Source organism: Asaia lannensis NBRC 102526, assembly GCF_024054035.1.
Classification (GTDB): Bacteria; Pseudomonadota; Alphaproteobacteria; order Acetobacterales; family Acetobacteraceae; genus Asaia; species Asaia lannensis.
The window spans coordinates 1-55322 of sequence record NZ_JAMXQU010000009.1 but is presented as its reverse complement, the minus strand read 5'-3'; the positions used below and the strand labels follow the sequence as shown (position 1 = coordinate 55322).

Sequence of the window (55322 nt, the reverse complement as noted above, 5' to 3'; positions counted from 1 at the left end):
AGCATCTCAAGCCAGCGGTCCCACGGAAGCACCACCATGGGTGATTGCCGGTCGCGCACGAGAAAGAGCGCGTCTGCTTGCCCAAGCCAGCGTTCGAGCGTGGCAAATCCTTCGCCATTGGCGCGAGCCTTCACTTCGCACACGAACGGCGCTCCATCGGGGCCGCGTGCGTACACGTCCACATCTGTACTTGCCGTGTTGCGGAATTTCATTGCGCCAGAGAGGGGGACGCGCTCAGCACGAACCCCCGCTTCTGTGTGCAGGGTGACGATCTTTCGCTCTACCCTGGCGCCCTTGTCGCGTGAGGCTTTACCCATGGCTCACATCCCCAGCGCACGTCTGTAAATATCAAGAAGCGTTTCCTGCTCCTCGATCTCGTTCGGCTCTTTCTTGCGGAGCTTGATGATATTTTTCAGGGTGGGAACGTCGAAGCCTGCCGAACGGGCTTCGCTGAAGATATCCTTGATATCGCCTGCAAGCGCCTTGCGCTCTTCTTCGAGCCTCTCGACTCTTTCGATCACGGAACGGAGGCGATCCACGGCAATCCCGCCCACGTTAGAATCAGGATCGGCAGCCTGTCGCGCACGGCTGGCAGCGGCTTCGTTAGGGTCGAAAAACATGCCGCTGTTGTGGCCTGTCATATCTGAATCGCTCATGCGCGGGCTTCCTCGATAAATTCATAATGCACGGTCACGACGCGGCGCAGGCCAGCGGCGGCAAGGACTTCTTCTGTGAAGTTGCGGTCATCGCGCGAGTGGATCTGATTATTGAGCGCCTGCTTGCTCACTCCGGCTTGCCGGGCAAAAGCAGTCTGGCTGCCAGCGCGGTACACAGCGTTGTTTACAATCCCGAACACGTCGATTTCGTCGATATGATTTCGCCTTACCGGCTGGCGTTCCGATCTGCCCAAGCCATCAGCCCGAGGGCGAGACGGTTCAGGCGATCCGAGGCCCATTTCAGACAGAGCGCGGCGCGTAGAAGGATGCAGGCAAGCCATTGGATTTCTGCGGCTTGCCGGTGGATGAACCAACGCATTCATTGTCCCATCTTTCGGATAGATCGCGGTACAGCGCGGCCTGGTGTTCGGCCTGTCGTCTGGCGCGGTCGAGGTGGTGCCGATAGGCAGATTGGACGGCTAGAAAGACGTGGGCCGGGATTGCCGACCACTCGCCGTAAAACAGCCGTTTGACTTGTCCGTCCGTGAGCCCGGTATCTCTGGCTGCACGGTGGAATTTTTGTTTGCGGGGCGTTGCGTCGTGATCGCTTTCGACCATTTCGCGCATCAGACCCGAGCAATAATTGGCCACGGATTCGGGCGTAAAGCGAAACGAACTTTCTGCCGTGGCGGAAAAGATTTCCGTCATTTTGAACATGTCTTGCTCCAATCACTGTGAAGCAGATCCACAGTTCTTGAGGCTTTCATGGACGACGACACCACCACCCACGCATACGACCGACCGCTGATCGACGCGGACGAACGAGGGCGAACACAGGGCATGACAACGCCCGTGATCGCGCTCGATATCCTGCGACAGGCTCGGCTCTGGTCGGTGCTGCACCCGCACGCTGCCAGCCAGACGCGGCAACGTCTGGTCGAGCAGTTTGCGGCTGCGGTGGGGGTCGTGGTCGTCATTTGATGGTCAGGGGGCTTCGTTCATGTCAGCGCGTCCCCATCTGCGCGATATTTCGCCGCGCGTCGGCCCACGAGATGCCCGGCATCATTTCGCCCCAGGTTTCGGGCGATCCGGCAGGAAGGGGATCAATGCGCGTAATCTTCGGCTTGTTTTCGGGCGGAACTGTGCTGGCGCTGGACCTCGTAACGCGATCGATAACTGCCAGCGGTGCCCCGGACAGGTCGCGGATCGCATATCGACGCTTGTCCGGCACCCGATGCCAATATCTGATCGCGTGTCTGGGCATTCCACAGTGCGCAGCAATCGCGTCAATCCCGCCGCAATCGCGAATGACGTCCTCAAGGGAATAGTTGGCATACTTCGGGTCGATTTTTGCCAGATCAGCCGCTCTCTTTTGGGAGGTTCGCTTGCTGATGACAGAACCGCCAGAGTGTACGCCGCAAGCTACGCTACAAAAGCGGCGGGGGATCCACTTAGAGAGACGAACTCCCGGAGGGCGAAAAAAAGTGGCTTTGCAATACGCGCATTTCTTCGTGTCGCTCATTTCCCGCCCTTTCTTGCGATGCGCTTGGCGATGCTTTGCAGGTCGAGCGCGGAGACCGTGCCGAAGAGGGAGTATGGGGCCGCAACCGGCTTCGCATTCCCGAGGGCAATTCGTCGGGTTTCGTTCATTGGGTGGCTCCTGCATGGGTGCGGTCGAACAGGTCAGGCCGCAGTTTTTCGCGTGGGATGCCGAAATTCGCTTCAATGCTCGGGCAATGATGCGGGGGGATCTCTTTCCAGAGGATCGGGGTCGAGTGTTTGACGCCCAAAACTTTGGCAAGAGCGCTCGGGCCGCCCACAAGGGCGATGAGTTCTTTAGGTGTCATGCAAAAGGTTTGCCACACGAACACAACCAGACGCAAGCGTTTTGTTTGCCACGCAAACCCATGTGCGGACAGAATGCGCTAAGATCAGTTCATGTTTGACCGCAAAATCATGGCCGAGCGCTTACAAGCTATTCGCCTGCGCAAGTCAGCCGAGCTGGGTAGAAAACTTACCCAGGCCGATGTTGCGGCAGCCGCAGACGTGTCACGGTCGCATGTCGCCAACGCCGAAGGCGGGAAGACTGGGATCAGCGTTGAGGCGGCTTTCAATCTGGCCCAGTTTTACGGTGTTTCCCTCGACTACCTTACCGGCCTTTCTGTTTCGGAACTCGAAAGCGCACGCGACACGGTCAAAGATGCCGATGAGCGGTCGCTCTTGCGAATGTGGAGAGCGATGAATGATGGAGAACGAGCGGCCATGGCTTCTGTCGCGGAACGCTTGGCCGAAAAAGCCAGTGACGCGAGTGCTGCCTGAGGGAAACGGATCATGTCGTTCTGCTTTTGCCATGCTATGCATTATGAGAACAGAACGAGAACATTTCAAGCGCGGGGACATTGCGGTTTGGTGAGTTTGAGCGCAAAAAATGCCGAGCTATAGCAAGACAGTCAAAACTGAGGAGATGAATATGTCTGAAGAAAATAACTCGAATTCGCCTGTATACCGCCTATCTTATGGTATTCTAGGCGTAACTGCTCATGATTTCGTTCTCACTGTCGTAAATACGATGCCAAAAATAGACGCAAGTTATACGCGATACGAAGAAGATGCAAACCCAGAGGTTCTTGCAACAGTAACCATGAACCCCATGGCGGCGAAGCTTCTACTTAGAAATCTTAAGATTACAGTCGAAGGATACGAAAACGCTTTTGGCGAAATAAAGCTACTGCCCACCGGGTCGTCCGAGGATAGATAAAATGGACGATCCTCGTTCCATTGCCCTCAAAGTTATGTGTCCTGCACCGGGGGTGAGGGGGGAGATTCTCATGGTCGAGGACACTTGGAGGCACATTCAAGAGAGACATCCAGAAGCTATCATGGATGATATATCTCATACTCTCCAGTTTCCCGTTGCAGTGCATCAGGATGCAAAAAAGCAGAATAGCGTTCTCGTGACGGGCTCCTGTATGCTAGCAGGAACAGACAATTCGATGAGAGTATCGGTGAAGACTGGATGTCCTGATGGGAACTTTGTCCAGACGGCTCATTATTCCCGTGATAAGGTGAGGACAACACGGATATGGCCGGAATCGGAGGAGGGCAATGATGAGTAATCTGCAAGCTTCCTACGACAACTTGGCGGACGTCCTTTACCTATCGTTAGGTGAGCCGGTGAAGGCCATCACCCACCCCGACAAAGACAATCTTCTTTGGAGAGAGTCTATCGCAGATCATGTTACAGTGGGCGTGACGATTCTCGATTATGCAGAAGATTGGGCTTCAAGGCGCCAAGGCCTTGCGCATCTGATATCAGGAAGACTCAGGTTGCCTGAAGACGCCGTAATGGAAAGCCTGCCATCCATCTCGCATCACGTGTGACGGAACGCACCATGAGAAGCCCGGCCCAGCCGGGTTTCTTTTTATGCGAAAGAGTTTGCAGCACGAACATTTCCCTTGCGGGCTTAAAGTTTGTGTGGCAAACGTACCCCATCAAACCGATGGGGAGCCAGATGGCAAACGATCCGACAATCTTCGTATTCGCTGAGAGAGAAGTTCGCACCGTCATGGTTGCGGGCGAGAATGTTTGGCTTGCAAAGGATGTGGCCGAAAGCCTCGGCTATTCATGGAATGGCACATCCCGCGTAAAGCATGTGCCTGAAGAATGGAGGGGGGTCACTTCCGTTGTGACCCCCTCCGGTGAGCAGGAAATGACCTTCCTTACCGAGGCTGGTCTGTTCTTCTTCCTCAACCGCTCAGACAAACCCGCAGCGCTCCCGTTTCAGAAGTGGGTTGCCGGTGAAGTTCTGCCCGCGATCCGCAAGAGCGGCGGCTACATGGTCGCAGCGCCGGACGAGACGCCGGAAGAACTGGCAGCCCGCGCCCTGATCGTCATGCAGGCGACAATCGAGCGCCAGAAAGCGCAGCTTGCAGCAGCGCAGCCCACCCTTGAATCACACGAGCGCCTTGTTAACGCCAAGGGCCGCACGAACCTGCGCGAAGTCGGCAAGGAACTGAAGATCGGCTCGCAGAAGGGTATCGAACTGATGCGTCAGGTCGGCTGGATATTCAAAGACGCTCGCGGGAAGTGGAAGGCATACGCCTCTGCCGTCGATGCCGGTTACGTCGAAATGAAATACGCGACCTTCACGAACACGGCAGGCGAGGAAGTGGCGACACAGACCGTCTATGTCACGCCGCGCGGTGTCACGCGCCTCGACGCGCGGCTGGCCCAGCACTGACCCCGCTTGACGCGACCCCGGTACGCCGGGGCCGAACAAGCCGGATCACCGGCCAGTGTTTCCAGTAATGGAGAAGTAAAGATGGCAGCCAATTTACCAGATGGCGTGACTATTCTCGATATCGAACGCTCGTTCGGGTTCGTGTCCGCCGATATGTCCGAGGATATCGACAACCTTGAGACAGCAAAGACGCATTTACAGGCCGCGCTCGAGGCTATGGAGAAAGTTGCGAATAACAGCCGCTCGAGCAAGCATGATGACGTGCTCCTTATGCTCGAGGACGCGCTTATCCCGCATTGCCGGTTCTATCTGCGTGAGCTTGGTGTCACCGAGCAGAGGGCCGCGTGATGGAACAGCGCCAAGTCGATGCGTCCTTGCTCGCGGACGTGTGCCAGGAATTGCAGGCAACGAACGAGATGCTTGGGCACCATGAGCGCCGCTTGCGTCGTGACGGCATGAGGGAAGAAGCCGACCGCGTATTCTGGAAAATGCGGAGCAACGTGGAGTTGCGCGAAGCCGTGCAGGAGGCCGCACGATGACGCCCGGCAACCAAAGCGCAGCCAGACTGGAACACCTGCGAGCCGCGCAACGCATGGAACGCGCAGAACAGGCTATCCGCTGGCTGAATAACCCGGCGTTCAGAAATAACATGACGCCACTCAAAGCAAGAACAATCGGAGACTGGGAGCGCGTGAAGGCAGACGCCGCGCCGCTCTGCTTTCCGAAAATGGAGACACGCTCATGAGCGGGAAATGGACGCCGGGGCCTTGGTGGACATCGGGCGAGTATGAGGATGATGATTTTGGGTGCGCAGTTATCGCAGCCAGAACAGATTGCGGGCCGCTTCCCGGCAATCCTACGCGAGGCGTGGTGGCGTGGGCGACTGGCTTTGGGGCGAGGAGTTCCGAGCAGTCCGAGTACAACGCCCGCCTGATCGCCCAATCCCCGGAACTGGCCGAGGCTCTGGAAGCGATGATCGAACGCTTCGGGCATGACATTTTCACGATGACCCCGGAGGACCGCGATCTTCTGACCCGCGCCGCCGCCGCGCTTGCCAAGGCGAAGGGAGAGGGGGCGTGAAAATATATCGCGACCTTGAGCAAGGTTCGGACGAGTGGTTGCAGGCGCGTTGCGGCATCATCACCGCTAGCACGATCGGCAAGCTACTCACGGGCACCGGCAAAGCGGCGAAGAACGATAGCTCCCGCCGCCTTGTCTCTGACCTTCTGGCCCAGCGCATAACCGGGCTGGTCGATCCGTCGATATCGAGCCGCACGCTTGAACGCGGGCACGAAGATGAGATGGAAGCCAAGCTGAAATACTCGCAGGAGATCGCGCCGGTCGAGGAGGTCGGATTCATCACCGAGGATTTCGGCGGGATCATCATCGGATATTCGCCGGATGGCCTTGTGGGCGATAACGGCCTGATCGAATGCAAGTCGCGTCTGTCCGGCCTGCAACTCAAGACGATTATCAGCCTGGAAGTGCCGAGCGAATACATGGCCCAGATCCAGACGGGCTTAATGGTCACGGGGCGCGAATGGCTCGACTTCATCAGCTATCCGGCTATGGGCGGCGGGAAGATGATGGTCTTGCGCGTCTATCCAGACCCGAAGTTTCAGGCGGTTCTACTCGATGCAGCACGCGAGGCAGAGGCGGAGATCCGCAGCCAGCACGCCGAATACGAGAGCGCCATCAAGTCAAACAAGGCGCGGTTTTTCGACACCGAACGCCGCGAAGAAATGGAGATCATGCTCTAATGGTCGATCTATCGAAAACCATAATTGCCAAGTCGGATCAGTTGAATGCCGACGATCTGCTTGGCGGCCCGATCACTGTCACGATTCAGGCTGTTAAAGAGGGCAACACAGACCAGCCGGTCGCCATCTTCTATGAAGGATGCAATGGCAAGCCGTTCTATCCGTGCAAGTCTATGCGGCGCGTTCTTGTGAACGTATGGGGCAAGAACGGGGCCGATTATGTAGGCAAGTCGATGACGCTCTTTCGCGACGCTGCCGTCAAGTTTGGCGGCATCATGGTCGGTGGCATCCGCATAAGCCATATGAGCGGCCTCGAAAAAGATATGCCTATGGCTCTGCAAGTCACGAAGGGCAGCAAGAAGCTCTACACCGTCAAGCCGCTCAAGGTTGCGACACAGGTGCGGCAAGAAGAACAGCCTGCACCGCGCCGGATGACGCCGGGCGAATTCGTGGACCAGAAGATCCAAGCACTCAACGCCTGTGAGACGATAGAGGCACTTGAGGCCGAGACCGGGGCACATGCCTACAAATCAGCATTGGCCAAACTTGAGAATACTTCTCCAGACAATCACGCGCGGCTTGTGCAGGCAGCCGCCCAGAAAGCAGAGGCCCTAAGCTTCATGGAAGAGGCCGCATGAGCGCCCTCCTGCGCCGTCTTGCCCTTTGGTGGCGGGACGGGAGAAGCGGCCACGGGTGGAGGTGGAGACGATGAGCGAGATCGATACGAGCGGCACAGATGAAATCGTTTGCCCATACTGCGGGCATGAGCATGAGGCCAGTTGGGAATTCAATCTTGAAGGCGTCGACGGTCTAGTCGACTGCGATGCATGTGAGCGCAAATTCAGAGCCATGCAAGAAGTGACGGTTCGTTACTCATCAAGAAAGATCGAGAAATCCGCCGATGACTGACCCCGGCGACGAGGAAATAGCGGACCGCCTGAGACGAGAGCAGGCGGCACAGGATGCAATACGCGACCGGATAGCGGCTCAGGGACAGAAGCAGGGGAGAGACGGGGATGAGTGAGAAAATCGAGGGATTTCGCCTCCGCAAGGCTTGGGAGGTAACGTATGGCGGATACCCCAGCCAGACTTACTTTGCTCCCACGGCGGCCAAGGCGCGCGTCCAAGCGCTGAATGATCTGTCGGACAGCGGCGGGACATATCGCCTGATCGATATCCGCGCCGTTCGTGCTCGCCATTTTGATGTGAAGCTCCCGGAGCGCCACCCGCTGGCCGATGACCTATCGGACGAGGAAACGCACTGTCTCCTCCACGCATATGGAGCGAACGACGATCCGGTAAAAGCTGGCTATCGGTCCTACTTTTTCACGTCTCGCAATGATCCGACGCTCTGCGCCCTGACCGAGCGCGGCCTGATGCTGCCAAACAAGATCGCCCCGACCGAAGCCGACACCTATTTCCACATGACCGATCTCGGCAAGCTTGTCGCCCGCTCTCTGGTCCCGGAGTATCGCCTATGACCCACGAACAGAAGCCGGAGAGCGCGGAATTCCTTCGTAATGCGCGCGCCATGCAAGCGAAGGTGAAGCAGCGATTGGCGGGCAGGGCGGAGTTTCGGACGCGGGAGGCGCAGATTGACTCTCTCACATTTCATCTCCACGAGGCCACCTGCGACGTTTGTTGGTCCGTAGCTAGGACAATGGCTGAAGGGTTTATCCTCGAAGCCGAGGCCCAAGGCGCGGCAGAGCGGCGCCGGGAGGATGCGGAGGGGACGGAGCCTTTTGCCTGGGGTGTGACCCTGGACATTGAAATGGGATATCCCTTTCTGGCGCATAAGACGCCAATCAGCCCAATTCCTGCTCGCAACGTTCCGCTTTACGTCCGCCCCGCCAACGTCACCGCGCTTGAGGCGAGGGTGAAGGAGTTGGAGGGGGCGCTATCGTACCTCAAAGACGAGGCGCTGCGCTTTGCAGATATGTACCCGCAGAGCAGCGATATGCGGAACACATTTGGGGTGTTCGCAAGCAAGATCGCGGCTCGTGCCGCAGCCCTCCGCGTGGGAGGCGAGCATGACTGACGTCAGGATACGCACCTGCACGATGTTTGCCTATCGCGACATCGTCGTGCGCTGCTATGCGGCGGGGGCCGAACTGGTCCGAGATCACGCGGTCATAGGGGTGTCCAAGGGCACCACGCAGGCCGAGATCGAGCGGGATATTGATCGGATGCTTGATGGAGGGCGGGGGTGATGGATAACCAAGACGCCTTCGAAAAATGGTTGAACAGTCAGCAATATTTGCCGCGAGAGATAAGGGATTTCCATGACCAGAAATCTCTCTTTAAATTCGTGGACAAAACCCGTCTGGCCAATGTTGATCGAAATAACGGCTCTTATATGAGCGGCATGAATTGGGTTGATTCAATGGTCTACACGGGAGACGTTTTCCTATGGGTCATGGCCCAACATGGATACACGCTGCAAAAAAGCCGCAAGAAATTCGATTTTCCAGACTTGAAAGAGGCACTGGCCCGAGAGGACGAAGTGAGGCGGCAAGAATCGGCTGGTGTGATTTCTAAGATTTGGAAGAGGGCGAAGCATGGGTGAGGGAATGCCGCGCTTGCGTCCCATGCTCGACGTGCTTGCAAACGATCTGCGCGGGATAGTGGGCAGGACAAAGCTCCTGCACCACCTGCGCGACGTGCCGCAGCACAATGGCGCGCCAACGCACCGCCGCATCGGGTCGCGGATCATGTTCCGGCCCGAGGATATCAAGACACTGATCGAAAGCCTCGAATGCCCCTTAAGATCGTCTCACGAAAAGGACGGAAAGACCTCTACATACGCGGAACCGTCCGAGGACAAAGCCTATACGAGAGCACTGGAACGGCTGACCCGAAGCAGGCAGAGGCTTACCGGGCCAAGCGGGAGGCGGAACTCTGGGCCGAAAGCGTCTATGGCAAGCGCGCGGTCGTAACCTTCGCAGCGGCTGTAACGGCCTATCTTGAGGCCGAGCAGCGCAGCGAGACCACGCTGAATCATGTCGAACGGCTCTTGAAGCATTTCGGAAAGAGGAAACTGACCTCGATCGGGCAGGGAGATGCGGACGAGGCGTGCAAGGTGCTGTTGAGGGACGGGGCGAATGCCTCGCCCGCTACGAAAATCAGAGGCGTGCTGACACCATTGCGCGCCATTCTGGAATTCGCCGCCGTGCGTGGATGGTGCGATAAGCCTGCATTTCAGCCGCCGCGCGTTCCGCAGACGAAAATGCTGTTCATTCGACCAGACGAGGCGGTCGATCTGGTTAATGAAGCCGCGCCGCACGTCAGGCCGTTGCTGGTATTTCTGATCGGCACCGGAGCGCGCATGTCCGAGGCGCTGGACCTCGATTGGTCGGACGTGGATCTACCTGCGGCGCGTGCGGTTGTCTGGCAGAAGCAAGGAACAGAACGACACATAGACTTGCCGCCCGTGGTCGTTCTGGCGCTTGCCGGTCTGCCTTATCGGTCGGGGCGCGTGTTCCGACCTGTACGTTCGGCGCGCGGGTCGCAAGGGCTTGTGATGGGAGACGCCTATTATGACACCGGGCGGAACGGCGGGGGCCAGATCAAGAACGCTTGGGCCTATGCCTGCAAGCGTGCGGGACTACCGGGCCGCGAACGGGTCTGGACACCCAAGGGAGAGACGAGGGAACGGCGCGTGTTCGTTCCGAGCCTCACCCCGCACTGCCTGCGCCACACATGGGCGACGTGGCATTATTGCGTTAACAAGGATCTGCTGAAGCTGAAAGAGGATGGCGGATGGCAGACGATTACAATGGTCACGCGCTACGCGAAGAAAATGCCGGACCATCACAGGGAGGCGGTAATTCGCTGGCTTGAGAACACGGACTGGCCCGATATCGTCTATGCGGGCCAGATCGGGGCCACTTAGCGACAGACCCGCGAAAGTGGCAACGATAACAACCACTTACCACGTTGTCACTTTGCCTTCACACGGCAGGGGTCACAGGTTCAATCCCTGTCGCACCCACCATCCTCACCCGCAGAAATCCGCCGTTTTTTGAAGATTGTAGGGCGTTACCCTCGCACTATGCCGGTCTAAACCGAGCTACTACGGTGTAGGTTCGTCCAGCCCGACCCGTGCAAAATCCGTGCAGTTTGTTCGTGGTTTGTTCTCGCTCATGACGATTCGCGCACGGACCTGCTTGTAATTGACTCCCTACATATGTTCGCGTTCTGTTCTAACTTATGACAGACCTGATCCGAGCCGCCGAGGAAGACGTGACATTTGCCATCCGCATGTCGATTTCGCTCGACTATCGGGGCAAGCCGAGGCGCGTCAACGCGAAGATGAGTGGGGCTGAGATCGATGCGCTGGCCCAGAAAAACACCGAGCAGCTGAAGCGTTCGAACCTGTGGCCACATAGGGGGCCGGGAGCGCCCGTGCGCCAGGCGCCAGACTACTCATTGGCGTGGCGGGAAGGGGATGTGGACCCACCTCATAAGCCACATAACGAGCGGGAATCACGAAACGTTATTTTTACGTTACTCGACTCCGCATCGTGCGTTATGAAGACGGGGCGCGATGCATAAGCGTACGAGCGGCCCAGTTTAGGACGGGGTACTTCCTGGCCGGGCCGCTCTCGATCTCACAAAGCCTGAATGGCTGCATCCGTAGCCTGCGCCTGCTTGAGCGCAGCGGCGATCTGCTCAGTCGTCGGGCCATCACCGGACTTGCTGGCAGCGATAGCGTCCTCGATCACCTGAATGATGTTCGGCACTTCCTCAACAGCGGCAACGACGCCCTGCACGATTGCGGCGATGAGTGCTGCGTTCATTTCAAGGTCTCCGTCGCGATCTTGGTCTGAAGCGTGGCAACGGCGGCTGTCGCGGCTGATACTTCAAGCGCGGTAAGGGGATTGGATGACTGAAGATCGGTCCCGAGTGGCGTGATGACCTTCATCGCATCGGCACTGGCTGTTTTTTGATCTCAGTTTTGATTGGCGGGTCTGCGCTCGGCTGCTGGGCGAGGGCGAGCGGCGCCGTGGCGTTGTACGCCTGAATGGTGGCGTAACCGGCCTTGCGCAGATTGGTCTGGCTCACGCCGGAGCACGCCGTCAGGCCGACAAAGCCGATCAGCGCGAACAAGGCAAAAAGTCGTTTCATTTGGTAGCGCCTTTCGTGTCATCCGCATTCGCAGCATGTTTGCCGTTCATGCCGATGCTGTTGACGAGGGTGTAAAGAAATAACCATTTCGACCCGTCGGGCGGGCGTGGCCAGTACCGCGCGATCACTGCCGCAAGGGCAATGAGGAATGTCCCTATCGTGGTGATATCGCCGACATAGGCCGCCGGGATGAATGGAAGAATCTGGGCGAAGAGAGCTTGCCAGTCGAAATTCATAAAGTCAGGCTTTCTGGAACAGGCTTCGGCTCGAAGCGAAAAGGTTGAAGCTACTTTTCGATGAGCGACAGCGTTAATATGAGGGGAGTCTTCAACTTGGGAATTTATTGCTTTGGAAATAAATTTTTTTGATCTGGTTGATTTATATGTCTCTGTTATAGAAAAATATCTGTTCTGAAAATCGCAATGTATTGTTGTTTTTATACCATGCTGCGGCGAATCGGTTTTGCGTAAAGTATACCAACGATTTATCCAAATCAGACGGCTGTTCCGATCCTGTCGCAAGAAGGGGTGGCAGACGTCAGTCGAGCCGATTGATTGCAGGTAAACAGGTCTGGTTGATCGGGCGGGGATTGGCCATTGAATACGGCGTATTCAATCTGTCTGCGTTTTTTCAGGCCGGGCAGTGTAATCAGCTTGCCTCTCACAGTAGCTTTATCCCAGCGCAACAATTCGCGCCCGGCAGCTTCGAGCTGGCCCAGGTTGAGCACGCGAATGAGCGTCGAATTGCGCATTGCCGTGTTGCCGATATTGAATTGCCAGGAGAGCAGGGCGCCTTCCTGCTGGGGCGCAAGCGGCACATGAACGCAGGATACAAGATCGGCCCGTAGCTGAACCAACGTCCGTCTAAGCAGGTCCAGAGCCGCAGCTCTGGTCAGGGGCCTTGTTTGTGGGGTTACCGGTCGGTTCGGGGCTATAAAGCGGTTGCCGTAACCGATCGTCCAGTAACCTGCAGGACAGAGGTAAGGTGCAGCTTTGAACCCCTCGAAATCATCACGGCAGATAAGCGATGCCGCAATACCGATCGAGTCACGCATCGAAAGCTCCTTTCCATTGGTGATTGGGATTTCTGTCTTTGTTTACCGATCGCTGGAGAACGAGCCGGTCACAGCTCGTAAAGGTTGCTCGTCCGGTCAGGCTGGAGCGTGCTTTTCAACGGGGTGTGCTGAGGGGATAGCTATGCCGGAATGGCAGAGTGCCTCACGCAGAAGCGTGTTCTGTTGTCTCAATTCTTCGATGAGACGCAAATTCTCTTCTTCGCGTTGTTCCAGTTTGTCGACACGGGCATTGAGCCGCGCAAGGGCTTCTTTCTGAGTGTTTATCGTATGGCGTGCGCCCGCTGCACCGAAGCCGATCAGCCAGCGAACCGTGAAAAGCGCTCCGCCGAAAACCGCCACCCACCATGGCTGCGGTTGAAACTCGTCTGACATGCCAGATCATCCCACGCCGGGCTGATATTCGAGCAGCCCAGAGAAGCAGTGAAGCGAGATCCGCCGGTGTCGTGCGCCACAATGTTTATGAAACACGGGAGCACATCCCGGCACAGTCGGGCCTATTTCTCCCTCTGTCATGATTGTCCTTGCTCTCGCTGTCCGAGTTCGAGCTGCCCGTGCTGGGCGGGTGCAGAAAGACCACCACACCGATGTATCCGAGCCGCTCACATTGCCGGACCCAGGGCCACCCAGTGCCACGCCCCGAGAGCGAAGACAGCCAGATTGGGTTTCGAGGCATTGTTGACGTCGTAGTAGCAGGCCAGCGCTACGCCATTCGAAGGGACGAGAGCCCTGAGGCTTTCGATGCTGTAGCAGGCCGGGCTGTAATAGGCCCCCTTGAGTGGGCCGGTCACAGTGCCACCCTGTACAGGGAGGTAGTTTCGCGCCGCCTCATCGCGGTCAAGCTTGTTCGCAAGGCTGGCGTCGACCGCTGCGCGGGAAGCATATGTCTGTGTGGCAACGTCCTTGGTAAGAAGGGGCGCAGTTGCGGTATTCAGTTCCGATCTGGTTGCCATGGTCCCGTGCAGATCATCGATCCGCGCTTCCTGACCGGCTTCAGCAGCCATTGCACGCGACGTTTCTTTAGTGACCATTTCGGTAACCGTTGCAGGCGTTGCATAACGCGCATCGGCATCTCGCGCCGTGAGATAGGCGGCGAGGCGGGTAGCAAGTCCATCTGTCGTAACTGACGAGGCTTTCAGCTCGGCCGCTGTGGCGTCGAGCGTTGCTTCGGCCGCTTTTGCGCGGTCGGCTTCCGCTTCAACGGCCATGCCCAGCTGTGCGGGCGTGGCGAAGAGTGCCGCCGCCGTCGAGCCCATGAGATAAGGCTTGAGAGCCATGTCCAGATCGGTTTTTGCAACGCTCGATGTGGAAAGTATCTCGATATCGGCACTGTTTTGCGCAACACGGTTTTGGAGAGTCTGCAAACTAACCCGTGCAGTCCCGTCAGGGTTCTTTTCCGTGCCGATCGCAGTCTCAGGGGCCAGGCCATTTGGCGGGCGGAAGCTGGGCGCACTTCTTGCGGTTTGCAGCGTGATGAGTGATGTCACAAGCAGCCCAGTCAGGGCGAGGGAACGCAGGCGGTCTGATCTTTTCATGATAGCGCTCCGAGGCGTGTAGGAATGCCTGCATTGTTGTACCAGCCCGTCCCCGCCGTATCGGGATCGGTGGGCAGTGACATGAGCCAGCGATCCATCATTTCATCCGTGACCCGATCCATCACGCTGCCCGGCGCAGGGGGGGGCTCGGCGGGGAAAAGTGAGGGGCGGGCCATCACCATGATGCGTGCAACGACTTGATGGTTGGCATTATGGCTTGTGACGGCGCAGATGGTCACGGTTTGCAGACCGGGTTCACTCCAGCGGAACCAGGCCGTGACGATTGTCCCGAAGAGGTTCGTCCATGCGGGTTTGAGTGCTCCTGCATCGAACCGGAATGCGCTGATATATTCGCCGGGTGCCAGGAGGGCATCGAAATCGATACTGTAATCCCCACCGCCGTTGAGCGAACTGGGGGGCCAGACAAGGTCGGAGTGCAAGCTGGTGCAGGAATTTACGCCGGGATAGCAACCCGGGCTCGAATGCTCGCGTGCGGGACGCAGGATATTGGCGCTGGGACGCCATGTCATGAGGCGTACTCCTGATTATGAATGGATTGCGCGCAGCCTGTACCGAAAACCGATTGGTCAAACCGGTCCTTTTCAGGCTGCTTTATCGATCCGTAGGGAATGAAAGGGGCGGTAAACGCCAGATCTCGCTTATCGAGGCTTCTGACGGCCGATGGTGTTGTCGCGATGACCGGGAAAAAAGCCTCTCGGCCCGCAGGGAAGATGCGCAAAACCGGGGACGCGTATCGTCTTTGCGGGCTCGTTGACAATTTATCGCCGATGCGAAGATCGGGAGAGAATCGCTTGATCGCTTACTGGAGAGATGGCGCGCTGTTCTGCGCAGCAGCATCACTATACAGGGTTGATAGCATAATCTGACGATAATTTCGAGAACTAAACGTGAATAGCCCAGTCTGAAACATGGACGCTGATCGACATTCCTTGTGTTTGCTTATCGATCGACCCGGCCTCAGGCCGCACTATGAGAAACCGGATTGAGCGTTCTCGATTGAGTTGGGCGGGTCACCGTTCAAAACGAGCGGTGACCCGTCCCGTGTCAGAATTCACTCGACAATGTTGCCAGCGCAGCAAAGGGAGAGGCAATCTTGTAGGTCGGAACCGAGCCGGAAATCGTCTTGCCGAATACGCCCGTTGTCGGGTTGGCGTTTGCCTGTGGCGACTGGATCCAGTTCAGATAGCGGTTATCGCTGATATTCTGCAGGTTCAGGCGCAATACCGGGCTTTTGAAAATACTGACTTTCGGCAGACGGTAGCCCAAGCCGATATTCATGCGCACATAGCCAGGAATGCTCTGATCATTCATGAAAGTCGCATACTGGCGCGCTACATATTTCAGATTGAAGTTGGCGAAGCGCGTTCCATCGTCGTAATCGAGACCGAAACCCACCTGCCAGTCCGGGGCCTGCGGTGCTTTTTTGCCCGCGCTACGTACGTAGTCTGCCCCCGTGCCCGAACCTGCGGGAATATTGCTATCGGTCACCGCATGGAGATACTCAACAGAGACATAGGGACGAATATTATAAATGGGACGTGTGCCGATTTCAGCATCGAACCCATCGGAATGCATGCCACCTGCGTTGATGTTGGTCGAATAGAACGCGCCGGAAACCGGGTCCTGTATGGATTGCGTATAGAGCCTGTTGGTGAAATTATAGTGGAAGTAGGTGATGGACGAGGAAATGATATCGTCCTGATAACGCCACCCTGCCTCTTCCGAGATCGATATTTCAGCCTTCTGCTCCGGATTGGCGAGTGTTGAGTACAGTCCTGTCTTCTGGTTGAAGCTGCCCGAGTCATACAGGGCGTAGTTCTGCGGCATGCGGAAATTGGTCGAAACCGAAACGAAAACCTGATTATGGCGGTCGATCTTGTAGCGTATCGCAGCGGTGGGGAGTGCCTGATTGTAATCGGTCGTTACATATTTGCTGCGCACGTCAGGCAGGTAATTTGTCCCGGAACGTTTTACAATCGAGTATTTCAGGCCAGCGTCGATTGTCAGCTTGTCATGAAGCAGAGACAGGCTGTCGCCAATAAAAGGCGTATGCACCTGCGTCTGTGTAAGTGTGTTGCGATACTGTGCCTTTGCCCCGTTGCTCAGCACGACGTTGTTCTCATCTCCCCACTGGCTCAGCGGCGTGCCATCGGCTCCGACGAAGCTGTACGGCGCAGTCTGACGCTGCTTGGCGTATTCGAACCAGTAGCCGATCATCAGACGGTTGATGCCTGTTGTCAGGGTCAGTTTGGTTGTGGCGCCCGGACGATAGGTCTCGGTAAGGGAAGGATTATAGAGCACCTGCATGCCTTTACCTGCGCCGTTTACGGTGCCCGACAAGGTTTGCGTACCGTAGACGAATTTCGACATATCCTGATACTGGGCGCCGCCGCCATTACCGTAGCCGTACCAGAAATAGGGTGTTTCCGTCAGGACCAGGTGGTCGTTCAGTCTGAAGGTGGACGGCATGGAGGCGTAGATGTTGGTAAAAGGATTGGGCCGCGTCTTGTAGTAATTCACCGATCCGGCTTTTGTCGGTGTGTAGTAATTGGCCTCGTAGACAGTGTTCACCGGATCCGAACCGGTCAGACCGCTGCCGCCTATGGGGTTGGTAAAGCCTGTCCCCCATTTATTCCAGCTTGCCTTGCTTACATTGGGATAGGCGTTGTTCTGGATGTTGTTGCCAACCACGGCAAGCGAGACGCGATTGCCGTCACCCCAGTCATTGACGATTTTCATTTCGCCATGTTTCTTGTTGTCCCAGCCGGGACCGCGCCAATGGTCGGCGCGCCCCTGCGAGTAGGAAAAATAGGAACGCAGATTGGTCGCTCCGATCCTGCCCGTATCGAAGCGCAGAAAGCCACGTGTCGAATTGAACGACCCGTAGGTCACATCGACCATACCGCCCATCTTGTTCTTGGGGTCGATCATATACATGTCGACCACGCCGCCGGAGGCACTGATATGAGGGCTGTCCAGATCGGCTGACCCTTGCGCGAGACGCACGGTTTTCAGGTTCTCTGCATCGACAATCTCCTGCGGATAGACTGCGAAATTGCCGATATCGTTGATGGGAAAGCCTTCGAGCGTAAAGCCCATCTGGGACTCTGTCAGGCCGCGCACCGACATGTTGCCACCGGTCATGCCCAACGGATCGGTATCGGCAACATTGGCACCGGGCAGAAGTGCGATCAGCTGCATGGGGTTAAGTGCGGGATTCTGCTTGGCGATGAAATCACGCGTAACGGCGGATACCGATTTAGGGCTGTCCGAAGGGGTCATGAGGCCACCGCCAAAAGCCCTTCTGGTCACTCCATCACCGTAATTATGGCCGGTCACTTCAATACGCTCATCCGTTGGAGATGTCGCACCGAGCATGGAGGGCGCTGTTTCCTGCGTGCGGGAAGGGCGGGAAGGTGCGTTTGTATGATTGGATCGGCCTGCATGTTTTGCTGCAGATCCTGCATTGGCCGTGGCGGCGCAGGCTCCTCCGGGCTGAACAAGCAGCGTGACGAGTGCCGTCGTGCCAAACAGGAGCGCAGTGCGTGGAAACATCGCGTTGATCTTTCGAGCCATAATCCGGTTTCGTATCATTACGTTACATAAATGAGGGCACGAAACGCACGAAAACGGTTGTTTCGATACCGTGGGGACGATTGTCACCACCGGATTTTCTATTAATCGTAAGTATATGACAGCGATGTGAAATAGAGGTGGCGTAATACTCGAAGCTGTCTACTATGTCAGAAAAGCCACAATCGAAACATTTAGACACATTTCAGGCGGATCAAAGCTATCCGTGCGCAGCGCGGGCAGAAGATTGCGTTGTGGTTGCGTTGTTGCTGCGCTGTCTGCCAGATCGCCCGGTTCGGGAGAATGGCAGGCAAACGGAACATGTTGCCGTTCTGGCAATGCCGCCAGACGGATTCAGGCGGGAACAGGATCCAGCCCATTCTCGGCCGCAGGGTCGGTCAGGGGCGGGCGTGAGTCGAAGGGAAGGTCGGTCACGGCCATGGCGAGCATGGCCAGGGCCATTTCACGCTCGCCCATGATAACGTGATTGGCCCCAAGTTCTCTCAGATGCTCGACCGCGCTATCGAAATGCGCGCGTGCAACGATCATGATATCCGGATTGACGGCCCTTGCCTGCGCAATGATCTGTCCGGCCTCGAATGGCTCGGGGATGGCCACCATCAGAAGACGCGCCTTTTCGAGATTCATGGCCTTGATCGTGCGGGCTTCAGCCGCATTGCCAAGCATGAGTTCTACCGTGTCGCGTGCCGCAAAAGGGTCGGCCATTTTCCCGGTTTCGACCACAAGGACCGGCCACCCGTTCTGGACCAGCCCTTCGACCACCAGTCGCCCGACCCGTCCGCAGCCCACGACCACGGCATGACCCTCGAAATGTGTCGGCGTGGGAGGTGGCAGAAGAATTCCGGCCTCATCGCCTGCGATTGCGGTGGGTGTGGGGGCGTGTCTGGTAATCCATGCCTCGATACGTTGTGTCGCGATCAGGATGAACGGATTGATCAGGATCGAGAGGATGGAAGCACCGAGGATGAGATCCTGTGCCCGACCATCGAGGACCTTCATCTTGATACCCAGCGCGGCGAGAATGAACGAGAACTCGCCGATCTGTGCGAGACCGCTGGCAATGAACAGGGTGGTGTTCCATGGCTGCCGTAGAAGTCTCAGAATGGCGATAACCGCAAGCGGCGTGCCAACGAGAATAACGAGAAAGGTCATCAGCAGGGGAAGCGGCTGACGTATCAGAACCAGCGGATTGAACAGCATGCCGACGGAGATGAAGAACAGCACCGCAAAGGCATCACGCAGGGGGAGTGTTTCTGCGGCTGCACGGTGGCTGAGTTCAGACTCGCTCAGCACCATTCCGGCAACGAAAGCGCCCAGCGCGAAGGAGACGTCGAACCACTCCGTCGCCATGAAGGCGACACCGAGTGCCAGAGCGAGAAGTGCCAGGCGGAACAACTCGCGCGAGCCCGTATGGGCGACATAATGCAGGATTGCCGGTATGACACGACGCCCGACAACAAGCATCAGCGCCATGAACGCTGCCACCTTGCCGATCGTCAGGGCGATCGAAAGCCCAAGCCCGGACAGGCTGATAGCTGCATGATCGCCCCCTGTCATGACAGGCGCAAAAATCGGCAACAGGACAAGGGCAAGCACGGTGACCAGATCCTGTATGATCAGCCAGCCAACGGAGAGCCTTCCTCGCTCGGTCTCGATAAGTCGCTGCTCCTGTAGCGTGCGCAACAGGACGACCGTACTGGCCACGCTCAGCGCGATACCGAAAATGAGGCAGGCGCCGGCAGACATGCCGAGCGACCACGCGACGGCTGCACCGATACAGACCGATGCCACGATCTGGAGCAGGGCACCGGGCACGGCAATTGCCTTGACCGAAATCAGGTCTTTCAGAGAGAAATGCAGCCCCACGCCGAACATGAGCAGAATGATGCCGATTTCAGACAGCTCGGCAGCCAGAGGCTGGTCGGCCACGAAGCCCGGAGTGAATGGCCCCACGGCAATGCCTGCAAGCAGATAGCCGACAAGGGGAGAAATCCGTATGCGCTGGGCAATCGTACCCAGAATGAAGGCCAGTCCCAGCCCTATGACGAGGATACCGATCAAAGGCGTATCGTGGCTCATCTGAATGCGGAATCCTGAACTGAAAGACAAGAATTATGGCTCATTACTGATCTTGTTCTGTCGAGACCAGTTTCGCAATGTGTCTGGATCGGCTGCGACTGTCTCCGTACAGATGCATGAGCGTGTTTCAGTGCGCTTCTCAGCCCGTGTCGTCGCTTGTGGGAGTGCTGGTCTTCACGATCGTCTGTTTGCGATAGGTTCATGGGCGTGCCCTTACTATGTGGGCGAAGATTTCGTATGTTGATACCGGTCACGACGTACACCGCCCTGACCGGTTCCCATAACTTGTCGTGTCAGACCCGAAGGGCCTTCACGCCCGACCAGCGGCCCGAACAGGCACCCTCAATCGAGCTTTTGCATTCTGCGTGCAGCGTGCTCATGCGCGCGCAGGATGGTTTCAAGACCCGACTGGCAGGGTGCGCCCTCCGACACCAGAATGCGCCCGTTGACGACGGTGGTCCAGGCCGTAGCGGGTGCGCAGCGCAGGAGCGCCTCGACAGGATCGCTGAGCGCGCCCGCCTGCGAGAAGGGAGGAAGCTGCCAGATCACGAGATCGGCGCAGGCACCTGGCCTCAGATGGCCGATTTCGTCTTCCCGGCCCAGACAGGCAGCCCCGCCACGAGTGGCCATGTCCAGTGCATCGCGTGCCGTCATGCTGTGCGGTCCGTTGCGATATCGCCCGAGGAGGAGGGCCATACGCGCTTCCAGCCAGAGCGAAGCATGATCCGTCGAGGCGGAACCGTCGCATCCCAGCCCGACTTTCATGCCACGACGCCGCAAATCCATGGCATCGGCTGATCCGCCACCGATCATCATGTTCGAGCATGGGCATTGCGCTGCACAAACGCCTCTGTGGGCGAGGCGATCGATTTCGTCGGTCGCAGGATAGATGTAATGCGCAACCCAGGAGCGCTCGCTCGCCCAGCCCGAGCGCTCGAAATATTCCGTCGGGGTGCAGCCATAAACTTCCTGACAGTAGCGGTCCTCGTCGTGGTCTTCTGCAAGATGGGTGTGAAGACGCACATCGAGGCGTTCTGCCATCGATGCGCTCTCTTTCATGATCGTTTCTGACACGCTGAACAGCGAACAGGGCGCCAGCGCCACGCGTATCATCGCGCCCGGCGACGGGTCGTGATAACGCCGGATCAACCGCTCGCTATCTTCCAGAATCGTATCTTCATCCTGCACCACGCTATCCGGCGGCAGGCCGCCATCCTTGACCGAGCGCGTCATGGAGCCACGCGTCGCATGAAATCTGAAACCGATCTCACTGGCGGCCCTGATCTGTGCGTCGATCAGATTGGGACGAGGGTGCACGTAATGGTGATCCATGGAAGTGGTGCAGCCACCAAGCAGCAGTTCGATCATGGCGACATAGGAAGAGAGATAGACACTCTCTTCATTCAGCGTGGCCCAGAGCGGGTATAGGCCCTTCAGCCACTCGAACAATGTCCCGTTGACCACAGGAGCGTAGGACCGTGTCAGGTTCTGGTACATGTGGTGATGGGCATTGACCAGGCCTGGCGTCACGATACGGCCATTGGCGCAAAGGCGCGTTTCAGCCTTGGGTGGCGTGGTCGTCATGGGGCCATGGCTGACGACACGTCCGTTCTCTATGAAAATCCAGCCATTGGCGATTTCCAGCCCACGATCGAGATAGAGGAAGGCATCGGTAATGAGCAGTGAGGTGCGAGGGGCAGACATGGACGGCTCCGTATCGAGATGAAGAGGCGTTCCGCAATGGCCCTGTTCCGGATGGGCGGACATCCGGATCGTCATTTGCAATTCGAGAGCGGGCGAAGATTCTGGTGGCGATGAAAGTCAGAGGTCGGTCACGAATGCGTTTCCCAGAAACTGCGTTGCAGATCGGCTGCTTCTTCCTCGAGCAACGGGCCGATCACGACGGTATCGCGCTGACCTGCAGCGAAAACGAGACGGCACGGTAGATCCAGTGTCGGGTTTTCCGGATGATTGCCGGTCATGGCCTTGAGATGCGCCTCTGACTGCCCGTAAACCACACGGCCTATACCGGCCCAGTAAATGGCGCCCGCGCACATGGCGCAAGGCTCTGCCGAACTGTAGAGGGTGAAATCGCGCAGGGCACTGGCGCTGTAGGCCTTGCTTGCCCGGCTGGCCAGCAAACGCTCTGCATGAGCCGTCATGTCATGGCCCTCGCTGCTGAAACCATTACCCTGGGTCATGACGATCTCGCCCTGGCCATCGACCAGGATCGCTCCAAAAGGATGATCGCCCGCCAGGCGGGACTGGTCCGCTACCGAAAACGCATGTCGAAGAAAAACGAGATCGTCATCCGACGCCGTATGGATCATTTTTGTTCCTGTCATAGTACCGGGTTCTTGATCAGGCGCCTTGTGCGGCGCCGTAGGTAACCCCCTGTGCCTTGAGCCACCGTCGATAGGCGATGGAAGAGCGGTCGGCGAGGGTGGGTATCTCAGTCGACGCATCGAGGGGCATGGCAACAGGCCGCTGGTTTTCCAGAATGCTGCGATCCTGAAGGAAAATCATCTGCTGGAATTCGACCAGGGCATCGAGGGCGGAACCGTCATCGAGCAGAAACATGACCGGGTGAGCCCGGCAGATAGCGCGCGTCATGGGCTGCACGAACAGGGCGATCACGTCCTTGCGCGAGGGGGTGTTCGGGTTCGTTTTGTAAAGCAGGGTCGAGAACGGCGCAGCGATGCGATAGACGTACTCGGTCAGAAGGCCGCCATCTGCACAGAGCGCGCCCTGTGGCTGAAAAAAGCGGCAATCGGTTGCCCATATTTCCTGACCTGCCTCACGGGTCTCGATCGTATAGCGTTCGACCTCCGTATGCGGCTCGGCTCCCAGAATCCCCGTATGAACGAACGGAAAATGCGCCATGTCGAGAAAGTTCTCGACCACACGCAGCCCCGAGGCATGAACGGTGATCGAGCCGCAGCAGACGAGCCGTCTGTCAGGCTCGTCCGCCTCTTCGATGACCGGCACATGGCTCCGGGACATTTCATCCGGATCGAGCGTCGTCCAGACATAGCCGTAGCGTATAACACAGGGCAGGGCGCGCTTGCCTTCGGTAACCTGTGCCTCGTTATCGCCCGTGCGGCGCAGACGCAGCAGCCTGTCCAGCAACAGGGTTTCAGTGACATCGGTCGTGAGCGTTTCCACCATGCCGAGCGGATACCATTGTCGGGTCGAGACGGCATCGGCAGGGGGAGCACTGATCATCGCGCCATGTTTCCTCAACGTTGCATGATCGTTAACATTAATAGTGGCTCTCCACTTGTCAAAAAAATTATTACTGGCAGGATCATGCTCAAACCGGCTGCGGAGGAAGGGAGCGATGACAATAGGCACGGCACTCTACCTGAGCGGTCATTTCGATACAGAAGCATTTCGCTTGTTTGCGCAAAACCGTGCCCGGCTTCTTTCAATCAGGGTAAGCGCGGCTCATCTCGACTGTCGTCGGATCGTCTTTCTTCTGCACGGCGTGCGCGATCTGATCGATATGTTCATCATGGCCTGTGTTCTCGGGCCGGCCAACTGTCTTGTGACGGACTGGAATGAGGAGGGCTTGCCATGATCCCTGTCGGGCTCTCGATAGATCTGCGGCACGGCGACATCATGCCGGCCCGTCACTACGACGAACCGGTCGTTCTGTGGCGCGACGCGCAAGGGATTGCACATGCCTGGGAGGATCGCTGCCCGCATCGCGGTGTGCGCCTGAGCCTCGGGTTCATGCGCAATGACCGTCTGACCTGCCAGTATCATGGCTGGCAGTTCGATCGTGACGGGCATTGCCGGGTCATACCGGCTCACCCCTCGCTCAATCCCCCTGCCACGATCCGGACCCGCGTTTACGAGGTGGTGGAGAAGGCCGGGATGCTATGGGTCGATTTTGCCAATCGTGGCGCGCGCGCGGCGATCGCACCTGCCCAGGGCAACTGGTATGGCGTCAGGAGCCTGGCCATACGCGCGCCTGAAAACGAAACGAGAGCAAGCCTTGTGCTTGAGGAAGGGCAGTGGCGCCTGTCTGCCGATCGGCTGTTGGCCCTTCACACGCCTCAGGTCGGGATTACCATGGTTCATATGGCAGTAAGCGATGAAAGCGCGCGTCTGAAGGCAGCGCAATGGCTGACACATCTGCGCGATACGCTCGAGGAAATCGTATGCTGACCCTGCATGGATGGATGATCGACGAGCGCAGCTATGCAGTGCGTCTGGCCGCTTCCCTGGCTTCTGTTCCCCTCGTCATGACCACGGACCGACGCGCCGAGACCTTTGGGCCAACCCTGACCGATGAGGACGAGGGCGTCTGTTGCGTCGGCCTTTATGAATGTATCCAGCAGCTCTCGCGTCTGTGCCCGGGCGCGCTTCCATGGCCCGGACCGGACAGGATCGCGCAAATGCACTGGGCCATTGAGGGACTGGAGGCGTTTTCTGTGGCCAGGCGCACGGCATTCGCCGCAACAATGCCTGTGCGCCCGGAGACAGAGGACATGACCTGTCTTTATCGTGAACTGGAAGACCATCTGGCCAACACGCTCCTGGCAGGTAATAAATGGCTCTCCGGAGAGAGGATCGGCGCTATCGATATTGTGGTTTTTCCCATTGCCGGGCTGGCGCGCGATCTCGATATCGCGCTCGATCTTTATCCCGCGCTTCGTCGTTTCGTCCGTGAAATGCGCGAGCAGCCCGGATTTGTCGTGATGCCCGGAATTCCGTCATGCCACTGAAAACACCCCCGTTGCTGACCCGTCGCGCCATGCTAGGCGCAGCGGGATGCGCTGCCCTTACATCGTTTGCGCGCGCGGCCACGCGTTTCGCGCCGATTGCCGAGCAGGATCTGCTTGTAGGTTTCGGCCATACCAGCCCGATCAACGATGGTGGCTGGTCGCAGATGCATGACAAGGCGATACGTGCTCTCAAGGCGCATTTTCCGCGTATGCGTTCTCTTTATGTGGAAAGCATTCCCTATTCGGCAGATGCGACGCGCCTGTTCCGCCAGTTCGTGGCCGAGGGCGCGCAGATGGTTATCGCTACCTCCGATTATGGTGATTTCATCAAGGATGTTGCCGATCAGGCGCCCGATGTCGGCTTCATGGAGTGCGACGGCAATAACGTAACAGGCAATCTCGGCTGGTATTACATCACCCACTGGTATGCGAGCTATGTCATCGGCATCGCAGCCGCACGTCTGAGCAAGACAGGCCGTCTTGGCTATGTCGCCTCTTTTCCCACCACATCGGTTATCGCCAGTGCGAACGCTACCCTGCTCGGTGCACGTTCGGTCAATCCGCAGGCGACGATGCGCGTCATCTCGATCAATTCATGGTTCGACCCGCAGGCAGCCGCCTCGGCAGGGGCAGCACTGATCGATAGCGGTTGCGATTTCCTGTGCGGTATCATGGACGATCCGGGTTATCTCAGAGTTGCGCAGCAGCGTGGCGTTTGGGCCGCCATGTGGAATACCGACATGCGTCAGTTCGGCCCCGACGCTTATGTCAGCTCCGTCGTGCTGGACTTCGTCGATTATTATCGCGATCTCATTTCCGCGCGCCTTGCCGGGCGCTGGCGTCCTTCGGGTACGTTCCTCAAGCTCGGTCACGGTGTCGACCGCGATGCATGGGGCGCACGCGTTCCGCAGAGTATAAGACAGGAAGCCGATGCCGCGCGCGACCGTATGCTTGGCGGCTGGTCGCCCTTTACCGGGCCGATCAGGGATTCAGCCGGGCGGATCAGGGTCGCAGCAGGTCAGACGATGACGGATATGGAAATCTTCCATTGGAACTGGCAGGTCGAGGGGGTTTCCGGGCTTGTCTGATCTGTTCCATGGCGCCGGTGAACGGCCGGAAGCACTTCCAGCTGGCGCACCGCCGCTTCTGACACTCTCCGCCATTGCGAAGTTTTTCCCCGGTGTGATCGCGAACAAGGATGTCACGATCGATTTCTACCCCGGCGAGATCCATGCGCTGCTCGGTGAGAACGGCGCGGGCAAGTCGACCCTCATGAATATCGTCACCGGGTTGTATCAGCCGGATGAAGGCGAGCTTATTCTCGATGGTTACGGCGTGCGGTTCGACAGTCCCGAGGCAGCAATCGCAGCCGGGATTGGCATGGTACACCAGCATTTCAAGCTGGTTTCGCGTTTTACCGTGGCCGAGAATCTTGCGCTGGGATGGAAAGAAACCGGTCGTTGGCTGAGCGCCGGCGCGCTGGCTAAACGGGCCACGCAGGAAGCCACGCGATTTGGCCTCGATATACGCCCCGATGCGCCGATCGACAGTCTTACTGCTGGCGAACAGCAGCGCGTGGAGATCCTGCGCGTTCTCTCGCGCGGTGCGCGGCTGCTCATTCTCGATGAACCGACAGCCGTGCTCAGCCCCCTTGAAGTGGGCGAGCTTTATGCCGCGCTGCGTCGGTTTCGCGATGGCGGCGGGGCGGTCATTCTGATCAGTCACAAGCTCGACGAAATCATGGCGCTCGCCGATCGTGTCACCGTCCTGCGTCATGGGCGTGTGGCTGGCAGTCACCGTGTAGACAAGACAGACCCTGCGACGCTTGTGACAGAGATGATCGGACGCCCTGTCGAGCAGAAAAGCGCCTATCCACGCAAGGCGCCGCGTGAGACACGGGAATGCGTCATCAGTCTGGACAATGTCACCGCACGTGATCGGTCGGGTCGCCTGCGGCTTCATCCGCTCTCGCTGGACATCCGGGCTGGCGAAATTCTCGGCGTGGCCGGGGTCACGGGGAACGGGCAATCCGAGCTGGCAGATATGCTGGCTGGACTGCATCCCCCTGAAACCGGACAGGTCCGCATAGGGGACAAGGCGATGCAGGGCAGCTCTCCCGATGCGTTTCGCGCAGCCGGGATCGGTTATGTCCCGGAAGACCGGTTGCACAAGGCACTCGCACCCGCGCTCGGTGTGGTCGATAATGCGGTCATGCGTGTTTTCAGAACGCATCCGGTTGGCGGGCGCTTTGCCTATCACGCCCAGGCTGCCATGGCCTTCACCACGTCTCTTCTGAAACAGGCGCAGGTTACGGTTGCTGATCCGCTGACGCCGATACGCGGTCTTTCGGGGGGCAACCAGCAGCGCATGGTGCTGGCGCGCGAACGCATGATTGCCCATCGTGCCCTGATCGCAAGCTATCCCAGTCGCGGCCTCGATATCGGCGCCATTGCGACAATGCGCGAGGCGTTGGCCGATATCCGCGACGAGGGGCGCGCCGTCGTGCTCGTATCCGAGGATCTGGACGAGCTGATGGCGCTCAGTGATCGCATTGCCGTCCTGTGCGCCGGTCAGTTGATGACGGTTGTCGAGCGCAGTGATTTCGACCGCGGACGCCTCGGCGCCTTGATGAGTGGACAGAACCGGGAGAAATCCTCATGAGCCGCAGGATCCGTCTCGCCGTCGTTCCCGCACACCGCATTCTTGCCGGGCGGGCTCTGGCACTCTGCTTCGTATGTCTTGTTCTGGCTTTCGTGCTGATCATGCTCGGCCTGCCGCTGGGTGAAGTGCTTCGCCTTGTCATAACATCGACATTCGGCACGGTATTCGGTCTGGAAAATCTCGCGCTTTACATGACACCCCTGCTGATGACCGGTGGCGCCGTCTGGCTCGGCCTGCGTGCAGGGCTCTGGAACATCGGCGCGGAAGGACAGTTTCTGGCCGGTGCCACGGCTGCTGCAGCCGTCGGGCTTTTTCTGCCCTTACCGGCTTTTGTGGCGCTGCCTCTTGCCGGCCTCGCCAGTCTCGTTGCAGGCGCACTCTGGAGTGCCGTTCCGGCAGCCGGGCGCGCCTGGCTGGGCGTCAGCGAGATCATCACGACCCTGCTACTGAACTTCATCGCATCGTTCATGGTCTATTATCTCGTCACCGGCCCCTGGGCCGATCATGTGACCGATGCGCAGGTATCAAGTCAGCGCATCGCACTGGCGATTCCCGTTATCTACGGTGTCGTGCACTGGGGAGGCCCGTTTGCGATCGCCCTGGTTGTTGCGCTCGGCCTGACGCTCGGGCGCAGCCGGTTCGGCTATGAATTGCGGCTTTGCGGCTCTAATCCCGAGGCCGCACATTATGCTGGCATATCGGTCGCACCGCGTCTTTTTGTGGCGCTCCTTGCATCAGGTGCACTCGCCGGGTTGGGCGGTATGATGGAAGTGCTCGGTACGGTGCATCGCCTGCAGGGCGGTCTTGCCCATGGTTATGGCTATCTGGGTATCGTTGTTGCCCTTCTTGCGCGCCATTCGGCTCTGGCCCTTATTCCGGCTGCTTTCCTGATGGCCGTGATCCTGAACACAGGCATCGTTCTGCAGACCCTGCAGGTCAGCGCCTCATCCGTGCTGGCCATTACCGGACTTCTGGTTTTCGCCATTGCAGTCAGCGATGAGTTGTCCGCCTATGTCCGGCTGGAGACCGCAAAATGAGCGTCTGGATACCGCTTTTCCTTCATGCTCTGGCTTATGGCAGCATTCTTGCCCTGGCCGCACAGGGGGAGGTCATCGCCGAGCGCTCAGGCGTGATCAATCTGGGCGTGGAAGGGTTGATGGCGCTCGGTGCTGTGGTTGCTGCCCTTGCCGCAGATGCATCGATGTCTCCCTGGATCGGGGCTCTCGCGGCCATGGGTGTCGGAGGTTTCGGCTCGTTCGTCCTGGGTCTGGCGACAGTCAACGGGGCGGCGAACCAGACCCTCTGCGGCGTAGCACTCACCTTTCTGGGGCTTGGGTTGAGTGCCGTGCTGGGGCATACCGTGGCAGGGTTGCCGGTCGCTGTAGTTTTCGGAAACTGGTCGATACCCGGTCTTGTCTCCATTCCTGTTATTGGTCCGCTGTTTTCGCAGAGCCCGTTCGTTTACCTTGCCTTTGGCCTGGTCCCGCTTCTGTGTCATGTGGTGCTTTTCCGCACCCGACTGGGACTCAGCCTGCGCGCCGTGGGTGAAAACCCTGCGGCGGCCGATGCCGTCGGTATCCCGGTCAGACGTTTCCGCCTCGGCGCGCTTGTCGCCGGCGGCATTCTGGCAGGGCTTGCCGGAGCAGATATGACACTCTCGGTCATGCCGGTCTGGTCCGAAGGGATGATCGCGGGTCGTGGATGGATTGCCGTGGCACTTGTGATTTTCTGCGGTTATCGACCCGTTCTGGCCGCAGCGTCAGCATTGCTTTTCGGCCTTGTCATGTCGCTGAGTTTCTTCGGTCAGGCGCAGGGCTGGCCCATTGCCCCCGCAGTACTGAACATGACGCCTTATCTCGGTACGATCCTGTTCATGATCCTGCCAGCGCTCCTCTTCCCTGGCATGCGCCGCCTTATGGCCGCGCCCGCCGCTCTGGGCACGCCCTATTTTCGCGAAGAACGCTGAAACGACGGGGTTCCCCGAACCGCAGAGCAGGGTGAACGATCTGACTCACGGCGGTTCCTCCCCGCATCGGGGAGGGCATGCCATCACTATGGCTGCTTCTGTGCGACCGTGCTCAGAATGTCCAGATTGCATCGCATGAGAACCAGAGCATATTGCTAGTGCCGTTCCGAACAACGGGATCTTCGACCGTGGCAGCCCTGTTGAAAGGTTTTGTGCCGTTAAGAGACTTGTCGAGGCGTATCTCGGGTCGAAACACGAATTTGCCGAGCTTGAGATGGCGGTTCACGAAATCCGGTGTGTAGGTCAAGCCTGCGGTAAGGGCACCGTAGGTGGTCGGGAGCGCCGTGTAATAGGGATAGGGCGCGTTACGCAGCATATCGGTATACGAGGTCGTGCTGACATAGGCGGCGATCATGGCGCCGGTATTGTCGCGGAAAATCTCTCCACGCAGATTGAGCCGCAGCGATGGATTGATGTCCCAGGCCAGATAGCTCGTGACACCATAGGTGTCGTTGCGCGTGATATCGTCATGCAGATAGGTGCCGTTGAGCGTCGCGGCCAGTTTGTCGTTGAAATGATAGGTGAGCAGGATATCGCCGTTATAGAGCATCTTCCCGTTCGCGGCCTTGCCGATACCAGCGCTCGTCCAGCCATCGGGCGACGTTCTGGGCAAACCGTTATTGCCCTGCGGCCCAAGATGCGCGATGGCATGACCATCCAGTTTTCCGTGCATCAGATGGGCGAAAGCAAAACCCACATATCCTTTGGGACGGCTGTTATTGCCAGCGCCGCCGAACGTCGTGGAGTTTCCGGCATCGATACCCATTATCCAGTCGAGATGTCCGGTCAGATGGGTTGTTGAAAGAATGCCTACAGTCTCGAAAGGGACGATATAGTCGGACGCGTAATTGAAGGTATAGAACGGGCGCGCCATGGCAGGTGTGCCTTCCGCACCCATCAGACCGTAGATCTGGCCCAACTGAAAATCGACACCGCGTGGCACGATCCAGGGTGTATGCAGATCGATATGCGCCTGTGTGGGCGCAAACTGGTACAGACCGGTAAGTGCCTTGTCCGCCATGCCGATAGTCGGGTCGAAGCGTGCGTCCGATCCGTACATGACCTCGGCGACAAAACCCAGACCGTAACCCGCGCCTATGGCCGTGACAGGATGGGAGACAGATCCCATGATCTGGTTCAGCGTGACCGTATTGGCGCGATCCGTATAAAACTGGCCGAAGTTTCGTCCCGATTTTGTCCATGGATTGCCGGCAATACCGCCCTCGACGGTCAGATGCGCTTCGAGCCCGTTCCAGTATCCGGGGGGATGTCCCTTTTCAGGTTTGAAGAGATTGCCCTGATGCCGGGCCGGGGGGGCGCTTTCGGCATAGGGGTCGGGTGCCGACCCCAGATAATCCGACACCGGACCGGTACCGTTCTGGATATCCTGCATACGCGACGGTCTGGATTGGGCTGCCTGGGTATTGCTGGTGCTCTGGGCATCGCTGGTATTCTGTGTCTCGGCGTGCGACGCATTACTGCAAAGTATCAGAAGTGCCCCACCCGCGAGAATACCTGCTTTTGCGGAAGTTTTTGGATTGGGCACTTTGACCATATTGTTATTCCATAATTAATGGTTTTTATTATTTGCTCCATTAAACTTTACAGAATAACTGCAAATACATACAATAACGAACAGCGAACACAGATAGAACAGAAACAATATAAAATTATAATACGATACCGCAACGAGGCTGACTGCGGCACCGAAAAGCGCAATGGCTGGTAGAACGGGATAGAACGGTGCCCTGTAGCTGCGTTCCAGTCCTGGCTCTTTCCGACGAAGAGCGAAAAGGCTGACCATGCTCAGGCCATACATCGTCAGGGCCCCGAAGACCGACAGCGTGACGAGGGTTGCAGTCAGGGGTTGCCCACCGATCGAAATGACATCATCGGCGTAGATCGCGATAATGCCGATAACGCTCCCCGCGATCGTGGCGAGGTGGGGTGTATGAAAACGCGGGTGAAGCTTGCCCAGCGCCGCCGGCAGAATACCGGCACGGGCAAGCGCAAAGATCTGACGACCGAAACCCATGATAATGCCGTGCAGCGAGGCGACGAGGCCGAACAGACCGAGCCAGACAAGCATCGATAGCCAAGGGCTACCCGCACCGACGACACGTTTCATCGCCTGCGGCAACGGGTCGTTCAGATTGGCAAGTGCTTTCCAGTCTCCCGAACCACCAGCAAAAATCATGACCCCGAAAGCAAGCGATACGAGCGTCAGAACGCCCGCCATGTAGGCCAGAGGGATGGACCGTCTGGGCGAGCGTGCTTCCTCGGCGGCCATGGCAACCCCCTCGATGGCAAGGAAAAACCAGATCGCAAAGGGAATAGCGGCAAACATGCCGCCGAGCGCCGTCATGCCGAAATGCGGCGCAGAACCCCATCCGTCCATAGTGAAATTCGCCCAGGAGAATGATGGCGCGACGACAGCCATGAAGACGAGCAGTTCGACGATGGCGGCGATGGTTACGAAAAGCTCGAATGTCGCGGCGATATGAACCCCCACGATATTAAGCGTCATGAAAACGAGATAGGCACCCGTAGCGGCTGCTTTCGGAGGTAGGCCCGGGAACTGCACGTTGAGATAGGCACCGATGGCGAGTGCGATGGCAGGAGGCGCAAAAATGAACTCGACCAGCGTGGCCAGACCGGCGACGGTCCCTCCCAGACGCCCCAGCGCCCGCTCTGCATAGGCGAATGGACCGCCTGCATGGGGGATGGCGCAGGTGAGCTCGGTAAAGCTGAAAATAAACGCCGTATACATGATCGCAACGAAAACGGTGGCCCCGAGGAAACCGAGCGTTCCAGCCGTGGCCCAGCCATAGCTCCAGCCGAAATACTCGCCCGATATGACGAGGCCGACTGCGATACCCCACAGGTGAAAAGCACTGAGTTTCTTGTCCAGCTGTGCGGGGGGCGTGCTCATGGCGTTCCTTCTTGTTGCTTGTCAGTGAGGAGAGGCGCTTGCGATGTGGTCGATAAAGCGCCATCCGGAGCACGCTCCTTGAGGTCTACACCGCTCAGGCCGAGACGGGATGCTTCGCGCATCAACCAGGTCAGTTTACTGCTGGCCTCCTCGATGCTCAGGCCGTGGGCGTGAATATTCGACAGGCAGTTGCGACGTGAGTCGGGGCAGCCCCGATATGGGGCATAAGTGAAATACACGCCCATACTGTCAGGAACGGACAGGCCGGGTCTTTCACCTATAAGCACCGCAACCATCCGCGTATTCAGTGCAACGGCAATATCGTCACCGATTGCGACACGGCCCTGAAGCGCAATCACGGGAGGTGCAATGCGCCAGTTGGAAAGCCGCGACCGGCAGGCGTGATATAAGGCCGGTCCATGGGCTGCAACCGCACGGGCAGACAAACCGTCAGCCATGACGAAGGCAAGGTCCCACTCACCTGGAGGGAGGCTCTTCCGACTCTCATCCGATAATTGTCGACCGAGATCGGGACGTCTCAGATAGGTTTCCCGATCCATCGCGGCACTGCGCACGATATGCGCCTGCTCTGGCGATAAGGCCTCAGTGATTGCGTCCATATCCAGCGGATCATGAACAGCATCGCGCGCGCGCGCGTGAGCTGCCTGAAACCGCAGCACATCTCGCGTGATCTGCGTATCGCCTGTACGGCCAAGTCCGACACGGGCGCGGGTGGCCTGACGAAGTCTGTCCCAGGGGCTCGGGGCGACCGGGCTCGACGGCGCAATATCATGGTTAGCGCGATCATGCGACTTCACGACTGCCATCCGATCATTGTTGCCAGTCTGGTCTGCGCCAATGGCGGGGTTAGCGCGCGCGCGCTGGCCTGGTCGTAAAGCCCCATACGCTCCAGCCACTGGGCGAATTCCGGGGCAGGTTTCAGGCCCAGAAGCGAGCGCGTCGTGAGAATGTCGTTGAATGCAAGGCTCTGATAATTGAGCATCACATCATCGGCGCCGGGGACGCCGATGAGAAAAGTCGCTCCCGCCGTGCCAAGAAGGAGCATCAGGGCGTCCATATCGTCCTGATCGGCTTCCGCGTGATTGGTGTAACAGACATCGCAGCCCATAGGCACGCCAAGAAGCTTGGCGCAGAAATGATCTTCCAGCCCGGCGCGGATGATCTGTTTGCCGTCATAAAGGTATTCAGGGCCGATAAAGCCGACCACAGTGTTGACCAGAAGCGGTCTGTAGGCGCGTGCCACTGCATAGGCCCGCGCTTCGACTGTCTGCTGATCGACACCGTGATGCGCATCGGCCGACAGGGCAGCACCCTGACCTGTCTCGAAATACATCACATTATCGCCGATCGTTCCGCGTCGGAGGCTCTGGGCCGCATCATGGGCCTCGGAAAGGATATCGAGCGTCACGCCGAACCCCTCATTGGCTTTCTGCGTGCCCGCAATCGACTGGAATACCAGATCGACCGGGCCGCCCCGATTGATGATTTCTATCGTATTGGTGACGTGAGTCAGAACGCAGCTCTGGGTCGGTATGTCGTAATCGCTGCGCAGCGTATCGAGCATGTCGAGCAAGGCCCTGCCTGTTTCGACATTATCCGTGGCCGGGTTGATGCCGATCACAGCGTCACCACATCCGTAGAGAAGGCCATCGAGCGTCGATATGGCGATGCCTTTCAGATCGTCCGTCGGGTGATTGGGCTGCAGCCGCGAAGCCAGCACGCCTTTCTGCCCGATGGTATTGCGAAAGCGGGTGACGACCTCGATCTTGCGTGAAACCGCGATCAGATCCTGATTGCGCATGATCTTGCTGACCGCTGCAGCCATTTCGGGCGTTACGCCCGGCGCGATCGATGCCAGCCAGACAGTATCTGCGTCGTGAGATAAAAGACGGTCCCGAAAAGCCCCGACAGTCATGGAGGCAAGCGGCGCAAAGGCCTTCGGATCATGCGTGTCCACGATAAGACGTGTGACGTCGTCCTGTTCGTAAGGGATAAGGGATTCCGAGAGAAAAAGGCCAAGGGGCAGGTCAGCGAGAGCCAGCCGGGCTGCCACACGTTCCGTCGCGTTCGAGGCCGCGAGCCCAGCCAGTGCATCTCCCGAACGCAGGGGAGACGCGCAAGCCATGACATGCTTCAGATCCCGAAAGACAAAACGCTGTCCGGCGAGTGTTGCGCTGTAGGCCAAATCCTTAACACCTGTCTGCTTATCCGCGAAAACACGAGAACGATACGGATATGCAAAGATTACGACGAATACCGTATGGTTTTGTCAATAACCCCGGTCTTTACAAAATATTGTTGCCTTCTGTTCAGTCTGGGATTTTCAGGCATGGACAGTCTTTGCCGACGCATTTGTGACGATATCAATTGATTGTGCTTGCCATCGTAATCCGTCTTTTTGCACACAGGCCCTTGCCGGCAATTAACCTGAGCTTGTCTGTTTTCGTGATACGGCCCAACTAGGCTGTAATATTACGGTATGAGAACAATTGATCTGGATTTATCCAGAAATGCGCCGATCCTGTGATGAAGTGATCATCGCAAAGGCCTCATGAAATCATTCATGTCAGCGAGGACACTCGTTTCAGTGCAACCGGAAAGCTGGCGATCAACGGTCGACAGGTTATTACAAAACATTGAGAGACAGCGTTTATTTACTATCATGCAACACTAAACTCTCCGTGATCGCGTTTCGAATACGCTTACCCGCACAGCACAATTATCATAAGGTTTATGTGATAGATCACAGAGGGACTGATCATGAACATGAATTTCTCAGCGGCGGATGTCGATATCGATTTTTCCCTGAAGGGTAAGACGGCGCTTGTCACAGGCGGCGCATCCGGTATCGGCGCGGCGATTGCGGCTGCCTTCGTTCGTAAGGGCGCCAAGGTTGCCGTTGTCGATGTCAATCAGGACAATGCCGCAGCGAAAGCCAAAGAGCTCGGTGAGGCAGCAAAGCCATTTTCATGCGACGTATCCAGCCCTGATTCCGTGCATGGCATGGTGTCTGACGTGCTGGCCCGGTTCGGACAGATCGATATTCTCGTAAACTGTGCCGGTGTGGTGTTCCTGGCATCGGCTGAAACCTTGCCCCTCGATTACTGGGACAAGACGATTGCCATTAATCTCAAGGGAAGCTTCCTTGTTACCCAGACTGTCGGTCAGGCGATGATCAGAGCAGGCAAGGGCGGGCGGATCATCAATCTCGCATCCCAGGCCGGTACGGTCGCGATTGAAGAGCATGTCGCCTATTGTGCGTCAAAATTCGGCGTTATCGGCATGTCCAAGACCTTCGCTGCCGAATGGGGGAAATATGGGATCACCGTCAACACGATTTCCCCCACGGTTGTCTTGACCGAACTGGGAAAGAAGGCCTGGGCCGGTGAAAAAGGCGAAGCCGCCATCAAGCGTATCCCGGCGGGTCGTTTCGCCATTCCTGAGGAAATCGCCGCCGCAGCGGTTTTCCTTGCCTCTTCCGGTGCGGCGATGATCAACGGCGCGGACCTCCTGATCGATGGTGGCTACACGATCCTTTAGTCTTCCCTGATATCTCTCTGTTGCCATCGATCCCTGTACCGCAGGGGTGATGGCAACAGGTCATTAGTTCCGGGCGCCGGGTTGCCATGAGAGCATGGAGCCAAGGGTCTCGGGGCCGCTCGTATGCCCAAGGATAAGACGGATCTGTTTCGTCATCTCAATGCGGCCTACGCCGCAACAATGCCTGCCTCGACGTCATGTACCAGGCTTGTGCGCGAATTCGTCCGATGAATGGGTGTTGCCCCGACACAGGCTGACAGACCGATGCCGATGGATCGGGCATGACCTGTGAGGGCAGCTGTGTCGCGAAAACCACATTTGCTCATACTTTGTCAGACAGCGTTCATGCAACGACAAGGTTCACATTCTGAGAACTATTATAAATCAGTATGTTAGGCGCCGTGTCATAAAAGTGTCATGTCGGAGTCATCAAAGCTTCGCAGGCGAGAGAAAAGCGCAGCCAGTAAGGGAGGCTCACACCCACCGCAGCATCGGAAGATGAAACTGACATGACCTCTCTCCCCCGTGCCTGTTGCTTGTTGCTGGCATCGGTGTCTCTGGCCTCACTGGCCGTAGCGACCCCGGTGCGTGCCGCCAGCCTCGATCAGATGAGTCTGATGGAGAAGCAGATCAAGGCCATGCAGTCGCAGCTCGCCGATATGAAGCGTGAGCATCAGCGTGAGATGAAGCGTATCCACGATCAGCTGGCGCAGCAGCGTCAGTCCGAGGAGAACGACCCTTACGGTGCACGCAACGGTTATCGCGGTGCGCCCGCACATGGTGCCGGTCAGGCAGCGACAGGCGGCTTTGCCACGGCATCGGCTCCCGGCCCGAACAGCAATGTTCTCCTCCCCCCCGTGAATGCCGCCACACCCTACGGCCAGTTGACAGGAACGCCCACGGGTCGCGTGACCGATCTTTATGGTCCGCTGCATCGCGGTCAGATCCAGATCGGTGGCATTCGTATAACGCTCGGTGGCTATGTCGAGGCTGCGACCATGTTCAGGTCGCGCAACAACGTGTCCGACATCTCCTCGAATTTCGGGTCCATTCCGTTCGCTAACAGCCCGAACTATCATATGAACGAGTATCATGAATCGGCGCGCCAGAGCCGTCTGGCGGCACTGGTCGAGGGCGATATCACAAAGGCCCTTCGTGCCCAGGCCTATATCGAGACCGATTTTCAGGGCGCAGGTTCCTCGTCCAACTCACGTCAGTCCAATTCCTATGTGCTGCGTGAGCGCGTGTTCTACGGTCAGCTGATCGACGATGCTGACAGCCTGACCCTGCTTGGCGGTCAGAACTGGTCGCTGCTCACCATGTTCAACCATGGCATGCGCGCCCGTGACGAGCAGGTGCCGCTCTCGATCGATGCGCAGTATGTTCCCGGTTTCAACTGGACGCGAAACACCCAGATCCGCCTGGTCAAGGGCTTCGATCATAGCCGCTACAATGTCGGCATCTCGGTTGAAAACCCGCAGCAGGTTATCGCTGCCGGATCAGGTGGTCAGTATCTCCCCGCAGGGGCGACTTCAGGCACCTATCAGAATGCCGGCGTGAACGTGAACAACCCGTCGACCAATTACTCGACGGATGTGGCTCCCGATATCATCGGCAAGGTCGCGGCCGATCCGGGTTGGGGCCATTACGAGCTGACCGGGCTGCTCCGTTTTGCGCATAGCCGCGTTTCTTATACCGGCACGGGCCAAAGCAGCACCAAGGTGGCTGGCGGTGGCGGCGGTGGGCTCATCCTGCCGGTCGAGAAGTCGCACAAGGTGTTCTTCCAGGCGTCCGGCCTCGTGGGGACGGGTATCGGTCGTTACGGTACGTCCAATATTCCTGACGTGACCATCGATTCCAAGGGGCAGGTCAAGCCCATGCCTGCGGCGAACGTTCTTGTCGGCCTCTATGGCAATGCCACAAAGGCACTTCAGCTTTACGCCTATGGCGGCATGGAGATGCTTCGTTCGCGCTCCTACTTCAACGCGGGTGGCAAGCATTACGGTTATGGCAATCCGCTCTATAATGTGGGCGGTTGCGATATCGAAGGTGCGGCATCGAGCGCCTGTCAGACAAGCATCAATCGTGTGGTGCAGGGTACGGCGGGTTTCTGGTGGACTTATCTGCATGGCGATTACGGCACGCTGCGCGTCGGTGCGCAGTATTCCTACACCTATGTTTCATCGTTCAGTGGTGTTGGCGGTACACCCCATACGAACGACAACATGGTGTTCCTGTCGCTGCGTTATCTGCCTTTCCAGTAAGCACACCTCCGGTATCTCTCCAGTTGACGAAGCGCCGGGCAGCGATGCCCGGCGTTTTGTCGTTTCCTGCCCATCGGTCCATCCGTCCAGCGTCATCGATGTGGCAGGATATGACCTCCGCCGAAGGGGGGGCTGAAGTCGTAGTCTGCCTGCCTCCGCCGGTAGTTTTGCACCTGCGAGTATGATATCGCGTTCCGATATCGTATCGGGTGGTGTGAAGGTTGGCGCGTGTCTGAGGCCTCGATGCAGGAATGTACGACCGGGGAACATCGCGGAGCGTTCCCCTTATAAGGCACCTGATTTCCACCCCTCAGCCTCGTCGGAAATCCCCCATGCCTCCATGATCGATCCGAACAGGCGGCGGACGATCGGATGACGAAATCGGGCGCGCGTCAGGAGAGCGGGGGGCTTCTCAGAACCCGGAAGAAATCGAGAAGACGCCAGCGAAACCACCACCCACGAAATAGGTTGGCGCCTTGCCCGCAATCGTCGTGCCGTAAACCCCTTGTGTCGGAAGGCGGTTGAGCGACACTCCATTGACTCCTGAGAGATAACCGGATCGGCCCAGATTGATCAGGTTCAGCTGGATCTGAGGCGTTGTCAGGGCTTTCACGGCATGCAGTCGGTAGCCGAGAGAGAGATTGGCTGTTGCGAAGCCGGGTATTTTTTCGTCGTTCATGAATGTGGAATAGGTGCTTCCGACGTAACGGCCATTGAACTGCCCGAAAAAGCTGCCGTCATCGTAGGTCAGTCCAAGCGCCCCGGAAAACTCGGGCGTGCGTACCGGACGTTTCCCCTTGGTCGGCAGATAGTCCGCACCCGACTGGAGATTGTTGTCGACACTGGCATGAATATACTGCCCCGAGAGATAGGGGCTGAAAAAATGCCATGGGCGGAGACCGATTTCGAATTGCGCACCCCGTGCGGTCTGGCCTCCGCCATTGATCGACTCAGTGGTCATGATGCCATTGAGAACAGTCGTTGTAGTGACCTGTCTGTTTGTGAAATTATAGTTGAAGAAAGCAACGGATAGATTGGCCAGACCGTAATGTCTGTAGCCGATCTCTTCGCCGATAGAATATTCAGGACGTATATCCGAAGCAGCAACGCGCGTCTGCTGGCCCGAGGACATGCTGAAACGATCCTGATAGCTTGAAATGCCTGAAGGTGCACGAAAGCCCGTTGTGGCGTTGGCATAGATCTGGTCGTGATCGGTCAGGCGATACGAAGCAGAAATCTGGGGCAGGGGGGCGACATAGCTCGCACCGTTTTTGTAATGTGCTCCGGGCAGGAGATTGGTGACGGCGCGCGAAACCATCACGACCCGAATGCCAGCGGAGAGAACCAGCTTGCGATCGAGCAGGGTCAACCTGTCACTCAGCGTGAGCGCATTGACCTGCTGCATGAGACGGGCGTTGTAGGAAGCAAGCGGCGTGCCGTCCTGGGTCAGAATAGGGTAGGCGCCCCATTGGCTCGAAACGCCCCCTTCTGCATCGGGCAATACATATCGGGAGTAGCTTGAGTAGTCATAATAGGAATACCAGTACCCAAGGCTCAGGCGATTATGACCGTTTTCGATATGTAGCGCGCTGTTCAGCCCCGGATGGGACTGATGATAGACGTCTGTCGCTACTGCGGCAAAACTCGACCCGGTCCCGGGCGGGACCTGAAGGGTTCCGGCAGGCCGGTTGCCATAGTAGCTGTTCGTGCGGCTCAGCGACGTTCCGTAGCTGTCATATCCCCAGACGTAGATGAAATACGGCGTCAGATCGAGTGTCACGTGGTGGTTGAGCGAAAGCGTGACAGGCGCAGAAATCAGGCTCTGTGCACGGGCATTTTCCTGAAACCTGTAGTAATTGCTGTCACCCGGACTGTACGTAGCTGTGTAGTTGAAGTTCGTGCCGTACTGTTCCCACTGCGCCAGGGTTGGTGGACGCAGGTAGATGCCACGCTCGCGATTGAAGGAGAAAATGAGCGAGGCCGCGCTTTTTCTGCCCCATTCCTTCATCAGGCGCATATCGGTGTGAAATCGTCTCGATGTACCCGATCCACGCCATTGATCGGCGCCACGATAGGAGAACGAGGCAAAACCCTTGACGCCGCTATGTCCGATCTCACCGCTATCGAGGCGCAGGAATTCGCGATTGAGGTTGAACGAGCCCCACGAACCGCTGACAAACCCGCCCGGCTGGGACGATGGCTTGCGCATGCGTACCGATAATTCACCACCTACCGCGTTATAAAGCGGCGCATCGTTTGCCGCGGCACCCTGAGTTAGCGTGATCGAGGCGATATTTTCGTTATCGGCCGTGGCGGAGGCATAAGGCACAAGGAACAAAGGGGGCGCAGCGGGGATATTCTCGAACAGATATCCGATCTCGGTCTGGTCGAGCCCACGCACCGACAGGCCCTGCTGCTCGTCATTCGTTCCAAGCGGGTCGTTTCCGGAATAGATCACACCCGGAAGGCTGGCGATCATGGCAAGGGGTGAGAGTGTGGCAGACTGCTTGGCAATGAAGTCGCGCGTCAGTCCGCTTGTCGCACGGGCGGCATGCTGCACAGGCATCATGCCGCCACCGGGTGTCGTACCGGTAGAGCCGTCTGCATTGCTTCTCTGCCTGTGTACTGTAACGGTCTCATGCGGACGCACTGCGGTTCCTGAACCGTGCATGCCCTCGCGCGTGCGTGTTTCCTTCCTTGCAGAAAGGTTTTCTTCCGCCTGCGCAGCAACGGGATCGAGAGTGAGCGCACATAAAAGCGGTGAGGCGATGAGCAGGGCGCGTTTTGGCAATCGATCGTTCCGCAGTCGAAGAAAGAGACCGTGACGGGGTAAGGAGTGTAAGGCGTGGTGTAAAATGATATATTATAACAAATGATAAATGATGGCCTGCTTCAATGACAAAGTGGGTCAGCGGTCCAGTGGAATTCCGGTTGGGAAGAGGCGGCGTATCGCCGGAAAACGACCGAAGATTGCAGCAGTGAAAGCCTTGCTCAGACGATTGTTCGGCCAGAAAGCACAGATGCCTCTCATCAATACGCATCAATCTCCATCAAATATCCCGGCGAAGTTCGGGCTGAATTATTAACGGCTCGTTTCAAAAGATTGCTGCTATTAGGTGCGAACGATTCTCACTCTCATGGATTCGCGTCGTATCATGGTCAGAGTTCCTTGCGGGCAACCGCTTCCCGTATCTTCTTCGGGTATTGGCAGGACAGTACTGCTGTTGGGTCTTGTCGCGCTTTGCGATCAGGGGCGGGCGCTTGCCGTGCCGCCACCGGTCAATCTTGGTAATGCGGCTGAAGCGGGGGACGATGCCTCTTCAGGGGTTTTCGGCTTTCTCTCCAACTGGCGACGCAGTTCGAACCTGCTCGGGAATATGTGGGGATTGCGCCCGGAGCTCGGCAAATACGGCGCCGTTCTCGCCGTTCAGGAAACTTCCGAAGTGTTCGGCAATCCGACTGGTGGCAGCCATAGAGGCGCAGGATATAACGGCCTCACTGTCGCTGTTCTTCAGGTCGATACACAGCGTGCTGTCGGCTGGTATGGCGGCACGTTCAATGTGAGTATGGAACAGATACACGGCCGAAATTACAGCGCCGATAATCTCATGGCCCTGCAAACGGTGAGCGGTATCGAGGCCGATCGGGCGACGCGTCTGTGGGAGTTGTGGTACGACCAGAAATTCCTCGACCAGCAGAAGCTGGACATCAAGATCGGACAGCAAAGCCTCGATCAGGAATATATGGTCAGCGCGAACGCGCTTGTCTTCGCCAACACGATGTTCGGCTGGCCCATGCTCCCTTCGGCCGACCTGCCGGGAGGCGGGCCGGCCTATCCGCTTTCGGCGCTCGGTGTGGGTGGCAAATACTGGCTCGCGACGCCGCTCTATCTGCTTGGCGGCATTTACAGCGGTAGCCCGACGCGTAGCCGCGATGGCGATCCACAGATGACCAATCGCTCCGGTACGAGCTTTCCTCTCAATCGCGGTGTACTGGCCATCGCCGAATTTCAGTATGTCTACCCCGCACTGGGTGCCATGGTTTCCCCCGACGAGGTGCAGCCGCTTTCCCATGTGTACCGCATCGGCGGCTGGTATGATTCCGAGCCATTTGCCGACCAGTTCTGGGATAATACGGGCATTCCGCTGGCCTCTCCCGAAAGCAACGGTACGGCGCTTGCCCATCGTGGGGCGTTCAGCTTCTACGCTGTGATGGATCAGATGATCTGGCGCAGTCATACCGATCCAAACAGGACGATCAGCCTTTTCGGCCGTGCCATGGGTGCGCCGCAATCGGATCGCGTCCCAATCGATTTCAGCATGAATTTCGGCCTGACATTCAATGATCCTCTGCCTTATCGCACGGACGATACTTTCGGCGTTGGCATGGGCTATACGCATGTGAGCGGCGCATTGGCCAATTACAATCGCGCGGTAAAGCGCTACTCCGGGGCCTATTCGCCTGCGCAGGGTGGCGAAACCTATGTCGAACTGACCTACCAGTACCAGTTTACCGGCTGGATGCAGTGGCAGCCCGATTTTCAGTACATCTTCAATCCCGGTGGCGGCATTCCCAACCCAACCCATCCGGATCGACGGCTCAAAGACGAACTCGTGTTCGGCTTTCGTACCAATATTGCCCTTTGAGGAAAAACATGTCGCCCCGTCTGTTGTTTACCGCTTTCGCGTTTATCGCCCTTGCTTCGGCGTTGCCTCATGCCCATGCCGCGCAGAAAGGCTTTCTTGAAACCCTGCATCGTCATACGACCCTGGCTTCGACCAGCCCCGGCAATGGCGATCTCAATCCCTATGCGGTGGTGGTGGTTCCGCAGGATATGGGTGTGCTGAAAAAGGCCGAAGTGCTTGTCACGAATTTCAACAATATCAGCAATCTGCAGGGCACAGGCACGACGATTGTTGCCTATTCGCCCGTCAGCGGCAATGCGCGTCTTTTTGCCGATTTGCCGGGCAATCTCGCGGCCTGCCCCGGCGGGGTGGGACTGACGACGGCGCTCGCTATTCTCAAATCGGGGTGGATTATCGTTGGGAGTGCACCCAGCAAGGATGGTACGACCACAACGAAAGGCGATGGCTGTCTGATCGTGCTCGACGCCAATGGCAAGTTCGTCACCACCTGGAAGGGGCCGCTTATCAATGCGCCCTGGGGGGATATTGCCAGTGTCGATCATGGTGACAAGGCGACACTTTTCATATCCATGACCGGTTTCGATCTGCCCGGGCCCAACGTCGTGGACCCGAAAACCAATTATCCACCTATTCTGCAAAAAGCGACCGTTTTGCGTCTCGAACTCCGTATCCCCGCGGGCGGACCGCCGGTGCTCGACAAGCAGACCGTTGTGGCAAGCGGCTTCTCTGCCCGCGCCGATCGCGACAATTTCCTGTTCGGGCCGACCGGGCTCGCACTCGATGACGATGGTACGCTCTATGTGACAGACGGCTACGACAATGAGGTCACGGCGATCGATAACGCCCTGACGCGCGAGGCGCCGGTTACGCGCTTCAACGATGCAGTTGGACGGGTAATTACCAAGGGCGGCCTGCTGAACTGGCCACTGGCCATGATCTGGGTCCCTGGCCATCATCTGCTCGTCGCGAATGGACGCAACGGGCAGGTGGTCGAGATCGACCCGGCCGCCGGAAAACAGATCTACGCCCAGTGGATCGACGCCGATCAGGCCCAGCAACCTCCGGGTAATGGCGATCTCTTCGGTCTGGCCATGACCCCCGACGGCAAAAGCTTCTATTATGTCGAGGACGACATGAACACGCTGAATGTGAGCCAGCCATGACCGATGGTAAATCATGGTCTTCATTGCGCCGCCGCCGCTTCCTTGCAGGCTCCGCAGCCTTCAGTAGCCTCTCTTCTGTCACGGAGGGAACTGGAACGGCGCTCGGTGCCGGCAAGGGAGAGCGTACGTCCGGAACAGGCATGCCATCGCATCAACCCGGTATCATCACGCCCCAGCCGCCCCATGTCTATTTCATCACGTTCGACGTGACCACGCAGAAACGCGAGGTTCTGGTCGCGATGCTTCGCGCCTGGACGGTCGCGGCAGACAGGCTCATGGCGGGCAAGGACATGCCCGGCCTTGTCGATTCAGATGAGACAGATGGACTTGGCAGCAGAAATCTCACCGTAACGATAGGGTTCGGGCCGGGTCTGTTTATCAAGGATGGAAAAGACCGTTTCGGACTGGCTGTCCACCGGCCGGCCGCGCTGGCCGATCTGCCGCGTTTTACGGGAGATCAGCTCGTACCCGCCCGCACCGGTGGCGATCTGTGCGTGCAATGTTGCGCAGACGATCCTCAGACCACGCTCCATGCCTCGCGTATTCTCACCCGTCTGGCCTATGACGTTGCCGCCCCGCGCTGGGCGCAGGCGGGCTTCCTGCCAAATTTCGGCAAGGGTAAGACACCGCGAAACCTGATGGGCTTCAAGGATGGGACGATCAATCCCGATGGACAGGACCCCAACAGCGCCGATCGTTTCATCTGGGCCGCGCCTGACGATAAGCCATGGATGCAAAGCGGTAGTTATCTCGTCGCGCGTATTATCCGTATTGCGCTCGAACACTGGGATCGTACGCCCGTAAGTTTTCAGGAAGAGACGATGGGGCGACAAAAGCACAGTGGTGCCCCCATCGGCGGTCATGATGAATTCGAGCCCCTTACGCTCACGCAAAAAGACCGTGACGGTAATCCGGTTACCGTCCAGAACTCCCATGCGCGTCTTGCCGCCCCTGAAGAAAACGGAGGGGCCCAGATCCTGCGTCGTGCCTATTCCTACGATAACGGATTGAGCTACACCGCCGAACGCTGGCCCCCATGGCGTCAGGGCATGGAGATGGATGCAGGCCTGTTGTTCCTGAGCTGGCAGCAGGATCCACGGACTGGTTTTGTCCGGATCTTCGAGAAAATGGCGAAATTCGACATGATGAACCAGTACACCACGCATATAGGGGGTGGCCTTTTTGCCTGCCCCGGGAAAATGGACGGTACGTTCATCGGTCAGTCCTTGTTCGCGCTGTGAGTGCGGCGTCCGTCCCTGGTTCTGTTTATTGTGCAGGCAGTATTGCGAGAGCGAAACGGATAGCAGAGGATCCGTTATGCGTGTCATTGCGGAATCCGGGAGTATTCAGGTCCGGTTTTATTGTGCTGGACGCTCGTGTTTGGACGCTGTATCCCGTTGCGCCAAGAACCGGGTGAAATGAACACCTCGGATGATACAGGGGCAGAGCCATTTTTACGGCTGGACAACATGACCGGGTCGTAACGACAGGAAAATCGTTCCTGCGTTTCGTCATGGCCATGATTGTTCTCTCGGGCTTTGTGGCCTCTCTGGGGCTGCAAAGTCTAGCTCGACCGGATGAAACACCCCGAGCCGAGATAGAACGGCTCATCGGGGTCGATATCGCCCCCGCCATGACGGTCCCTGCCATGCTGGCGATGGGCATGATCATGCCCGACGACATGAGTCAGTGCGACCATGACGTGGTTTCAACGGGGCAGGGGCAACAACATGCCTCCAAAGCGCATCATCATCGCGACGATGCCTGCGCGCTGTGCCCGTTGCTCCAGCTCGCGATGTTCATTCTGGGCGTGACTGGCTTCACGGCGTTTTTCAGGTCGATCCGGCTCAGTGAGATTGTCGTTCTACCGCAAGGCAGAGCGCCGCCCGGTTTGCGCTGGGTACTCCCGCCTTCCCAGGGGCCTCCACCAGTCCCGGTCTGATTTCGCCTCCCATGTGTCTGGTCGTTCCCTGGAGGAACTGGCGGCATGGGTCGTATCTTTCCGCTTTCCGGGATTTCGAACATGACACTGCCTATCGAAGGCAGGTTGCACCGCCGCGCGGCTATCGCGCTCGGCTGCACTTCTCTGCTCGCTCTGTTGGTCGCTACAAACGTCAATGCGGCCTGGGCCGACGCCATCTCCGCGTCATCGCCGATCATTCCTGTTCCGGCAAGGACACCAACCGGCGCCAAGACATCCTCTTCTGCTCAGGCAGATCAGCCACCGGCTGCCGTCACTGACAACCGGACTGGAGCGCCTGCATCTTCTGTGGAAAGCGATGCCCCCATGGAGTACCTGCAGGTTCAGGGTATACGGCGCACGGCAATCCATTCGCCGGATACGGCGTCGCTGCTCAAAGGTGCGCTGGGCTACACGCAGTATTCTGCCGGTGGCGTATCATCCCTGCCTGTCCTGAACGGGATGGCGGATGATCGTGTTGCGACGATCGTCGATGGGATGCGGGTCGCTTCAGCCTGCCCAAATCACATGAATCCCGCCATGTCCTATATCGACCCCGATAGCGTGTCCTCCGCCGAGGCTATCGCAGGTGTCACCCCTGTCAGCCTTGGTGGTGACAGCACGGGAGGGACAGTAAAGGTTGATCGCAAGGACCCGCTTTTCGCCCAGTCGGGCAAAATTCTGGTGACCGGCCACGTGCGTGGCGATTATCGCAGTAACGGGGGCGGGTCCGGTGCCTCCGGAACAGTGACGGTGGCCAATGACCTGTTCAGCCTCCGCTATACCGGCTCTTACAGTCACGCCAGCAACTATCATACCGGTGGCGATGGCAAGCAGGTACGCTCAACCAGTTATCTCTCTTTCAATCATGCCGTGACTGCCGGACTGAAGAAAGACAATCATCTTCTGGCGCTGACTTTCGGTCAGCAGGATATTCCCTATGAGGGATTTCCGAACCAGTACATGGATATGACCAACAATCGCTCGACCTTCGTCAACGGCAAATATCATGGCGATTACGGCTGGGCGACGCTGGACGTTCGCGGGTTCTGGCAGCGTGTGGATCATGTGATGAACATGATGAACGACAAGGGTGGCCATAGTGCCACGACCGGTATGCCGATGAACACCGATGCGCGTACGGCGGGCTATGCCATCGATCTGACCTTGCCGCTCTCGACACGTCACAATCTGAAGATAGGGAGCAGCTTCGACCATAATGGCCTGAATGACTGGTGGCCGCCCCTGATGGGCAGCATGATGATGGGGCCCGGGACATTCCATAATATCAATAACGGGCACCGGGACCGGTTGGGCCATTATATCGAGTGGAATGCGCAATGGACATCGCGTTTCTCCACTCAGCTCGGTTTGCGCAGCGATCTGGTGATGATGAATACCGGCAAGGTCGCACCGTATTCCTGGACCGGCATGATGCAAATGGCCGATATCATGGCGGCCAGGAAATTCAACGCGGCGTCGCGCGGACGGACGGATACGAATTTCGACGTCACCGCCACGGGGCGGTGGCATATACGCGACGATCTGATGCTTGAGGGCGGTTACGCACGCAAGACACGGTCGCCCAATCTTTACGAGCGCTACGCCTGGGGCATGGGCACGATGGCGACGCGCATGATCGGCTGGTTCGGCGATGGCAACGGCTATGTTGGCAATCTTAACCTGCGCCCCGAAATTGCCAATACGGCCAGCATGACGCTCACATGGCACGATCCGAAAGGCGAGGGGTGGGAGGTAAGATTGCAGCCCTTCTATACCTACACAGAAGGCTATATCAATGTTGTGCGTCTGGCTTCGTTCAGCAACGGCCTGTCAAAACTGCAATTTGCCAATCATAATGCCCAGAGCTACGGCCTGAACGGCAATGCGCGCTATCGGCTATGGGATGATGCTCGCTTCGGACAGGGGCGGCTGGTGACCAGTTTCAACTGGGTCCGTGGACAGGATATGGTCACGCATTCGGGTCTGTATCATCAGATGCCGATCAATGGCACGATCGGCCTGCGCGAGACGTGGCAGAACTGGACAGGCAGGGTGGATGTCACACTCGTCAAGAAGAAGTCGACTGTCGACTGGCTGCGCAACGAACCGCGAACGCCCGGCTATGCGCTTCTGGGGCTCGGTGGCAGCTATCGCTGGCGCAAGCTCACGATCGATGCAAGCATCGAGAACGTGCTCAACCAGAAGTATTATCTGCCGCTTGGCGGTTTATCGCTGGGCGATTACAGGCAAACCAATATCCTATCCCCGCTCGCGGGGCTCGGGCGGTCCTTTAATCTCAGTCTGACTGCCGCATTCTGAGTATTGAAAGTCCGTCTCTGATCCGGCGCGATAATCATGGCCCGTTCGATCCCGATATCGCGTGAGCGCGGGCCAGCCATGTGTGAAGGCAGACTTGGCGCGTCTGGCATTTTAAGCTACGGCGCTCGCTTCAACGTAAAGCGAGCCCGGTCGTCTCTCTGGACGCCTCGAGGGAGAGATGACCATGACTGTGCAGGATACGATCACGGCACCGGAGCCCCGTTTGCCGCTTCATGCCATGATACTCCTGGCACTTGCGGCCTTCGTGACCCTGCTCACGGAAATCATGCCCGCTGGTCTGCTCTCTGCCATTTCGGACGGGCTGAATGTAACCCAGGCGGCAGGCGGGCAGTTCATCACAGCCTTCGCATTGGGGGCGCTCTCGGCTGCTCTTCCATCGGCCGCATTTACGCATGCGGTAAGACGCAAGCCGCTGCTGCTTGCCGGTCTGACGGGTTTTGTCGTGGTGAACGGGGCCAATGCCTGTATCGATAATCTGGCCCTTGCTCTTGTTGTGCGGTTTCTGGCCGGATGTTGCGGCGGTCTCATATGGGCCATGTTCGCGGGCTATGCCACACGTCTTGCCCCAGTCGAGCAGCGAGGTAGGGCCATAGCTCTTGCAGGATCGGGGGTTACCCTGGCTCTTGTGCTCGGCGCGCCGCTTTCAGCAATGCTTGGGCAACTCATAGGATGGCGCGGCGCCTTTGCCGGGCTTGCCGGCTTTTCAGCGCTGCTCGTCCTGTGGTGTCTCAAATACCTGCCCGACGCGCCGGGGAGTGCCGAAGGAAGCCATTTCAGTGTAGTTGGCGCGCTACGCCGACCGGGCGTAGCTGCCAATCTCGCCCTGATCTTTACGATCGTCGCCGCACATAGCCTGCTTTATGTTTATATCGAGCCGTTGCTTGGACCGTCGGGTATGGCTGAGCACGTCGACGCGCTGCTTCTGATCTTTGGGGGCGGTTCGGTTGCCGGGCTTCTTATTACTGGTATCCTGATCGACCGCTATCTGGCCCGGCTTACCCTTACAAGTATCCTGCTTTTTATACTTGCCGCCCTCATCATGACTTGTAGTCTTGGCCACCCGCTCCCTGTATATGCGGCAATTATACTCTGGGGTATCACGACCGGTGGTTTCGCGGCCCTTACGCAGAGCGTAATGACCCATGTAGCCGGATCGTATATGGACACGGCGCAGGCTATGGCGACAACGGCCTGGAATCTTGCCGTGTCCTGTGGCGGGCTGCTGGGAGGCCTCCTGCTGACGCATGAGACCATAGAGGCATTGCCTCTGGCGGCCATCGCCCTGCTATGCGCAGGGCTGGGCGCCTATATGCTTCGCCTGCATGCTCTCATCAGCATGCCTTGACCACGGTCAGGCGAAGGGAAGCGTCTGCGTGCTTGCAAGACGCAGCTTTCTTTTTCGGAGCGTGCGAATTGTCAGCGCTGCAACGCAAATGACCCCGAACGTAACCGCCAGACTGATACCAACTGACTGAATGTCGGTCATTTCCTGATGTGCGTGTATCTGACCCCACCATCTCGTCATATGACTTCTCCTTATTCTTGAGGCCGGTGAATCCTGTCAGTCGGACATCTATGGCTCTTCTTAACTGACAGGATCCACGCGACACCCCGAAGATTATGCCTGGAGGAAGCGAGGTCAATACTGGAACAGACGGGATTTCTTGGTACATAATGTCGTTTGATCTGCATCAAATGCGCTTGACAACGTATTGGTTACAAATAACCATCCTTCGTTATCTTTTTATGGTCGAGGTACAGTACAAAAACGCTTCGAGTGCCCTCGTATGGCGGCGTATTGATGGAGATTGCGCACGTAATTCTGACCCTCCAGGCCTGCCAAAACCGGTTTCCGGCACGCGATTACGGGACGAATTTAAAAAAATCTCACAATTTCGTGTGACATGATATTTTTTGTTAAAGAACAGTAATGGAACGATAACGGGACTGACGATGTGAGTTTTCGACGTACGGACTCCCAGCGGCGTGCCGTGTCGTGCAGATAACAGGCGTGGCCAGATAGCGGCGTCTGGCGCGCTGATACGATGCGCATTCGGTTCGGGGATCGCTTGTCCACGACATTCGGCAAGAACGCCGTATGACCGGGTCGGACGCGACCGCATCCCGGTCCAGTGAGTGTTGAGGACAAAAAAGGCGCGATGAAGTCGGCTTGAGCCGTCTCATCGCGCCTGTCGATCCGGACTGTGCAAGACAGTCCGGGTCAGGTGGGTGCGTTCAGTTCTTGGGCCAGCCGTTCATGACCGCGTCCTTGACCGATTGCGGCAGGGGCACGTAGTCGAGCTTCACGGCTTCCGGATTACCGTTCTTGAGTGCATAGCCGAAGAAATCCTTCACAGCCTTGCCCTGCGCGCCGTCCTTCGGATCTGTCGGTACGAGCACGAACGTGGCACTCATGATCGGCCAGGCATTGGCTCCGGCGATATCGAGCAGGTCGACGGCATATCGGTCTGCATGAGCCCAGTCTGCATGGGCTGCAGAAGCGGCGAAAGAGGCGGCATCGGGCTTGATGAAGGCACCGTCATGATCGCGAAGCTGCGCCATGTTGAGATGGTTGCGGCTGGCATAGGCATATTCGACATAGCCGATACCGCCTTCGGATTCCTTGACGCCAGAAGCAACGCCGTCATTTCCACGCGCGCCGGCGCCTCCGGCCCAGGCTATGGAAGTGCCTGCACCGAATTTCTGCTTCCAGCTCGGCGAGAGCTTGGCGAGATAGGACGTGAAGACAAAGCTTGTGCCGGATGCATCGGCACGATGGATTGGTGCGACGTCGGTATCGGGCAGCTTCAGTCCGGGGTTGAGCGCGGCAATACGCGGGTCGTTCCAGCTGGAAATCGTTCCGTCATAAAGGCCCGCAATGGTGGGGCCATCGAGCTTGAGCATGCCCGGCTCAATGCCAGGAACATTCACGATCAATACGATACCGCCCATGACGGTCGGGAACTGATAGAGCTTGTTGCTGTCGAGTTTGGCAGCGTCCATAGGCTTGTCCGAAGCGCCGAAATCGACAGTGCGGGCGATAGCCTGGTTCTGACCGGCACCCGAACCGACGCTCTGGTAGTTCACCGAGGTACCGATTGCCTTCTGGGCGGTTTCACCCCAGGCGCCATAAATCGGCGCGGCGAAGCTCGACCCGGCCCCTGTGATCGTTGCTGCATGCGAAACGCCGCAGCTCAGAGCCAAGGAGAGGGAGAGAGCGCCAAAAATCCGGGAAAGCTGCATTGTTTGACCTCGATAGATCGTGATGACGGCTCGTTCTATCGGTGCCCGACACAGGAAGATACAGTTATAAGATGATAGTTTTATGAAAGCCTGGCCCCGGCCTCACGAGGGTTTTCCGGTCGATAAACCCTCTGATGACGGTAGAGTGCTGGGGTAAATTCCTGCCCCCGGAAACGGCAAACGCCCCTCCTGAGAGGGGCGTTTGGTATCGCTGCGATGACGGGCGTTCAGAAACTGACGCCGGTTTCCAGATCGATAAGAAGGGCATTCTTGTAGCGGTTCGTACCGCCGGGATGCCAGATGTACTGCAGGCCCGGGCGTATGGTCAGCCATGGGGACGGACGCCAGCCATAGTTGATTTCTCCCGAATGTTCGCCGCTCGGCTTGAGCAGGCCGGTATCCTGCGTCTGCGTTGCCTGAAGAGCGCCGACATAGGCACCGAGCTTCGGGTTCACGAAGTTGAACTTGCCACCGATGCTGATGGTATCGTTCGGACGGTTCCAGAATGTGCCCTTACGCACCACACCCCAGGTGATATAGTAGGGTGCGATAGCCGTACGCGGGTCGCCCCATGTGAATGACATGAATGCCACGGTCGAACGTGACGGGTCGCTTCTGTCGCGCTGCAGCATCTGATCGGCCATGAACCAGCCACCGAAACGGCCACGAACCTTTTCGATGGGCAGATTGCCAAGCACGCTCGTCGGAAGTTCGAACCCGCCGAGCTGGGCATAGACGTTCTTGACTTCTGACGTATCCCAGTAACCGCCGACCTTGATATTGGTCGGCAGGCGTCCCTTGCTGTCGGTTCCACCGAAATGCCACCCCAGCTGCACGGGTATGTAGGCACCGGTCGAACCGTGAAGCCACATTTTCCAGGCATAGCCGGTGTTCGAAATCGTGGGATCGACGTTATAGATACCGGTCGAGACCAGCATGCGCTCATCGCCGAAGGGGTACAGTTTGACGAAGGCACCGGGATGGGCGGTCGGATAATATCCGTAGCCCGAGTTGCTGGCGATACCCTGCGGCATGCCGCAGATCGCGTTCGTTTCGAACTGACAGTAGAGATTCATGCCCCAGTGCATGGTGGACTGGGCAAAATCGTTTTCCGTGTTGATCCAGCCGATTTCAGTATCGACGTAGCGGTTCCACTGCATTTCCCACGACAGGCGCGTAAAGCGTATTGTCTCACCCGAACCGAAAATCTGCTGTGGGCTGTTCAGTGCAGGAAGCTGCTGACCGATGCCAAGACCCGCGCGCTCGGTAAGGAGCATATGGAACATGCCGTAATTATGGCCGGTCAGCTGCGCGAAATTGATATCCACGCCCAGCGCGACTTCATGGGCGTAGCGGACTGTCTGCGCACGACCGCCTGTCGGGTTGCCTGCACTGTCCTGAAGATAGTGCCCCTGCGGAACGATACCCATGTTCTGCAGGCGCGTACGCAGGCCACCCCAGTCACCCGTCATTGTGGGCTGCTTGAGCCAGTCGGAGAAACTGGCGGGAAAAAGGGCTTCGTTTCCTGGTACGGGAACAAAGGGATGCCGAACCGTACCAAGAGTAGGCTGGCTGCGATCGTACGGGCTGCCGAAGAGGCTTGGCGGGTTGTCTGCGCCTTTCCCGGCGTGGTTCTGCGTTGCCATTTCCTTGACCGTCGGATCCAGAGTGGCGGCTGTCTGGTCGCTCGGGCTCGCCTGCTGGCTCTGACTTTGCGCCATGACGGGCGAGGCGAGAAGGCAGCTCCCCAGAATGGTTCCGGCCGCCCAGAGCGCCCCACGCTTTCCGGCATTCTTGACAGGCATGATCGCGCAATCTCTCCGTTTCGATAGGGATGAACCACCCTAGTTGACAGGCACTCCCTATCGACATTTCAAACCGTGACAAGCGAATTGGCATGTCTTCCAGCGCGCTCACGATGTGGGTTCGGTAGGTGTGCTCTTGCGGCAACACTCACATTTTGAGACTGAAACGTGAATTTATCGTTTACATATCAACTATACGCCTGCCGTGTCAGGGGTTTGGCACCGGATCGCAGGATCCAAGCGCCAAAAAGCGGATGATGAAGCCATATTTCGTGGCGCCATAGCCCAGTCGGCAGCCTGAGCCGATTCCTTGCATCGCTTTGCAACGGCGATTCGGTCAGAACCAGCTTCGTATGCCGATCGTCAGCCGCAATGACCCTGCGCTATCGTCTCTCTGATGCGCAAAGCGTCGGGCCTGCTGGAGGTATCCGTCATAGGTGAGGGCAATATAGGGTGCGAACTTGCGCCACACCTCGTAGCGCAGACGCAGGCCCGTATCGATATCGGAAAGGCCCGCTCCGTTTCCTCTGGCCTTGTCAGCTTTTGAATAGAGATTGAGCTCCACCTGAGGCTGCAAGATGAGACGATTGGTCAGGAGTATGTCGTATGACCCTTCGAAACGGCCTGCAAACTGACCACGGTCGCTGACATACCCCGTAGCCTGAAGCTCGAACTGGTAAAGGGCTAGCCCCTGTATGCCGAATGCTCCCCAGCTGCGTGCCGGACCGCTATCCAGATCGACACGTACGCCACCCTGCACATCGAAATAGGTCGAGATCGATCGGCTGTAGAGGAGCTCCTGATCGCCGTCGTCCATTCGCCCTCTGGTAACCGTTCCCTCGGAGCGTAACCAGAGCCTGTTATAGTCGCCGCCAACCCAGGCCTGGCCGTCCCAGCGGAAGCTCGAATTCCTGCCGGCGAGCCGCCCCTCGAACTCATCGAGCAGACCATGGACCCATATACCCTGATCCATGACAGGCATGACGCCATCGATATAGCTTGGCATGGAGGCGGCGGCGGTCGCGCTGCTCATGGGTGGCGTCGCTGCCGTGCTGTGCTCCGTTGTGCCGTTCATATCACTCATATCCATGCCGTCCATTGCCGTAGTGCCGTGCATAACGGTCTGGGCATGGCCGGGTGTCGCGCAGCCCAGCGCACCTGCGAGCGCAGCCACCCCCGCAGACTTCATGAACAATACGGTCTTCACGTGTCTTACGCTCATGATACGACCACCGTGCGGAACATGCCGAGATGCATGTGGTAAATCAGGTGGCAATGCAGCGCCCACATTCCCGGCGTATCGACCGTCACGAGGTAACTCAGCTTCGAGCCGGGTTGCGAAATAAGTGTATGTTTGTTCGGCCGTAGATCGCCTTGGCCGTTTTCCAGTTCGCTCCAGAACCCGTGCAGATGAATCGGATGTTCCATCATCGTGTCATTGATCAGGGTAATACGGACGCGCTCGTTCAGCCTGAGCTGGATCGGTGGCGCTTCCGAAAATTTCTTCGCATCGAACCCCCAGATATAACGCTGCATGTTTCCCGTGAGATGAAGAACGATCTCCCTTCCTGGCGGACGCAGATCCGGGGCAGGGCGCAATGCCCGCAGCATGGAATAGGCGAGGACACGGCGCCCGTTGTGATCCAGACCGTCGCCCGGCTCTGCAAGACGGTCGATCGGATGCATCGCCACGTTCTGGTTTTCGACATTGCGCGGTGGTGGGCCGGGATCCTCGACCTGCAGCGCTTGCGGGCGTGCTGGCACGGACGGTACGGTTGACCCATCCGCGCTCTCATGTGCCATGCCGCTCATGCCGCTCATGCCGCTCATGCCGCTCATGCCGCTCATGCCGCTCATGCCGCTCATGCCGCTCATGCCGCTCATGCCGCTCATGCCGCTC

Annotated in this window: 62 protein-coding genes (1 of these 62 running past the window's edge); 32 read left to right on the top strand and 30 right to left on the bottom strand. The window is 57.9% G+C overall.

Annotated elements, in window-relative coordinates:
• The 4 genes in view from NF685_RS11520 to NF685_RS11505 are tightly spaced (at most 46 nt apart) and all read right to left on the bottom strand, a layout consistent with a single transcriptional unit that may run on beyond the window.
• Nucleotides 1-317: the 5' portion of a putative PDDEXK endonuclease gene (locus NF685_RS11520; RefSeq protein WP_252849719.1), read on the bottom strand. The gene continues 16 nt to the left of window position 1, outside the view; only the first 317 of its 333 coding nucleotides appear in the window; the start codon lies at nt 315-317; its stop codon lies beyond the left edge, outside the window.
• A gap of 3 nt (nt 318-320) precedes the next feature.
• Complete coding sequence (locus NF685_RS11515) at nt 321-620, bottom strand: DUF2312 domain-containing protein (RefSeq protein ID WP_252849769.1); 300 nt, start codon at nt 618-620, stop codon at nt 321-323.
• A gap of 32 nt (nt 621-652) precedes the next feature.
• Nucleotides 653-910, bottom strand: a complete 258-nt coding sequence (locus NF685_RS11510; RefSeq protein ID WP_252849718.1) for a hypothetical protein — start codon at nt 908-910, stop codon at nt 653-655.
• 46 nt (nt 911-956) lie between these two features.
• Nucleotides 957-1373, bottom strand: coding sequence for a hypothetical protein (locus NF685_RS11505; protein ID WP_252849717.1), 417 nt, complete (start codon nt 1371-1373; stop codon nt 957-959).
• Between the two features lie 48 nt (nt 1374-1421).
• On the opposite strand from NF685_RS11505, the gene NF685_RS11500 reads away from it, so the two are divergent.
• On the top strand, nt 1422-1637 hold the full coding sequence (locus NF685_RS11500; RefSeq protein WP_252849716.1) for a hypothetical protein: 216 nt from the start codon (nt 1422-1424) through the stop codon (nt 1635-1637).
• A gap of 22 nt (nt 1638-1659) precedes the next feature.
• Here NF685_RS11500 and NF685_RS11495 read toward each other — a convergent pair whose 3' ends face one another.
• Genes NF685_RS11495 through NF685_RS11490 form a run of 3 tightly spaced genes read right to left on the bottom strand, consistent with a single transcriptional unit; the run spans nt 1660 to nt 2503 of the window.
• A complete protein-coding gene (locus NF685_RS11495) occupies nt 1660-2178 on the bottom strand; it encodes a hypothetical protein (RefSeq protein WP_252849715.1) in 519 nt (172 codons plus the stop codon).
• Complete coding sequence (locus tag NF685_RS14310; RefSeq protein WP_264813777.1) at nt 2175-2306, bottom strand: hypothetical protein; 132 nt, start codon at nt 2304-2306, stop codon at nt 2175-2177. The genes NF685_RS11495 and NF685_RS14310 overlap by 4 nt, the downstream gene beginning before the upstream one ends.
• Nucleotides 2303-2503, bottom strand: a complete 201-nt coding sequence (locus NF685_RS11490) for a transcriptional regulator (protein ID WP_252849714.1) — start codon at nt 2501-2503, stop codon at nt 2303-2305. Before NF685_RS11490 ends, NF685_RS14310 begins: the two co-directional genes overlap by 4 nt.
• 91 nt (nt 2504-2594) lie before the next feature.
• Between NF685_RS11490 and NF685_RS11485 the strand changes: the two genes are divergently transcribed.
• The 16 genes from NF685_RS11485 (at nt 2595) to NF685_RS11410 (ending at nt 10549) form a co-directional block, all read left to right on the top strand.
• Nucleotides 2595-2975 (top strand): helix-turn-helix domain-containing protein, encoded by a 381-nt coding sequence (locus NF685_RS11485; RefSeq protein ID WP_252849713.1) that lies wholly within the window; start codon nt 2595-2597, stop codon nt 2973-2975.
• Nucleotides 2976-3126: 151 nt separating this feature from the next.
• Nucleotides 3127-3414, top strand: coding sequence for a DUF3467 domain-containing protein (locus NF685_RS11480; protein WP_252849712.1), 288 nt, complete (start codon nt 3127-3129; stop codon nt 3412-3414).
• Between the two features lie 347 nt (nt 3415-3761).
• Nucleotides 3762-4037 carry a hypothetical protein gene (locus NF685_RS11475; protein WP_252849711.1) on the top strand — a complete coding sequence of 92 codons (276 nt, stop codon included), beginning with the start codon at nt 3762-3764 and terminating at the stop codon, nt 4035-4037.
• 131 nt (nt 4038-4168) lie between these two features.
• Nucleotides 4169-4897: a phage antirepressor KilAC domain-containing protein gene (locus NF685_RS11470; RefSeq protein WP_252849710.1), complete on the top strand. Its 729-nt coding sequence runs from the start codon at nt 4169-4171 to the stop codon at nt 4895-4897.
• Nucleotides 4898-4978: 81 nt separating this feature from the next.
• Entirely contained in the window at nt 4979-5245 is a 267-nt protein-coding gene (locus tag NF685_RS11465) for a hypothetical protein (RefSeq protein ID WP_252849709.1), read from the top strand.
• Nucleotides 5245-5436 (top strand): hypothetical protein, encoded by a 192-nt coding sequence (locus NF685_RS11460; protein ID WP_252849708.1) that lies wholly within the window; start codon nt 5245-5247, stop codon nt 5434-5436. Before NF685_RS11465 ends, NF685_RS11460 begins: the two co-directional genes overlap by 1 nt.
• Nucleotides 5433-5642 carry a hypothetical protein gene (locus tag NF685_RS11455; protein WP_252849707.1) on the top strand — a complete coding sequence of 70 codons (210 nt, stop codon included), beginning with the start codon at nt 5433-5435 and terminating at the stop codon, nt 5640-5642. Before NF685_RS11460 ends, NF685_RS11455 begins: the two co-directional genes overlap by 4 nt.
• Entirely contained in the window at nt 5639-5977 is a 339-nt protein-coding gene (locus NF685_RS11450; RefSeq protein WP_252849706.1) for a hypothetical protein, read from the top strand. The genes NF685_RS11455 and NF685_RS11450 overlap by 4 nt, the downstream gene beginning before the upstream one ends.
• Nucleotides 5974-6657, top strand: coding sequence for a lambda exonuclease family protein (locus NF685_RS11445; protein ID WP_252849705.1), 684 nt, complete (start codon nt 5974-5976; stop codon nt 6655-6657). Before NF685_RS11450 ends, NF685_RS11445 begins: the two co-directional genes overlap by 4 nt.
• Nucleotides 6657-7295: a hypothetical protein gene (locus NF685_RS11440; protein WP_252849704.1), complete on the top strand. Its 639-nt coding sequence runs from the start codon at nt 6657-6659 to the stop codon at nt 7293-7295. Before NF685_RS11445 ends, NF685_RS11440 begins: the two co-directional genes overlap by 1 nt.
• Before the next feature lie 70 nt (nt 7296-7365).
• A complete protein-coding gene (locus NF685_RS11435) occupies nt 7366-7566 on the top strand; it encodes a hypothetical protein (RefSeq protein WP_252849703.1) in 201 nt (66 codons plus the stop codon).
• A gap of 107 nt (nt 7567-7673) precedes the next feature.
• Nucleotides 7674-8138, top strand: coding sequence for a hypothetical protein (locus NF685_RS11430; protein WP_252849702.1), 465 nt, complete (start codon nt 7674-7676; stop codon nt 8136-8138).
• Nucleotides 8135-8695, top strand: a complete 561-nt coding sequence (locus NF685_RS11425; protein WP_252849701.1) for a hypothetical protein — start codon at nt 8135-8137, stop codon at nt 8693-8695. The genes NF685_RS11430 and NF685_RS11425 overlap by 4 nt, the downstream gene beginning before the upstream one ends.
• A complete protein-coding gene (locus NF685_RS11420) occupies nt 8688-8867 on the top strand; it encodes a hypothetical protein (protein WP_252849700.1) in 180 nt (59 codons plus the stop codon). Before NF685_RS11425 ends, NF685_RS11420 begins: the two co-directional genes overlap by 8 nt.
• Nucleotides 8867-9223, top strand: coding sequence for a hypothetical protein (locus NF685_RS11415; protein WP_252849699.1), 357 nt, complete (start codon nt 8867-8869; stop codon nt 9221-9223). Before NF685_RS11420 ends, NF685_RS11415 begins: the two co-directional genes overlap by 1 nt.
• A gap of 189 nt (nt 9224-9412) precedes the next feature.
• A complete protein-coding gene (locus NF685_RS11410) occupies nt 9413-10549 on the top strand; it encodes a tyrosine-type recombinase/integrase (RefSeq protein ID WP_252849698.1) in 1137 nt (378 codons plus the stop codon).
• Between the two features lie 718 nt (nt 10550-11267).
• Here the strand turns inward: NF685_RS11410 and NF685_RS11405 are convergent.
• The 13 genes from NF685_RS11405 to NF685_RS11350 form a co-directional block, all read right to left on the bottom strand.
• Nucleotides 11268-11456: a hypothetical protein gene (locus NF685_RS11405; protein WP_252849697.1), complete on the bottom strand. Its 189-nt coding sequence runs from the start codon at nt 11454-11456 to the stop codon at nt 11268-11270.
• Nucleotides 11453-11581, bottom strand: coding sequence for a hypothetical protein (locus NF685_RS14305; RefSeq protein WP_289847452.1), 129 nt, complete (start codon nt 11579-11581; stop codon nt 11453-11455). Before NF685_RS14305 ends, NF685_RS11405 begins: the two co-directional genes overlap by 4 nt.
• Nucleotides 11578-11784, bottom strand: a complete 207-nt coding sequence (locus tag NF685_RS11400; protein WP_252849696.1) for a hypothetical protein — start codon at nt 11782-11784, stop codon at nt 11578-11580. The genes NF685_RS14305 and NF685_RS11400 overlap by 4 nt, the downstream gene beginning before the upstream one ends.
• Nucleotides 11781-12020 carry a hypothetical protein gene (locus NF685_RS11395; RefSeq protein ID WP_252849695.1) on the bottom strand — a complete coding sequence of 80 codons (240 nt, stop codon included), beginning with the start codon at nt 12018-12020 and terminating at the stop codon, nt 11781-11783. Before NF685_RS11395 ends, NF685_RS11400 begins: the two co-directional genes overlap by 4 nt.
• Before the next feature lie 257 nt (nt 12021-12277).
• Nucleotides 12278-12838: a lysozyme gene (locus NF685_RS11390; RefSeq protein WP_252849694.1), complete on the bottom strand. Its 561-nt coding sequence runs from the start codon at nt 12836-12838 to the stop codon at nt 12278-12280.
• Between the two features lie 96 nt (nt 12839-12934).
• Nucleotides 12935-13231 carry a hypothetical protein gene (locus tag NF685_RS11385; RefSeq protein WP_252849693.1) on the bottom strand — a complete coding sequence of 99 codons (297 nt, stop codon included), beginning with the start codon at nt 13229-13231 and terminating at the stop codon, nt 12935-12937.
• A 227-nt stretch (nt 13232-13458) separates the two neighbouring features.
• On the bottom strand, nt 13459-14391 hold the full coding sequence (locus NF685_RS11380) for a hypothetical protein (RefSeq protein WP_252849692.1): 933 nt from the start codon (nt 14389-14391) through the stop codon (nt 13459-13461).
• Complete coding sequence (locus NF685_RS11375; RefSeq protein ID WP_252849691.1) at nt 14388-14921, bottom strand: hypothetical protein; 534 nt, start codon at nt 14919-14921, stop codon at nt 14388-14390. Before NF685_RS11375 ends, NF685_RS11380 begins: the two co-directional genes overlap by 4 nt.
• Nucleotides 14922-15456: 535 nt before the next feature.
• Nucleotides 15457-17967, bottom strand: coding sequence for a TonB-dependent receptor (locus NF685_RS11370; RefSeq protein WP_252849690.1), 2511 nt, complete (start codon nt 17965-17967; stop codon nt 15457-15459).
• Between the two features lie 372 nt (nt 17968-18339).
• Nucleotides 18340-20085 (bottom strand): YbaL family putative K(+) efflux transporter, encoded by a 1746-nt coding sequence (gene ybaL / locus NF685_RS11365; protein ID WP_252849689.1) that lies wholly within the window; start codon nt 20083-20085, stop codon nt 18340-18342.
• A 342-nt stretch (nt 20086-20427) separates the two neighbouring features.
• Nucleotides 20428-21789, bottom strand: coding sequence for an 8-oxoguanine deaminase (locus NF685_RS11360; protein ID WP_252849688.1), 1362 nt, complete (start codon nt 21787-21789; stop codon nt 20428-20430).
• A 128-nt stretch (nt 21790-21917) separates the two neighbouring features.
• Nucleotides 21918-22415, bottom strand: a complete 498-nt coding sequence (locus tag NF685_RS11355; RefSeq protein ID WP_252849687.1) for a nucleoside deaminase — start codon at nt 22413-22415, stop codon at nt 21918-21920.
• Between the two features lie 31 nt (nt 22416-22446).
• The gene (locus NF685_RS11350; RefSeq protein ID WP_252849686.1) at nt 22447-23310 is read right to left on the bottom strand and encodes an aromatic ring-hydroxylating oxygenase subunit alpha; all 864 of its coding nucleotides are present in this window, start codon (nt 23308-23310) and stop codon (nt 22447-22449) included.
• Between the two features lie 115 nt (nt 23311-23425).
• Here NF685_RS11350 and NF685_RS11345 point away from each other — a divergent pair, with 115 nt between their 5' ends.
• Genes NF685_RS11345 through NF685_RS11315 form a run of 7 tightly spaced genes read left to right on the top strand, consistent with a single transcriptional unit; the run spans nt 23426 to nt 29445 of the window.
• Nucleotides 23426-23665: a hypothetical protein gene (locus tag NF685_RS11345; protein WP_222547517.1), complete on the top strand. Its 240-nt coding sequence runs from the start codon at nt 23426-23428 to the stop codon at nt 23663-23665.
• The gene (locus NF685_RS11340; RefSeq protein WP_252849685.1) at nt 23662-24258 is read left to right on the top strand and encodes a Rieske (2Fe-2S) protein; all 597 of its coding nucleotides are present in this window, start codon (nt 23662-23664) and stop codon (nt 24256-24258) included. The genes NF685_RS11345 and NF685_RS11340 overlap by 4 nt, the downstream gene beginning before the upstream one ends.
• A complete protein-coding gene (locus NF685_RS11335) occupies nt 24252-24818 on the top strand; it encodes a glutathione S-transferase family protein (protein WP_252849684.1) in 567 nt (188 codons plus the stop codon). The genes NF685_RS11340 and NF685_RS11335 overlap by 7 nt, the downstream gene beginning before the upstream one ends.
• A complete protein-coding gene (locus tag NF685_RS11330; RefSeq protein WP_252849683.1) occupies nt 24809-25906 on the top strand; it encodes a BMP family ABC transporter substrate-binding protein in 1098 nt (365 codons plus the stop codon). Before NF685_RS11335 ends, NF685_RS11330 begins: the two co-directional genes overlap by 10 nt.
• Nucleotides 25899-27479, top strand: coding sequence for an ABC transporter ATP-binding protein (locus NF685_RS11325; protein WP_252849682.1), 1581 nt, complete (start codon nt 25899-25901; stop codon nt 27477-27479). Before NF685_RS11330 ends, NF685_RS11325 begins: the two co-directional genes overlap by 8 nt.
• Nucleotides 27476-28516 (top strand): ABC transporter permease, encoded by a 1041-nt coding sequence (locus NF685_RS11320; protein WP_252849681.1) that lies wholly within the window; start codon nt 27476-27478, stop codon nt 28514-28516. The genes NF685_RS11325 and NF685_RS11320 overlap by 4 nt, the downstream gene beginning before the upstream one ends.
• Complete coding sequence (locus tag NF685_RS11315) at nt 28513-29445, top strand: ABC transporter permease (RefSeq protein WP_252849680.1); 933 nt, start codon at nt 28513-28515, stop codon at nt 29443-29445. Before NF685_RS11320 ends, NF685_RS11315 begins: the two co-directional genes overlap by 4 nt.
• Nucleotides 29446-29557: 112 nt before the next feature.
• Here NF685_RS11315 and NF685_RS11310 read toward each other — a convergent pair whose 3' ends face one another.
• From NF685_RS11310 to NF685_RS11295, 4 genes are read right to left on the bottom strand one after another with little or no spacing between them, the layout of a single operon-like run.
• Nucleotides 29558-31060 (bottom strand): outer membrane beta-barrel protein, encoded by a 1503-nt coding sequence (locus tag NF685_RS11310; RefSeq protein ID WP_252849679.1) that lies wholly within the window; start codon nt 31058-31060, stop codon nt 29558-29560.
• Nucleotides 31061-31075: 15 nt separating this feature from the next.
• On the bottom strand, nt 31076-32437 hold the full coding sequence (eat, locus tag NF685_RS11305) for an ethanolamine permease (RefSeq protein WP_252849678.1): 1362 nt from the start codon (nt 32435-32437) through the stop codon (nt 31076-31078).
• Entirely contained in the window at nt 32434-33255 is an 822-nt protein-coding gene (gene eutC, locus NF685_RS11300) for an ethanolamine ammonia-lyase subunit EutC (protein WP_252849677.1), read from the bottom strand. The genes eat and eutC overlap by 4 nt, the downstream gene beginning before the upstream one ends.
• Nucleotides 33252-34643: an ethanolamine ammonia-lyase subunit EutB gene (locus tag NF685_RS11295; RefSeq protein ID WP_252849676.1), complete on the bottom strand. Its 1392-nt coding sequence runs from the start codon at nt 34641-34643 to the stop codon at nt 33252-33254. Before NF685_RS11295 ends, eutC begins: the two co-directional genes overlap by 4 nt.
• Nucleotides 34644-35218: 575 nt before the next feature.
• Here NF685_RS11295 and NF685_RS11290 point away from each other — a divergent pair.
• Both NF685_RS11290 and NF685_RS11285 read left to right on the top strand, forming a co-directional pair.
• Nucleotides 35219-35998: a GolD/DthD family dehydrogenase gene (locus tag NF685_RS11290; protein ID WP_289847451.1), complete on the top strand. Its 780-nt coding sequence runs from the start codon at nt 35219-35221 to the stop codon at nt 35996-35998.
• A 509-nt stretch (nt 35999-36507) separates the two neighbouring features.
• A complete protein-coding gene (locus tag NF685_RS11285; RefSeq protein WP_252849675.1) occupies nt 36508-38262 on the top strand; it encodes a hypothetical protein in 1755 nt (584 codons plus the stop codon).
• A 412-nt stretch (nt 38263-38674) separates the two neighbouring features.
• Here the strand turns inward: NF685_RS11285 and NF685_RS11280 are convergent, their stop codons facing one another.
• Nucleotides 38675-41053, bottom strand: a complete 2379-nt coding sequence (locus tag NF685_RS11280) for a TonB-dependent receptor (RefSeq protein ID WP_252849674.1) — start codon at nt 41051-41053, stop codon at nt 38675-38677.
• A 364-nt stretch (nt 41054-41417) separates the two neighbouring features.
• Here NF685_RS11280 and NF685_RS11275 point away from each other — a divergent pair, with 364 nt between their 5' ends.
• The 6 genes from NF685_RS11275 to NF685_RS11250 all read left to right on the top strand — a co-directional run bounded on the left by NF685_RS11275 (nt 41418) and on the right by NF685_RS11250 (nt 49719).
• On the top strand, nt 41418-42908 hold the full coding sequence (locus NF685_RS11275; protein ID WP_252849673.1) for a carbohydrate porin: 1491 nt from the start codon (nt 41418-41420) through the stop codon (nt 42906-42908).
• 8 nt (nt 42909-42916) lie between these two features.
• Complete coding sequence (locus NF685_RS11270) at nt 42917-44071, top strand: NHL repeat-containing protein (RefSeq protein ID WP_252849672.1); 1155 nt, start codon at nt 42917-42919, stop codon at nt 44069-44071.
• Complete coding sequence (locus NF685_RS11265; RefSeq protein ID WP_252849671.1) at nt 44068-45312, top strand: Dyp-type peroxidase; 1245 nt, start codon at nt 44068-44070, stop codon at nt 45310-45312. The genes NF685_RS11270 and NF685_RS11265 overlap by 4 nt, the downstream gene beginning before the upstream one ends.
• Before the next feature lie 272 nt (nt 45313-45584).
• A complete protein-coding gene (locus NF685_RS11260) occupies nt 45585-46013 on the top strand; it encodes a DUF2946 family protein (protein ID WP_252849670.1) in 429 nt (142 codons plus the stop codon).
• A 45-nt stretch (nt 46014-46058) separates the two neighbouring features.
• Nucleotides 46059-48353 carry a TonB-dependent receptor gene (locus tag NF685_RS11255; protein ID WP_252849669.1) on the top strand — a complete coding sequence of 765 codons (2295 nt, stop codon included), beginning with the start codon at nt 46059-46061 and terminating at the stop codon, nt 48351-48353.
• Between the two features lie 184 nt (nt 48354-48537).
• Nucleotides 48538-49719 carry an MFS transporter gene (locus NF685_RS11250; RefSeq protein ID WP_252849668.1) on the top strand — a complete coding sequence of 394 codons (1182 nt, stop codon included), beginning with the start codon at nt 48538-48540 and terminating at the stop codon, nt 49717-49719.
• A gap of 6 nt (nt 49720-49725) precedes the next feature.
• Here NF685_RS11250 and NF685_RS11245 read toward each other — a convergent pair whose 3' ends face one another.
• The 5 genes from NF685_RS11245 to NF685_RS11225 all read right to left on the bottom strand — a co-directional run.
• A complete protein-coding gene (locus tag NF685_RS11245) occupies nt 49726-49899 on the bottom strand; it encodes a hypothetical protein (protein WP_252849667.1) in 174 nt (57 codons plus the stop codon).
• 710 nt (nt 49900-50609) lie between these two features.
• Nucleotides 50610-51617, bottom strand: coding sequence for a phosphate ABC transporter substrate-binding protein PstS (gene pstS / locus NF685_RS11240; RefSeq protein WP_222547503.1), 1008 nt, complete (start codon nt 51615-51617; stop codon nt 50610-50612).
• A gap of 227 nt (nt 51618-51844) precedes the next feature.
• Nucleotides 51845-53089 carry a carbohydrate porin gene (locus NF685_RS11235; protein ID WP_373317849.1) on the bottom strand — a complete coding sequence of 415 codons (1245 nt, stop codon included), beginning with the start codon at nt 53087-53089 and terminating at the stop codon, nt 51845-51847.
• Nucleotides 53090-53759: 670 nt separating this feature from the next.
• On the bottom strand, nt 53760-54455 hold the full coding sequence (locus tag NF685_RS11230) for a copper resistance protein B (protein ID WP_252849768.1): 696 nt from the start codon (nt 54453-54455) through the stop codon (nt 53760-53762).
• 185 nt (nt 54456-54640) lie between these two features.
• The coding region (locus tag NF685_RS11225) for a multicopper oxidase domain-containing protein (protein ID WP_252849665.1) at nt 54641-55322 on the bottom strand (682 nt) is incomplete at its 5' end.

Excerpts from the sequence above, each read along its gene's own strand:
- NF685_RS11515 (WP_252849769.1), bottom strand. The coding sequence starts at position 620 with ATGTTTTTCGACCCTAACGAAGCCGCTGCCAGCCGTGCGCGACAGGCT.
- NF685_RS11505 (WP_252849717.1), bottom strand. The coding sequence starts at position 1,373 with ATGTTCAAAATGACGGAAATCTTTTCCGCCACGGCAGAAAGTTCGTTT.
- NF685_RS11500 (WP_252849716.1), top strand. The coding sequence starts at position 1,422 with ATGGACGACGACACCACCACCCACGCATACGACCGACCGCTGATCGAC.
- NF685_RS11495 (WP_252849715.1), bottom strand. The coding sequence starts at position 2,178 with ATGAGCGACACGAAGAAATGCGCGTATTGCAAAGCCACTTTTTTTCGC.
- NF685_RS14310 (WP_264813777.1), bottom strand. The coding sequence starts at position 2,306 with ATGAACGAAACCCGACGAATTGCCCTCGGGAATGCGAAGCCGGTTGCG.
- NF685_RS11490 (WP_252849714.1), bottom strand. The coding sequence starts at position 2,503 with ATGACACCTAAAGAACTCATCGCCCTTGTGGGCGGCCCGAGCGCTCTT.
- NF685_RS11485 (WP_252849713.1), top strand. The coding sequence starts at position 2,595 with ATGTTTGACCGCAAAATCATGGCCGAGCGCTTACAAGCTATTCGCCTG.
- NF685_RS11480 (WP_252849712.1), top strand. The coding sequence starts at position 3,127 with ATGTCTGAAGAAAATAACTCGAATTCGCCTGTATACCGCCTATCTTAT.
- NF685_RS11475 (WP_252849711.1), top strand. The coding sequence starts at position 3,762 with ATGATGAGTAATCTGCAAGCTTCCTACGACAACTTGGCGGACGTCCTT.
- NF685_RS11470 (WP_252849710.1), top strand. The coding sequence starts at position 4,169 with ATGGCAAACGATCCGACAATCTTCGTATTCGCTGAGAGAGAAGTTCGC.
- NF685_RS11465 (WP_252849709.1), top strand. The coding sequence starts at position 4,979 with ATGGCAGCCAATTTACCAGATGGCGTGACTATTCTCGATATCGAACGC.
- NF685_RS11460 (WP_252849708.1), top strand. The coding sequence starts at position 5,245 with ATGGAACAGCGCCAAGTCGATGCGTCCTTGCTCGCGGACGTGTGCCAG.
- NF685_RS11455 (WP_252849707.1), top strand. The coding sequence starts at position 5,433 with ATGACGCCCGGCAACCAAAGCGCAGCCAGACTGGAACACCTGCGAGCC.
- NF685_RS11450 (WP_252849706.1), top strand. The coding sequence starts at position 5,639 with ATGAGCGGGAAATGGACGCCGGGGCCTTGGTGGACATCGGGCGAGTAT.
- NF685_RS11440 (WP_252849704.1), top strand. The coding sequence starts at position 6,657 with ATGGTCGATCTATCGAAAACCATAATTGCCAAGTCGGATCAGTTGAAT.
- NF685_RS11435 (WP_252849703.1), top strand. The coding sequence starts at position 7,366 with ATGAGCGAGATCGATACGAGCGGCACAGATGAAATCGTTTGCCCATAC.
- NF685_RS11430 (WP_252849702.1), top strand. The coding sequence starts at position 7,674 with ATGAGTGAGAAAATCGAGGGATTTCGCCTCCGCAAGGCTTGGGAGGTA.
- NF685_RS11425 (WP_252849701.1), top strand. The coding sequence starts at position 8,135 with ATGACCCACGAACAGAAGCCGGAGAGCGCGGAATTCCTTCGTAATGCG.
- NF685_RS11420 (WP_252849700.1), top strand. The coding sequence starts at position 8,688 with ATGACTGACGTCAGGATACGCACCTGCACGATGTTTGCCTATCGCGAC.
- NF685_RS11415 (WP_252849699.1), top strand. The coding sequence starts at position 8,867 with ATGGATAACCAAGACGCCTTCGAAAAATGGTTGAACAGTCAGCAATAT.
- NF685_RS11410 (WP_252849698.1), top strand. The coding sequence starts at position 9,413 with ATGCCCCTTAAGATCGTCTCACGAAAAGGACGGAAAGACCTCTACATA.
- NF685_RS11405 (WP_252849697.1), bottom strand. The coding sequence starts at position 11,456 with ATGAACGCAGCACTCATCGCCGCAATCGTGCAGGGCGTCGTTGCCGCT.
- NF685_RS14305 (WP_289847452.1), bottom strand. The coding sequence starts at position 11,581 with ATGAAGGTCATCACGCCACTCGGGACCGATCTTCAGTCATCCAATCCC.
- NF685_RS11400 (WP_252849696.1), bottom strand. The coding sequence starts at position 11,784 with ATGAAACGACTTTTTGCCTTGTTCGCGCTGATCGGCTTTGTCGGCCTG.
- NF685_RS11395 (WP_252849695.1), bottom strand. The coding sequence starts at position 12,020 with ATGAATTTCGACTGGCAAGCTCTCTTCGCCCAGATTCTTCCATTCATC.
- NF685_RS11390 (WP_252849694.1), bottom strand. The coding sequence starts at position 12,838 with ATGCGTGACTCGATCGGTATTGCGGCATCGCTTATCTGCCGTGATGAT.
- NF685_RS11385 (WP_252849693.1), bottom strand. The coding sequence starts at position 13,231 with ATGTCAGACGAGTTTCAACCGCAGCCATGGTGGGTGGCGGTTTTCGGC.
- NF685_RS11380 (WP_252849692.1), bottom strand. The coding sequence starts at position 14,391 with ATGAAAAGATCAGACCGCCTGCGTTCCCTCGCCCTGACTGGGCTGCTT.
- NF685_RS11375 (WP_252849691.1), bottom strand. The coding sequence starts at position 14,921 with ATGACATGGCGTCCCAGCGCCAATATCCTGCGTCCCGCACGCGAGCAT.
- NF685_RS11370 (WP_252849690.1), bottom strand. The coding sequence starts at position 17,967 with ATGTTTCCACGCACTGCGCTCCTGTTTGGCACGACGGCACTCGTCACG.
- ybaL (WP_252849689.1), bottom strand. The coding sequence starts at position 20,085 with ATGAGCCACGATACGCCTTTGATCGGTATCCTCGTCATAGGGCTGGGA.
- NF685_RS11360 (WP_252849688.1), bottom strand. The coding sequence starts at position 21,789 with ATGTCTGCCCCTCGCACCTCACTGCTCATTACCGATGCCTTCCTCTAT.
- NF685_RS11355 (WP_252849687.1), bottom strand. The coding sequence starts at position 22,415 with ATGATCCATACGGCGTCGGATGACGATCTCGTTTTTCTTCGACATGCG.
- NF685_RS11350 (WP_252849686.1), bottom strand. The coding sequence starts at position 23,310 with ATGATCAGTGCTCCCCCTGCCGATGCCGTCTCGACCCGACAATGGTAT.
- NF685_RS11345 (WP_222547517.1), top strand. The coding sequence starts at position 23,426 with ATGACAATAGGCACGGCACTCTACCTGAGCGGTCATTTCGATACAGAA.
- NF685_RS11340 (WP_252849685.1), top strand. The coding sequence starts at position 23,662 with ATGATCCCTGTCGGGCTCTCGATAGATCTGCGGCACGGCGACATCATG.
- NF685_RS11335 (WP_252849684.1), top strand. The coding sequence starts at position 24,252 with ATGCTGACCCTGCATGGATGGATGATCGACGAGCGCAGCTATGCAGTG.
- NF685_RS11330 (WP_252849683.1), top strand. The coding sequence starts at position 24,809 with ATGCCACTGAAAACACCCCCGTTGCTGACCCGTCGCGCCATGCTAGGC.
- NF685_RS11320 (WP_252849681.1), top strand. The coding sequence starts at position 27,476 with ATGAGCCGCAGGATCCGTCTCGCCGTCGTTCCCGCACACCGCATTCTT.
- NF685_RS11315 (WP_252849680.1), top strand. The coding sequence starts at position 28,513 with ATGAGCGTCTGGATACCGCTTTTCCTTCATGCTCTGGCTTATGGCAGC.
- NF685_RS11310 (WP_252849679.1), bottom strand. The coding sequence starts at position 31,060 with ATGGTCAAAGTGCCCAATCCAAAAACTTCCGCAAAAGCAGGTATTCTC.
- eat (WP_252849678.1), bottom strand. The coding sequence starts at position 32,437 with ATGAGCACGCCCCCCGCACAGCTGGACAAGAAACTCAGTGCTTTTCAC.
- NF685_RS11290 (WP_289847451.1), top strand. The coding sequence starts at position 35,219 with ATGAACATGAATTTCTCAGCGGCGGATGTCGATATCGATTTTTCCCTG.
- NF685_RS11285 (WP_252849675.1), top strand. The coding sequence starts at position 36,508 with ATGACCTCTCTCCCCCGTGCCTGTTGCTTGTTGCTGGCATCGGTGTCT.
- NF685_RS11275 (WP_252849673.1), top strand. The coding sequence starts at position 41,418 with ATGGTCAGAGTTCCTTGCGGGCAACCGCTTCCCGTATCTTCTTCGGGT.
- NF685_RS11270 (WP_252849672.1), top strand. The coding sequence starts at position 42,917 with ATGTCGCCCCGTCTGTTGTTTACCGCTTTCGCGTTTATCGCCCTTGCT.
- NF685_RS11265 (WP_252849671.1), top strand. The coding sequence starts at position 44,068 with ATGACCGATGGTAAATCATGGTCTTCATTGCGCCGCCGCCGCTTCCTT.
- NF685_RS11260 (WP_252849670.1), top strand. The coding sequence starts at position 45,585 with ATGGCCATGATTGTTCTCTCGGGCTTTGTGGCCTCTCTGGGGCTGCAA.
- NF685_RS11255 (WP_252849669.1), top strand. The coding sequence starts at position 46,059 with ATGGGTCGTATCTTTCCGCTTTCCGGGATTTCGAACATGACACTGCCT.
- NF685_RS11250 (WP_252849668.1), top strand. The coding sequence starts at position 48,538 with ATGACTGTGCAGGATACGATCACGGCACCGGAGCCCCGTTTGCCGCTT.
- NF685_RS11245 (WP_252849667.1), bottom strand. The coding sequence starts at position 49,899 with ATGACGAGATGGTGGGGTCAGATACACGCACATCAGGAAATGACCGAC.
- pstS (WP_222547503.1), bottom strand. The coding sequence starts at position 51,617 with ATGCAGCTTTCCCGGATTTTTGGCGCTCTCTCCCTCTCCTTGGCTCTG.
- NF685_RS11235 (WP_373317849.1), bottom strand. The coding sequence starts at position 53,089 with ATGACGGGTGACTGGGGTGGCCTGCGTACGCGCCTGCAGAACATGGGT.
- NF685_RS11230 (WP_252849768.1), bottom strand. The coding sequence starts at position 54,455 with ATGAGCAGCGCGACCGCCGCCGCCTCCATGCCAAGCTATATCGATGGC.